Origin of the sequence: Curtanaerobium respiraculi, from assembly GCF_024609215.1 — a bacterium.
Lineage (GTDB): Bacteria > Actinomycetota > Coriobacteriia > Coriobacteriales > Eggerthellaceae > Curtanaerobium > Curtanaerobium respiraculi.
In genome coordinates this window covers 57,672-115,342 of the sequence record NZ_JANIPD030000034.1, presented here as the reverse complement: position 1 = coordinate 115,342, position 57,671 = coordinate 57,672, and the positions used below count along the sequence as shown (strand labels likewise).

The window sequence follows — 57,671 nt, the reverse complement described above, 5'->3', positions numbered from 1 at the left end:
GCCCTGCTCGCCGTGTTCGACGAGAAGCGCGACCTTTTGGGCGAGGGCGCCATGAGCAACCTCGAAGCCCAAGTGATGCTGCGCATCATCGACACGCGCTGGATGGCCCACCTCTCCGACATGGATTATCTGAAAACCGGCATCGGCCTGCGCGCCTTCGGCCAGCGCGATCCCCTGGTCGAATACAAGAACGAGGCCCATCGCGCCTTCGGCGAGATGACCAGCGGCATGTACGAGACCTTCCTGCGCACGCTGCTCCGCCTGCAGATCGTACCCCAAGAGGCGCCCCAGGTGGATGAAGGCAGGGATGTGCTGCAAGGCAACGTCAGCTATTCGTCTCCCGAAGCCGTCCTGGAGGATTCCAGCGCCACCACGTCGCAACGCGTGCAGGCTGCCGCCCAGGCGAGCCAAGGGGTGCCCCAGGTTCCCGTGGCCGCTGCGCCGAGGCCGGCCTCCACGGGTAAGCCCGCGACCTTCGTGAAGGATCGCAACGACCCGTACGCCATGGCGAAGCCCAACGACCCCTGCCCGTGCGGCAGCGGCAAGAAATTCAAGAAATGCCATGGACGGAACAGGTAAGGCGCTCCCGTGGTAGATGAGAAGGAAATCGAAGTCCTTTCGGAGCGGCTTGAAGCGGCACGCGGCTTTTTGCATATCGACGAGAAGGTGAAGCAGCTTTCCGAGCTCGACGCGGAAAGCGCCAAGCCGGATTTTTGGGGCGACACCGACCGCGCCCAGCGCATCAGCAAGCAGGCGAGCGACATCCGCGGCGTGATCGGGGATTTTCGGGCCGCCATGCAGCAGCTGGAGGATATCCGCACCGGATGGGAGCTGGCGGGGGAGGACCCCGATTTCGCCGACGAAACGGAGGCGCTGGCCGAGGACCTCGGCCGCACGCTCGACCGGTTCGCGGTGGAATCCTGGTTCGACGGGCCCTTCGACGAGGGTTCGTGCATCGTCACCATCAACCCGGGAAGCGGCGGGCTGGAGGCTCAGGACTGGACCGACATGCTCTTCCGCATGTACACGCGCTACGCGCAGAACAAAAACTGGTCGGTAGAGGTGCTGGACGCCGTTCCGGGCGAGGTCATCGGCCTGGAGCACGCGAGCTTCCAGGTGGACGGCCGCTTCGCCTACGGCATGCTGCGCAGCGAGATCGGCGTGCACCGCCTGGTGCGCATCTCCCCGACGGACGACAAGAAGCGCCGCCACACCACGTTCGCGAGCGTGGAGGTCATGCCCGTGCTGCCCGATGACATCGAGGTGGACCTGAGGGAATCCGATGTGCGCGTGGACGTGTACCGCGCCAGCGGCCCCGGCGGGCAATGCGTGAACACGACCGACAGCGCCGTGCGCCTCACGCATATCCCCACCGGTATCGTGGTCACCTGTCAGAACCAGAAAAGCCAGCTCCAGAACAAGGAAGCGGCCTTCCGCGTGCTGCGCGCCCGCCTGTACGAGCTGGAGGAGCGCAAGCGCGCCGAGCAGATCGCGCAGCTGCAAGGGGAGAAGATGGAGAACTCCTTCGGCAGCCAGATCCGCAATTACGTGCTCTACCCCTACCAGATGGTGAAGGACCTTCGCAGCGGCATCGAGACGGGCAACGTCGACGCCGTGCTCGAGGACGGCGAGCTCGATGGGTTCGTGATCGGCTACCATCGGTGGCGCGTTTCCCAGTAGCAGCTAAAATCGCAGGTCAATGTTGGGGGATAAATCACATGAAGATAGCTGCCCCGGTGGCGTTGCCGTCGGGGCAGCTGTACAATGCTCATGGCATTCTCTCGGAGACGAAAGGTTCGGCATGGACTCAACAGCGCTCGCCGCCAAAGCAAACGACATGCGCATCGATATCATCAAGATGATTAGCGAGGCGGGAAGCGGGCATCCGGGGGGTTCGCTTTCATGCATCGACATCCTTACCGTGCTGTATTTCGGCGGGCTGCTTCACCACGATCCCGAGAACCCCGAAGACCCCGAACGCGACCGTTTCGTCCTATGCAAGGGGCATGCCGCCCCGGCGCTCTACGCGGTGCTCGCACATGCGGGATACTTCCCGCGCGAAGAGCTCATGACGCTGCGCAAGAAGGGCAGCCGCTTGCAGGGGCACCCCGACCATCGCCTGACCCCGGGCGTCGATGCGAGCACCGGCAGCTTGGGCCAGGGGCTTTCCATCGCATGCGGCATGGCGTGCGGCCTGCGCATCGACCATAGCCCCGCCCGCGTGTTCGCGGTGCTCGGCGACGGCGAATGCGAGGAGGGCCAGGTGTGGGAGGCCGCCATGTTCGCCGCCCACCAGCAGCTGGGCAACCTGATCGCCATCGTGGACTGCAACGGCCTGCAGATCGACGGACCCGTCGACGACGTCGTGCAGACGGGCACCCTTGCCGAGAAGTTCGCCGCGTTCGGCTGGGAGGTCGCCGAAATCGACGGTCACGACATCCCCGCGCTCCGCGAGCTTCTGGGCTCTCTGAAGGCAGCCGGCGGTTCGAGGCCGCATTGCGTCATCGCCCACACGATCAAGGGCAAAGGAGTTTCCTTCATGGAAAACCAGGTGGGCTGGCACGGCAAGGCGCCCAACGCCGAGCAAGCCGCACGAGCCGTCGCCGAATTGCAAGCCTAAAGGAGCTGTAGCATGGTCACTTTCGCCACCCCCGAGCAGGCAGCAGAAAAGAAAGCCACGCGGGCCGCCTTCGGCACCACCCTCGCCGAGCTGCTGGAAGAGGGCGTTCCCGTCTGCGCGGTGGACGCCGACCTATCCAGCAGCACCACCACCGCGAAGTTCGCGTCCAGCTCGCCCGCGGCCGCCGAGCGCTTCTTCAACGTGGGCATCGCCGAGCAGAACATGATCGATGTCGCCGCGGGGCTCGCGCTTTCGGGCAACGTCGCCTTCACCGGGTCGTTCAGCGCGTTCGGCACCGGCCGCTGCTACGACCAGATCCGCAACACCGTCTGCTACACGCACCTGGACGTGAAGATCTGCCCCACGCATGCCGGCCTATCCGTCGGCCCCGACGGCGGCAGCCACCAGATGCTCGAGGACATCGCGCTCATGCGCGTGCTACCCCATATGAGGGTGCTCGTGCCCGCCGACTACGAGGCGGCCCGCAGCGCCTTGAAGCTCGCCGCGCGCACCCACGGCCCCGTGTACGTGCGCATGGGCCGCGCCGCCGTGCCCGCCGTGTACGCCCCGGGCGTCGATTTGGAAATGGGGAGGGCCTACGTCCTGCGCGAGGGTTCCGACGTGTCCATCGTCGCTTGCGGCGTGGAGATCGCCGAGGCGATGAAGGCGGCCGACGCGCTCGCCGCAGAGGGGATCTCCGCCGAGGTGGTGGACGCCTTCTGCGTGAAGCCGCTCGATTGGGAGACCGTGTGCGCCAGCGCCGCCAAGACGGGACGCGTCGTGGTCGCCGAGGAGCACTCCGTCTACGGGGGGCTCGGGAGCGCCGTGGCGGAGGCCTTAGGCGAGCATGGGCCGACCCCCATCCGCTTCGTGGGCATGCAGTGGTTCGGCAAATCGGGCTCGTTCGAGGAGATGCTCGCCCACTTCGGCATGGACGCGGCCGGCATTGTCAATGCTGTGAAAAGCTTTTCCGACTAACCGCGCGTCTGCTATAGTGCTTCCCGTATGTCTCAGTAAACGACACTATGAACGGAGCATTCTGTGGCAAACGCTAACAATCCTGGGACGTCCGAACGTCCCGCGGGGACGCGGGGAGGTCACGCGAGGCAGGCGACCGCGCAGCTTCAATCGCTGCCCAAGGTCGACCTCGAAGAGCTGAGCCAGCCCACCGGAACGCCGGTCGTCACCTTCGACCACGTGACGAAGGTCTACCCGGCACAGCCGAGCAAGCCCGCGCTTCACGACATCTCGCTTCAGATTTTCGCAGGCGAGTTCGTCTTCCTCGTCGGGCATTCCGGCTCGGGAAAGACGACGCTCACCCGCATGATCATCCGCGAAATCAAGCCCACCGAGGGCCATATCTACATTGCCGGCGAGGACCTTTCGACGATGCGCAACTGGCGCGTCCCGTACCTGCGCCGCAACATCGGCACGGTGTTCCAGGACTTCAAGCTCCTGCCGAACAAGACGGTGTTCGAGAACGTCGCGTTCGCCCTCGAGGTTATCGGGAAGTCGCGGCACGTGATCCGCACCCAGGTGCCGGAGGTGCTGCGCCTGGTCGGCCTGCAGGACAAGCTCGACAAGCTTCCCGACCAGCTTTCCGGCGGCGAGCAGCAGCGCGTGTCGATCGCCCGCGCCATCGTGAACCGCCCGCCGCTGCTCATCTGCGACGAGCCCACAGGCAACCTGGATCCCCAGACCTCCCGCGGCATCATGGACCTGCTCGAGCGCATCAACCGCACGGGCACGACGGTGCTCGTCGCCACCCACGACCGCGAGATGGTCGACAACATGCGCCGGCGCGTCATCGCGCTCGACAAGGGCCATCTCACGCGCGACCAAGACAGGGGGGTGTACGGTTTCGATGTCTAGTTTCGGCTATTTCTTCAAGGAGTCGCTCAAGGGCTTCTCCCGCAATCTATCCACGGCGCTCGGATCGATCGTCACCATTTTTCTCTCGCTGATGATCGTCGGCGTGTTCTTGGTCGGCGGCTACATCGTCGACAACATCGTCAACTCCGTCGAGAGCAAGGTTTCGATCACGGTTTACGTGGCCGACGAGGCGAGCGATTCCGACCTGCAGAGCCTGCAGGGCTACATCAAGGGTCTCGACGATGTCGCCCAGGTGTCCTTCACCTCGAAGGAGGCGGCGCTGGAGAAGTTCAAGAACTCCATGACCAGCAACCCCGAGATCATCGAGCAGCTCGACGGGCAGAACCCGCTTCCCGCCAGCATCGACGTGGAGCTCACCGATGCCCAGCAGGTGGCCGACGTTGCGGCGCAGATCGCCGGCAACTCCACGTTCCAGAAGATCTGCGACAATCCGGGCAATCCCGAGGACTCGCTGAAATACGGCCAGAAGACGGTCGAGAAGCTCTTCACCGTCACGAACTACATCCGCTACATCGGCGCTGCGCTCGTGATCCTGCTCGTGTTCATCGCATTCGTGTTCATCAACAACACCATCCGCCTCTCGATCCTCGCGCGCCGCAAGGAGATCGCGATCATGCGGCTGGTGGGCGCCTCGAACAACTTCATCCGCGGGCCGTTCTTGATGGAGGGCTCGCTGCACGCGGTCATCGGCGCGGTGCTCGCCATCGCGATCCTGGAGCTGCTGCGCAACTTCGGCCTGTCGCGCCTCCAGGATGCCCTTCCGTGGCTTCCCATCGACGTGTCGGCGTCCTCCTTTGCGTTCATCTACGTGCTTCTGATCGTCTTCGGCCTCATCATCGGCGTGCTCGGCAGTGCGCTCGCGATGCGCCGCTATCTGAAAGTGTAGGAAGCGACAGAGGGGAGCCGTGCGTCGTCGTCCAACGCATAACGACAGCGTCCGCCAACAGGACGCGCGCAATATCAGGCTGATCAAACTCTTGGTTAGCCTGTTATTGGTATTCGGCGCGTTCGCCGCGGGTTTTGCCGTCCGCGGCAACGACGCCATCCTCGCGCGCTTGGGGATCGACGTCGCCTCGAAGGACTCGCAAGCGAATCCCGGCCTCACCGTCCAGGGGAGCACCTACAACTCGCTCGCCGCCCGCGTCGCCGAGGTCCAGGGCATCCTCGCTGCGGAGAGCTTGGATTCGTACGACCTCGACACAGCGACGAACAACGTGCTCAAAAGCCTCGCCGACACGACGGATGACACCTACCTGCGGTACTACGATGCCACCCACTACGCGAACTACCTGAAGGAGGTGTCCGCCACGTATGCGGGCGTCGGCATCCTCTTCGCGGAGAAGGACGGCGCGGCCTATGCGCTCGACGTCTTCGCCGGATCCGAGGCCGAGGCCGCCGGCGTGCAATCGGGCGACTACGTGGTCGCCATCGACGGGGACCGCGGCAACGACGGTTGGAGCGCGGCGGAAACCGTGAAGAATGTTACGCGCGATGCGGGCTCCTCGGTCGTCATGACGTTCCGCCACCCTGAGACGAGCAACGCCCGCGGCGGTGCCGAGTACACGGTGACGCTCCAGTGCAGCAACTACGCCGAGCCCAATGTCACATCCGAGCTCTCGGGTTCGGTGGGATACGTCAAGCTTTCCCAAATCACGCAGAACGCCGATTCGCTCGTTTCGAAGGCGGTGGCCGACCTGACCGCGCAGGGCGCCCAAGCGTTCGTGCTGGATCTGCGCGACAATCCGGGCGGTTATCTCACCCAGGCCATCGATGTGGCGAGCGTGTTCGTGAAGAGCGGTGTGGTCGTCAACATCCAGGCGAAGGAGGCCACGACCGCACGTGATGCCACGGGATCGCAGGTCACCACGGCGCCCGTCGTCGTTTTGGTCAACGGCAACACCGCGTCGACCGCTGAGGTCATTGCGGGCGCCTTGCAAGACAGCGGTCGGGCGACGATCGTCGGTTTGCCGACGATGGGGAAGGGCTCGGTGCAGTCCGTCGCGGAGCTCTCCTTCGGCGGCGCCCTTCGCTATACCTCTGCGTACTACTTGACGCCCAACGGGTACAACATCAGCGGGCGGGGCATCACTCCCAACGTGGTGTACGGCACGGGCGACGACCCTGCTGTCGATCTGCAGAAGAACCTCGCGATAGAAACGGCCTCGTCGCTGGTTGCGAATTAGGCGCGCCATGGCCCGCACCCGCACGCATCATCGGCCTCGGAGCAATCCGCACGGCATCCTTTCGGTCGCGGCCGACGGTTTCGGCTTCGTGCAAACCGCCGAGGGCTCGTTTTTCATCCCCGCATCGAAATTGGGCGGCGGCTTCGATGGGGACGAGGTCGAAATCGCCCCCGTGCACGTCAACTACGACGCCAGGCAAGAGGGGAAGAAGCACAACCGCCCGGGCGACCAGCCGACCGCCCGTGTCGTGAGCGTCCTGTCCCGCGCGCATGAGACCGTCGTGGGTCGCTACGAGGTCGCCGACCCGTTCGGGGTCGTCGTCCCGAGCGATTCCCGCATCCCCTACGATATATTCACCATGCGCGCCGACCATCCCGAGATTCCGGACGGCTCCATCGTGCGCGTTCGCATGGTGGCGTATCCGACCCGCAAGAGCGCCGCGACGGGCGAGGTGGTCGACGTGCTGGGACGTTCCGAGGATCCCGCTACGGACGTCGAGGCGGTCATCGTTCGCCAGGGGCTTCCGACGGAATTCCCGCCGTCCGCGGTCGATGCGGCCGAAGCGTGCCGCGTCGATGCGCCGGGCGCCCTGCGCGCGGGGTACCGCGACCTCACGCATCGGTTCACGATGACGATCGACCCCGTCGACGCGCGGGATTTCGACGACGCCCTCTCCGTCGAGGAGCTGGAGGGCGGCTTCGTGCGGCTGGGCGTGCATATCGCCGATGTCGCCTGCTACGTTCCCTGGGAAGGCCCGATCGATATATGCGCGCGGGAGCGCGCGACCAGCGTGTACCTGTCCGATCGGGTCATCCCGATGCTCCCGGAAGCCCTTTCGAACGATGTGTGCTCGCTCGTGCCGGGGCATGCGCGCCGCACCCTCACCGTCGACATGGTGCTCAACGGGGCATCCCGCGTCACGAGCGTCGACATCTACGAATCGGTGATCTCGTCCCAAGCGCGGCTGTCGTACGACCAGGCGCAATGCTATATCGACGCCTTCCATCGCGGAATCATCTGGGAGGAGGCGGCCGCCTTGGCCCGCGAGGAGGACGTTCCCGACTCCGCGCTTCCGCTCGATGCCGCCGCGGAGCGGCGCGTGTTCGAGGCGCTCGCGGTGCTCGACCGCATCGCCTCGGACCGGCGCCGGATGCGGGACGAGGCCGGCGGCATGGATTTTTCGAGCACCGAGGCCAAGGTCGTGCTCGACGAGGCGGGCGAGCCGGTGGACGTGCGGCTGCGCACGCGCACCGCTGCGACCGGCTGCGTGGAGGAGGCGATGATCCTCGCCAACGAATGCGTGGCGCGGCATCTGCTGGACACCCGCACCCCCGCGCTATTCCGCGTGCACGAGGTGCCTGCCCGCGATGCGCTCTCCGGGCTCGTCCCCGTTCTGCGCGAGTTCCCATCGCTCGGGGGCCTCGATATGGCCGCCGTGGTGGAAGGGGATCCCTTCGCTTTGCAGGAGGCGCTCGGGCGCGTGCGCGGAAAGCCGGAGGAGGAGCTGGTGAGCTCGCTCATACTGCGGAGCATGCAGCGGGCGGTGTACAAGGATCGGTGCGCCCCGCATTTCGGGCTGGCAAGTCCGGCGTACTGCCATTTCACCAGCCCGATCCGCCGCTATCCCGACCTCGTGGTCCACCGCTCGCTGAAGGCGCTCCTGCACGGCGGCCCGCCTCCTGCGGATCAGACGGCGGCGCTGCCTCTGATCGCGGAACATGCGTCGAAGATGGAGCGCATCGCCGACGCGGCCGCGCGCGAGACGCAGGAGATAGCCCTCGTGCGCTATATGGCCCGCTTCGTCGGCCAGCGATTCGAGGGCGTGGTGTCCGGCATCGCGCAGGCGGGCGTCTTCGTTCGGCTGCCGAACACCGTCGAAGGCGTGGTGCCGATGCGCCATCTGGGAGCGGAGTACTTCTCCTTGGATCCGGAGCGCCGCATGCTGGTCGGGGAGGATACCGGGCGCACCCTGCGTCTGGGGCAGCGCGTTGACGTGCGTATCGCAGCCGCCCCCGATCATGCGCGCAAGCTCGATCTGCGGCTCGCATAGGCCCCGCCGCCGCGCTCGACGCCGGGGCGGTCTATCCCGTCGCTATCCTCGGCGGAGGCTTCCCGCTATAATGCAGCCGTTATCCTATGCGGGGGGGGGCGGTTCCCCCAGAAGAGAAAGAAGGGCATCATGCCTGACGATGCGTACGCGTATTTGCGCGAGTTGGTGGAAACCCCGTCCGTGACGGGCACGGAATGGCGCGTCGCGTCCCTCGTGCGCGAGCGGCTGGGCGAGGTCGCCGACGAAATCGAGACGAACGTGATGGGAAGCGTCCATGCCACGCTGCGCGGGAGCGTACGCGACGGCGAAGCGGCCGTTCCGAGCGTGCTCGTGGCCGCGCACATGGACGAGGTCGGCCTGATGGTGAACTACATCGACGACGAGGGCTTCTTGCGCTTCCGTGCCGTGGGCGGAGTCGACGCCGGGCTTTTGCCGGGGATGCGCATGGACGTGCATACGGCGGAGGGGACCCTGCGCGGCGTGGTGGGCCGCATGCCCATCCATCTGGTGCCCGCCGACGAGCGCAAGCAGGTCGCCCCGTTCGACAAACTCTGCATCGATTTGGGGATGCCCGCCGACGAGGTGAAGGCGTCGGTGCGCGTGGGCGACACCATCACCTACGGCGTCGGATTCGAGCGCTTCGGGAAGAACATGGCGGTCTCCCGCGCGTTCGATGACAAGAGCTGCGTGTATATCGCCACGCGCGTGATGGAGGAGCTGAAGTGCCGTGGCGCGGCCGCCGACTATATCTTCGCTGCGACGGTGCAGGAGGAGATCGGCCTGCGCGGGGGCGAGACGAGCGCGTTCGGCGTCAACCCGGACATCGCGATCGGGTTCGATGTAACCCATGCCACCGACTATCCGGGCGTCGACAAGGCAAAGCACGGTTCCATCGAACTGGGCGCCGGCCCGGTGATCGCGCGCGGCCCGAATATCAACCCCGTGGTGTTCGAGCGCCTGGTCGCCGCTGCCCAGGCCGAGGACGTTCCTTACCAGCTCGAAGCGGAACCCGGGGTCACCGGTACGGATGCGGGCAGCATGCAGGTGCAACGCGGGGGCATAGCCACGGGGCTGCTGTCCCTACCGCTGCGCTACATGCACACGCCTACCGAGGTCATATCGCTCGACGATGTAGAGGCATGCGTCAAGCTGCTCGCGCGTTTCATCGCCGACCTCGAACCCGGTCTGTCCTTCGTCCCGGGGATGTAGGCCATGGTGCGCCGCGAGGAGAAGCAGATCGCCCGCAACCGCAAGGCGCTGCACGATTACGAGGTGCTGCGCACGTACGAGGCGGGCATCGAGCTCACGGGGACCGAGGTCTGCAGCCTCCGCGAGGGCAATTGCCAGCTGACGGACTGCTTCGCCCTCGTGCGGAAAGGCGAGGTATGGCTGATGAACCTCCATATCCATCCCTACAGCCACGGCAACCTGGCAAACCCCGATCCCGATCGCAACCGCAAGCTGCTCCTGCATAAGAGCGAGATCCGGTCATTGCAGGAGGCCGTGCGCGAGCGCGGCATGGCGCTGGTCCCCCTGCGTATGTATTTCGCCAAGAACAACCTGGTGAAGGTCGAGCTTGCCGTCTGCCGTGGTAAAAAGTTGTATGACAAGCGGCAGGACATCGCCCGCAAGGACGCCCAGCGCGATATCGCACGCGCTTTGAAGGATCGCACGCGCAACTGAAGGAGGCCGAGATGTTCGGCATCGGAAAAAGGAAATCGAAGAGGAGCACGAAGTCGGAGCGGGGAGGTCGGTCCCAGGCCGGCCAGCGCGAGACGGTGCTGTACGAGGAGGACGAGGACGTCGAGATCGTGTACGTCGACGAGGACGGCAACCCGGTCGACGCGGACGGCAACCCCTTGGAAGGGGAGGACGTCGAGATCATCTACGTGGATGAAGATGGCAATGAGATCTCCCCTGACGAGAGCGTTGAGTATGTGTACGTCGACGAGGACGGCAATCCCGTGATGGGCGATGCCGACGACGAGGTGGTCTACGTCGATGAGGACGGAAACTACACCGATGCGCAGGGCAGGCCGGTCGCCTTCTCTGACGATGACGAAGAGGTGGAGGTCGTGTACGTCGACGAGGACGGCAACGAGGTCGACCACGACGAGCAGGGCAACCCCGTCGAGGACGAGGACGTCGAGATCGTGTACGTCGACGCGGACGGCAACCCGGTCGACGCGGACGGCAACCCCTTGGAAGGGGAGGGTGCGGCATCTACGGCTTCGGGTTTCGCTGAGGCCGCCGAGGATGACGATTCAGCCGAATACGAGGCCGCTCGCGAGGCGATCCAAGCCGATTTCCAGAAGCACGTCAAGGCGCTCGAGCGCGCCCATGCCGCCGGGGCGCTGGATGCGACGACGTTCGCCGCGCAGATGAAGGCGGAGGGCAAGGCGTGCGAGGACAGGCTCGTGGAGCTCGACGGGCAGTACGAGGTCATCGAGGTGGCAGAGGGCGGTTCCGGCCCGTCGGAGAATTCCGCCGACAAGGCGCAGATCCGCCGCACCGTGGAGGACATGAAGGTGGTCGTGAAGGAGGGGGCGGAAACGCTCCGCGAGGTCAAGAGCACCGTCGAGGAGTTCAAGGAGCTCACGGATTTCAAGAGCTGGCTCAAGTAGGCGTGTCGAGCAACTGTCGAGCAACCGAGGCGTGTCCGTGTCGAGCAACCGCATGCTTTGTCACATCGCACGGACAAAGGGGACAGACAAAGGGGCCGGAGACCTTTGTCATGTGCGCGGCTGCTGGGATAAAGGGACACCGGACAAAGGAGCCGGAGACCTTTGTCCGGCCCCTTTGTCAGGTGCGGTTCTTCTCTCAGCGGGCCTTCTGCGTGGATTTCCCCACGTCGCAATAGTACAGGCGCACGCCTCCGCGGCAGCCGGGAGCCTCGCCGAGCACCGCGCCGAGGGCGTCCTCGTCTGCGAACCCGCCGCCGTTGTCGGTGAGTCCCAGATGGAAGAGCGCCTCGAACAGCCCGGGGTCGCAGATGCCCTTGAGCGTGGATGTGACAAAAGTCTCCGGCCCCTTCGGCCCCTTTGTCATCGATGTGACAAAAGTCTCCGGCCCCTTTGTCCGCGCTGCCGGAGGGAGCGAACATTTCGTGTAGGAATGGAGAGCGGCTGGACAACGCCGCCGGGCGTGCTATAGTGCGAGGGCTGTTGTTTTCGGGCCTGGTTGTGCAGGCAGAACATAGAAGTTGGAGTGATCGATATGTCGAAGATTTGCGAAGTGTGCGGAAAGCACCCTGTTGCCGGCCGTAACGTCAGCCATTCCCATCGTGTGACGAACCGCTGGTTCAAGCCCAATATCCAGAAGGTCACCATCAAAGATAAGAACGGTCGCGTTCGCAAGGCGAACGTCTGCACCAGCTGCCTGAAGGCAGGCAAGGTGGAGCGCGCCTAGCAGCCCAAAGCGATGCGATAAGCCCGCCTCCCCGGAGGCGGGCTTTTTATGTGCGGAGGGATACATCGCGAAGGGCCTGTTCGTCCATGCAGTATACTGATTCGCTGAACTCACGCGACCGTAGAGGATAGATGCGGGGGCTCGCGTCCCGTCGAAGTGAAAGGAACATCCATGGCACAGAATATCCCCGGCGATCTGCATGTTGCGAACGACGTACTCGCCGATCTGGTTGGGAACGCCGCTCTTCACGTGTACGGTGTGGTGGACATGGCCGCTCCCACCGCCGCGGATGGATTTGCCCAGAGGCTCACGCAGTCCAAATTGCGCCGGGGCATCGCGATCAACACCACCGACGAGGGCGTTCACGTCGACATCTACGTCATCATCGAATACGGTACCAACATCAACACCGTCTCGCAAAATCTTGTCGAGGCTATCACGTTTGCGCTGACCCAGTACGCGCAGGTTCCCATCGCCGGCATCGAGGTTCACGTCCAGGGCGTGAAGGTCCGCTAGCGGGGGGATGCCCTTCACCGGGCTTTCAAGGAGAGACAACCACATGACAGACTACACGAGCAACGATATCCTCAATGCGATCGCGGCGGCGAGCAAAGGGCTTTCCGCGCGCAAGGAAGAAGTCAACCGCCTGAACGTGTTCCCCGTTCCCGACGGCGACACGGGCACCAACATGTCGCTGACGGTCGCCATGGTGGTCGAGACGCTGGCGAAGCTCCCCATCGGCTCCAGCCGCGAGGATATGCGCAAGGCCATCACCAACGGCGCGCTCATGGGCGCGCGCGGCAACTCGGGCGTTATCACCTCCCAGATCCTGCGCGGCCTGTGCGAGGGCTCGGCGAAATGCGATACGCTCGACGTCAGTTCGGTCTCCATCGCATTCGACCAGGCCGTCGCCACGGCCTTCCATGCGGTGCGCAAACCGGTCGAGGGCACGATCCTCACCGTGCTCAAGGATTCCGCCGCCGCCGCCAAGAAGGCTGCGAAGAAGAAGATGGAGCTTGCCGAGGCGTTCGATTTCATCGTCGAGGCGGCATACGACAGCGTGAAGAGCACGCCGGAACTGCTCCCCGTCCTGAAGGAGAACAACGTGGTGGACGCTGGCGGGTTCGGCCTGGCGATCCTGATGGACAGCTTCGTCGCCGCGATCCTGGGGCGCGGGGGCACGCTGGGCGACGAGCTCGCCTTCGCGCGCACCGCGGAACCCAAGGTCGAGATCGAGCATATCAACGACTGGGAAGGCTCGAAGTACCGGTACTGCAACGAATTCCTCGTCGATTCCGACACGCTCGACAAGGACGAGGCGCTCGACTTCCTTGCCACGATGGGGGACTGCGAGCTCTGCGTGGGCAGCACCCCGAAATTCAAGGTGCATGTGCATTCCAACACCCCCGACAAGGTGCTCCAGTACTTCCTCGAGCGCGGCCAGATCTCCGAGGTGTTCATTCACAACATGCAGCTGCAGGCCGAGGATCGCAACGACAAGCTCGCTGCCGAGCAGCATGCGGCCGAGCATAAGGCGCTCGGGTTCGTGGCGGTGGCGGCCGGTTCCGGCAATGTGAAGATACTGGAGAGCCTGGGCGTCGATGCGGTCGTGTCCGGCGGCCAGACCATGAACCCCTCCACCAAGGATCTTCTCGATGCGGTGAACACGGTGGATGCCGATGCCGTCATCATCCTGCCCAACAACTCCAACATCATCATGGCCGCCAACAGCGCCGCCGAGGTCTCCGAGATCCCCTGCGCCGTCGTTCCCACGAAGAGCGTGCCAGCCGCCTTCTCCGCCCTGTTCGCTGCGGATCAGGATGCGGGCCTGGACGAGAACGTCGACGAGATGACGGCGGCGCTCGAAGAAGTGAAGACCGGCGAGGTCACCACCGCCATCAAGGACGCGAAGGACGCTCACGGCGGCGCTATCGCCGCCGGCGACGTGATCGGCATCGCCGACGGCAGCATCGAAGCCGTGGGTGCCAGCATCGAGGACGTCACGCTGGCGCTGCTCGACGCGATGGAGGCGGCGGACGCCGATAACCTGACGCTGCTTGCCGGAGAGGAATTCACCGACGAGCAGCTCGAGGCGCTGTCCGCCCGCATCGAAGGGCAGTACGACGATTTGGAGGTTGACGCCCACCGCGGCGAGCAGCCCTTGTACCCGGTCATCTTCAGCATCGAATAATGCTCGCCCCCACCGACAGCATCCCGGTATCTGGAAAGGCGGCCCCGAGCCGCCTTTCGGCCACTTTGGCCCTGGAGGCGCGGGTTGACCGGGTGCGCGGCGTGTCCGCCGCCCGCGCCGCCGCCCTGGCACGCCTGGGGGTCCGCACCGTGCGCGACCTGCTCACGCATTTCCCCCGGCGCTACATCGACATGAGCGCGGTCGCGCATGCGGCCGACGCTGAAATCGGCGATTCGGTGACCGTCGTCGGCGAGGTGTACGACATCAAGCTCAAGCGCACGCGGCGCAAGTACCTCGACATCGTCGAGATCACCCTGGTCGACGGCACGGGGACGCTGATGGTCTCGTGCTTCCGCCAGCGCTGGCTGATGGACAAGCTGCAGAAGGGCGACCGCGTCGCCGTGTCGGGCAAAGTCGAGTTCAATTACGGATTCAAGCGGATGACCAACCCCCACCTAGAGAAGGTGGAAGGCGGCCTCGCCGGCACCCGCGGGCTGATCATCGCCGTGCATCCCGCCACCGAGAAGATCTCGACGACCCTCGTCCGCACGCTGGTCGGCAACGCGCTCGAGCTGGTCCGCGGGCTTGACGATCCGCTTCCGCTGGGCCTGCGGTGCCGCTATCGCCTGTACAGCAGGCAGGCGGCCCTCGAATGCATCCATTTCCCGCAGACCATGGACGAGGCGGTGCAGGCGCGCCGACGCTTGGCGTACGAGGAGGTGCTGCTGCTCGAATTGCATCTCATGATGCGGGCGGGCAAGCGGCAGGAAGGCGAGGCTCCCGTGCGCCATCGGATCCGCGGGCGCGCGGTCGCCGCGCTGGAGAAGGCCCTGCCGTTCGAGCTGACGGCGGAGCAGCAGGCGGCCCGCGACGATATGCTGCGCGCCATGGAGGCTCCGCGTCGCGCGCAGCACATGATATTGGGCGACGTGGGAACCGGCAAGACCGCCGTTGCCGCCTTCGCCCTGGCCGCAGCCGCCGACACGGGGACGCAGGCGCTGATGATGGGCCCCACCGAGGTGCTGGCCAAGCAGTACGCCCGCGACCTGGGCCCTTTGCTCGACGCCGCGGGTGTGAGCTGGGCGCTGCTCACCGGCTCGACCGACCCGGCGGAGCGCGCGAGGATCCTCGCCGCGCTCTCGGACGGGTCGGTTACCGTTTTGCTCGGCACGCACGCGCTGCTGGAGAAGGACGTCATGCCGCGCGCATGCTCGGTCGTCGTAATCGACGAGCAACAGCGCTTCGGCGTTGCCCAACGTGCGGCGCTCGCGGGAAAGGGGCCCGGATGCGATGCCGTCTCGCTGACGGCGACGCCCATCCCGCGCACCCTGGCGCTCGCCCTGTACGGCGACATGACGCTTTCCTACATCCACGAGCGCCCCCATGCCACCCGGCCTCCCGCGACTTTCGTGTTCCCGCATACGCAGTCGGGCGGGGCGTACGAAATCGCCCGCGATGCGCTTGAGGCGGGCCAGCAGGCCTACGTGGTCTGCCCGCTGGTCGGCGGCGCAGGCGCCGACGGGGGAAGCCTCAAGGCGGATGAGCAGGATGCGTACGATTTCGCGCGCATCTCCATCGAGTCCGAGGGCGATCTCGATGACGGGCGCGATCCGCGCGGAGCGCTCGAGCATGCCCGCTATCTCCAGGAGAAGATCTTCCCCGGGTACGCCGTCGAGGTGCTGCACGGGCGCATGGGAAGCGATGAGAAGCGTGCGGCGATGGATGCCTTCCGCCGCGGCGACGTGCAGGTGCTGGTCGCCACGACGGTGATCGAGGTGGGGGTGGACGTTCCCAACGCCACGGTGATGGTGGTCGAGGATGCCGATCGCTTCGGGCTCGCCCAGCTGCACCAGCTGCGCGGGCGCGTCGGGCGCGGCGAGCTGCCCGGCAGGGTATGCCTGATATCGGGAAGCAAGGCCCCCGCGGCGCTTTCCCGCCTCGCCGCGATGGAGCGGACCTCCGATGGGTTCGAGCTGGCGGAATACGATTTGAGCTTGCGCCGCGAGGGCGATATCCTGGGCAACCGCCAGCACGGTGCCGGCAACTTGAAGCTCGTCAACGTGATGCGCGACGCGCGCATCATCGAGGCTGCCCATGATGACGCTCGGGCGCTGCTCGACGCGGACCCTCATCTCGCCGCGCCCGAGCATGCGGCGCTGGGCTTCGAGGTGACGTGCGCTTTCCCCGATGAGAAGGGCGCGGCACGCGGATGAGGGAGGCGCTATGAGGATCATCGCAGGGAGCATGCGCGGCAGGAGGATCGAGGCGCCGGGGGGCGTATCGACGCGACCCACTGTCGACCGCGTGCGCGAGTCGCTGATGAGCAGCGTATTCAGCGCGCGCGGGGGGTTCGAGGGCGCCGTCGTGCTCGACGCCTTCGCCGGATCGGGGGCGCTGGGGCTGGAGGCCCTTTCGCGCGGCGCGCGCGTGGCGGTCTTCTGCGACAACGACGAGGGCGCCCAGCGCGTCCTGAAGAGGAACCTTGCCCTCGCCCCCACGGGCTCCGCGCGCCTTGCGCGGGTGGATATCCTGAAGCAGCTGCCCCCGGCCGCGGGCGATCCTTTCGACCTGGTGTTCCTCGACCCGCCGTACGCCGTCGACCCCGCGGACGTCGCCGCCCTCCTCGTGCGGCTGGAAGCGGCGGGGCTGCTCGCCCCCGGCGCGCTTGCCACGTACGAGCATGCGAAAAGTTTCGATTCATCGGTCGACGGAGCCCTGCATGCGCTACCATGGCGCCAGGTGAAACGCAAGGCGTACGGATCTACCGCCATCGATCTGCTCAGGAGGGGATAGCTTCATGAAGCGCGCACTCGTCCCGGGGACGTTCGACCCCATCACCGAAGGCCATCTTGACATCGTCCGCCGCGCCTCGCAGATCTTCGACGAGGTGATCATCTCCATCGCCGAGTCCCCCGACAAGGGCGGCCACGCCCGTCTGTTCACGCTGGAAGAGCGGGTCCGCCTCGCGAAGGAGAGCACGGCCGACCTGCCCAGCGTGCGGGTGGAATCCTTCGGCGATCTGCTGGTCAACTTTGCCCGGCGCATGGACGCCAAGGTCATCGTGAAGGGCCTGCGCGCCATCACCGATTTCGAATACGAGTTCCAGATGACGGCGATGAATTACGAGATCGACCGCGAGATCGAGACGGTGTTCATCATGTCCCCGCCCAAGTACATGTACCTATCGTCGTCCATCGTGCGCGAGATCGCGCGTCTGAACGGACCGTTCAAGGAGTTCGTCAGCGCACCCGTGTTCCATGCGCTTTGCGGCAAGTACGGCCTAAACGAGGCGGATGTCCCCGCAGCAGCGCAGAGTTCGGCGCAGAGGGCAGACGTGTAGAATCGGGGCACTTTTGTGAATGCGTGGCCCCCATGCTAAAATAACCCGGTTATCACTTCGGATTACGCAGGCATACACACCTTGTTGTAGCATGTCGAGAGGATAGGGCAATGGACGAAACAGGAGTTCTGGGGCTTATCGAGGAGCTCTCAATCCTGCTGGAAGACGCAAAACCGGTTTTCGGGCGCAATAGCAACCTGCGCCAGGTGGACGTGAACGCCGCCTTCGAGATCCTGGACGATATCCGTGATGCGTTCCCGGGCGAGTTCGCCCAGTCGCGCCAGATCGTCCGCGAGCGTCAGAGCTTGCTGGACGATGCCGAGGCGGAAGCCGATCGCATGGTGGAGGATGCGCGCAGCCAGGCGATCACCATCGCAAGCGAGCAGGAGATCGTGCGCATCAGCCAGCAGCAGGCCGACCAGATCATGGCCGATGCCCGCGAGCTCGAGCGCGAGACGCGTGCCGGTGCGGAAGACTACGCCGACGAGGTATTCGGCCACGTCGAGCAGAGCCTCGATACGCTGCTCTCCAACGTGCGCCGCTGCCGCGAGCGCCTGAACTCGAATTCCTTCGGCAGCAACGCGTCGGTACGCTAGGAATCGCACCGCGCTGTTTTGACGGTAGTGAGGGAATCATCGTGTCGAACACGGTAGTCGAAATACCCCAAGAGCTCTTCGCCCCCGCGGAGAGCTCTTCGTTTGCCGGGCAGCTCGAGCCGCGCACCATCGAGGCGGGTCCCGATACCTATGCCTTCGAGCAGCCCCTCGAGTGGGAGCTCACCATCAGCAACACCGGCGAGGGTCTGCTGATTGACGGCACCGTGACGGGCACGGGAGCCACGCGATGCGGACGCTGCCTGGCGGACATGCATGTGGATATCGAAGGCCGCATCGAGGGCTACTACCTGCTTCCGGGAGCGGGGGACCCCGAGAACATGGATGACGACGAGTTCGCCCGCCTGCCCGAGTCGAACAAGATCGACCTGGAGCCGCACATCATCGCCGCGGTGCTCGTGGACGTCCCGCTGGTGCCCCTGTGTCGCGAGGATTGCAAGGGGCTTTGCCCGGATTGCGGGGCCAACCTGAACGATGAGACCTGCGACTGCGCCTCGAAGCGCGCGCGGCAGGCGAAGGAGGACGCGGAGGCATCCAATCCGTTTGCCACGCTGAAGAACCTCACGTTCGACGAATAGCCGCCCTTTCGCTGCTGCCCTCGTCGGAAAAGCTCTGTGGCGTTTCGGTGATTGATTCTTGCGGGGCTGGGGAGCGCATGCTATTATTTTTCTTCGCGTGTTGAGCGTTATATGCAAGCAGGCCGATGGGTCTGCTTTGAAGTTTGAAGGAGACACCGATGGCAGTACCTAAACGTAAGACGGGCCGCGCCCGCACCCATTCCCGTCGTTCCAGCAACGACAAGATCGCGATGCCCGCGCGCAGCATCTGCCCCCAGTGCGGCGAGGTGAAGCTGCCCCATCGCGTGTGCCCGAATTGCGGCTACTATCGCGACCGCGAGGTCATCGAGACCGCGTAAAGCCCGCGTATCGCTGAGCTTGTACGATCCCCTGCGCACGTGCCAGGGGATTTTTGCTTTAAGGAGGATCCCATGCCCGAAGAGAACGCCCCGGTTTCCATCGCCGTCGACGCGTTGGGAGGCGATGCCGGCCCGTCGGTGGTGCTTCCCGGCGTCGAGGCGGCCCTTGAGGAGGATCCGCAGCTCACCGTGCTGCTATGCGGTCCGGCGGACGTCGTCGGGCCCTTCGCCGGCGCACACGAGCGATGCGAGGCCGTCGCCGCCACCGAGGAGATCGCCATGGGGGAGCATCCCGCGCAGGCGGTCCGGAAGAAGAAGGACTCCTCGCTCGTGGTGGGGTGCCGCCTGGTGAAGGAGGGTCGCGCTCAGGGCTTCTTCAGCGCAGGGAGCACGGGCGCTGTCCTGGCGGCGGGCACGCTCGTCATCGGCCGCATCAAGGGGGTCGCCCGCCCGGCGCTGTGCACCGTCATCCCCAGCCCGGTGCGTCCCGTGGTGATGTGCGATGTGGGGGCCAACGCCGACTGCAAGCCCGAGTACCTGGTCCAATTCGCGCAGATGGCCGCCATCTACACCGAGCGCGTGCTCGGCCGCGCGAACCCGCGGGTGGCGCTGCTCAACATCGGGTCCGAGGACGCCAAGGGCTCCAAGCTGGCCCAGGATGCTTTCGCGCTGCTGCGCGAGCAGGTCCCCCAGTTCGCGGGGAACGCGGAGGGTACCGACGTGCTGGCGGCGACGTTCGACATCTACGTGACCGATGGCTTCACCGGCAATGTGTGCCTGAAGACCATCGAGGGCACGAGCAAGGTTCTGTTCCAGTCCATCAAGCAGGCCGCGAGGAAGAACGCCCTCACCATGGTGGGCGCGGGCCTTCTGAGGGGCGGCCTCATGGACCTGAAGGACAGCATCTCGAGCGATCGCATCGGCGCCGCCCCGCTCCTCGGCGTGAAGGGCGCCTGCATGGTCGGGCACGGCAGCAGCAACGAGGTGGCCATCAAGAACGGTGTCCACGTCGCGGCGAAAACGGTTCGATTGCAGGTTTCTGAATTAATCGCGCAAACAGTCGCCCCCCATCAGGGCTAGGGTACAATCTGCGGTGTGAAGCACCGATGGGCTCAGTAGCGGTCGCCGTCTGAGTCCGTCAGTGCTTCCCCGTGGATGGGCACGCTATCTTCCGCTCGCCGCATGCGAGGAGGGGAAGGGATTTCGTTCGATTAAGATGCGCACTCAGGAAAGCGAAGAACAACGCCGGAAGATCGACCTCGCGCAGAAGGTGCTCGGCTACCGTTTCAAGGAAGAGCGCCATATCCTTTCCGCCATCACGCACCCTTCCGCCGTCGAGGGAAAGCCGGTCAAGTACTCCTACGAACGCCTCGAGTTTTTGGGCGACAGCATCCTGGGCGCCATCGTGGCGAATGCCGCCTTCCACCGGTTCCCGGAAATCGACGAGGGCGGGCTTACCCGCATAAAGGTCTCCCTGGTCAGCGGGCAGTCCCTTTCGCGCGTGGCAAGCGATCTGGGGTTCGCCGATTTCATCATATTCGGCCAGAGCGAGCGGGGCACGGGTCGCCGTGGGCTGCATTCCGCGCTGGAGAACGTCTACGAGGCCGTCGTCGCGGCGCTGTTCCTTGACGGCGGCATGGACGTCGCCGAATCGTTCGTGGCGGACACGCTGCTGGGCTACATGAGCCTCGACATGGCCACCGAGCCCGAGAATCCGAAGAGCATGCTGCAGGAGAAGCTGCAGGAGGACGGCATCACCCCCACCTACAAGCTGATCGAAACCCAGGGTCCCCCGCACGACCGCACATTCGTCACGCAGGTTTACGCGGGCTTGCAGGCCCTCGCCCGCGGCGTCGGGCGCACGAAGAAGGAGAGCGAGAGCCAGGCCGCCCAGAGCGCGCTCGCCCAGATGCCCTCATCGAAGGGCAAGCAGGAGAAAGAGCAGGCGCGTGAGCGCCGCCAGGCGGAGAAGGCCGCCCGCAAGGCGGACAAGGCCCGCGCCAAGGCGGAGCGCCGCGCCGCCAAGGAGGCCTCCGAATCCCCTGCCGGCTCCTCGTCGGCCGAAACGCCGACGCAAGAGGGATAGCATGTACCTGAAGTCGCTCGTCTTGAAGGGGTTCAAATCCTTCGCCGACCGCAGCATGCTCGTGTTCGAGCCGGGCATCACCGCGGTGGTGGGGCCCAACGGATCGGGCAAATCGAACATCTCCGACGCCGTGCTGTGGGTCTTGGGCGAGCTGAACGCCAAGAATCTGCGAGGCCAGGCGATGGAGGACGTCATCTTCGCCGGCAGCAGTGCCCGAGCCGCCGTGGGGGTGGCCGAGGTGGAGCTGGTCTTGGACAATTCCGACGGCACGCTGCCCGTCGACTACACGGAGGTGTCGATCGGGCGCCGCATGTACCGCAGCGGCGAGAGCGAATACCTCATCAACGGCGCGATCGTCCGCCGCATGGACGTGCTCGACATACTGCACGATAGCGGCCTGGGGACGGGCACCCATTCGATCATCGCCCAAGGCCATTTGGCGAACATCCTCGCGAGCAAGCCGGAGGACCGGCGGGCCCTCATCGAGGAGGCTGCCGGCGTTTTGAAGCACAAGCAGCGCAAGGCCAAAAGCGAGCGCAAGCTGCAACGCATGGACGACCACCTTGCCCGCGTGCAAGATGTGGTGGCCGAGGTGGAGCGCCAGCTGCGGCCTTTGGAGCGCAAGGCGAAGCACGCCCTTGCCTACCGCGAAGCCGCGGGAGAGCTCGAGGATCTGACGCTGCAGCTCGCGGTGGACGACCTGCGGATCCTGCAGGGAAAATGGGACGAGGCCCTGAAGCAGGAGGAAGCGGCGCGCGCCCGGCTCGCGCTCCTGCGCGAGGACATCTCCCGCGCCGAGGCGGAGGCGGAGGGCCTGCAGAGGCGCCTTGCGGAGGAGACGGCCTCGTCGCAGTCGGCGGCGCAGCTCCACCGGCGCGCGCAGGGGGCAAGCGACCGCCTGGATTCGAACGTGCTGCTGCTGCACGAGAAGCGGCGGAGCCTGGCCAGCTACCTCGCCGACGCCCGGCTGAGGCTGCAGGACGACGAACGCCGCGCGCAGGAGATGGCCGAGGCGCTCGTCGCGGCGCAGGCGGCGCTGGACGCCGCCGCGCGGGAGCGCGACGCCGCCGACGCCGCGCTCGAGGCCGCGCGCGCCCGGACGGATGCGTTGCAGAGCCGAAAACGCGAGCTGCAGGGCAGGGTGGACGACGCGTCCCGCCGCCGCCGCGATGCGGCGTCCGAATTGGAGGGGGTGCGCGCGGCGCAGGCGCGCACGAGGGAGATCCTGGCAAGCAACCGCGCCCGGGAGAAGATGATCGGCGAGCGCGAAGCGGAGCTGGCAGAGCGTCTGGAATCCGCACAGTCGGCGTTCGACGAGGCCGTCCGGGCCGCGCGCACCGCCGATGCCCTGGCACAGGAGACGCAGGAGCGGGAGGCGGCCGCCCGCGAGGCGCAGGGCGCCGCCGTCGCCGCGCGCGACGAGGCCCGCTCGCGGCTCGATGCGGCGCGCGACCGCCGCGCCGCCGCGTCGGCGCAGATGAAGAGCCTCGAAGAGCTGGAGCGCTCGCGCGGGGCGCTGAACCCCCTCCGCGCGTGGATGCTGACCGACTGGCAGGGGGAGGCGACCCCGCTCTTGGACGAGATCACGGCCGAGGCCGAGGTGGAGATGCTGGTTGAGCTGCTGCTTGATCACGACGTCGAGGACCTGTTCGTCCCTGACGCCGCCTCCGCCGCCTCCGCGATTCGGTCGCTTGCGGGCGGATCGCTCGAGGGGTCGCTATCGCTTCTGCCCCGCGCCTCCATGCGCGCGCCCTCCGCCCCCGCGGCGGGGAGCAGGCTCATCGATCGTGTGACGTGCAGCGCCGCCGCCGCGCCCGCCCTCGAGGCGCTTCTGGGCGATGTGGTGCTCTGCGATACCGTGGAGCAGGCGCAGCGGGCCGCCGCGGGCGGATCGGTTGGCGCGACGCTCGACGGGGTCGTCGTCCGGCCCAACGGGAAGGCCTCCCTCGTCCGCAAGGCGTCCGATGCCTCGCAGGGGGCGCTTGCCACGCATCGTGCCCTCGAAGAGGCCCGCGGGGCGCTGCGGTCGGCGGATCGCGCCCTCGCGCAAGCCCGGGATGAGGCCGCGGCGGCGGAGGGGCACCTGCGCGCATGCCAGACCGCGACGCTCGCAGCGTCGCAGGAGCGGGCGCAGGCCCGCGGGGGGCAATCCTCCGCCCGCGCGGAGAGGCAGCGCGCCGCGGCGGCCCTCGAGTCCGCTCAAGGCGAGGCGAAGCGCATCGCCGGCCAGCGGGCGGCCGCGCAGGAGGCCCTTGCGAAGGCCGAACCGGAGGCCGCCACGCTCGACGAGCGCGCCTTCTCGCTTTCCGCGGCGATCTCCGAGGCGAAAGACGAGTTCGACCGCCTGCGCGACGAGCTCGCCCCCATCCGCGCCCGCTCGGATGAGGCGTCGAACGCTCTGGCGGAAGCGAAGCTCGCGGCGGCGACCTGCAAGGAGAAATGCGACTATGCGGTGCGCATGAAGCTCGCCCGCGAACGCGATGTGAAATCGGCGCGCGAAGCCGGGGCGGCCGTCCGCGGCTCCATACATCTGAAAAGCGCGGCGTCCGACCGCATCGCCCCCTTGCTGGAGGCGTGCGAATCCCTCGCCGACGCTGCCCGCGCGCGAACGGTGCGCTTGGAGGAGAGGTCCGCCGCCTCGCGGTCCGCATCGGGCGCCCTGCACGACGAGATCGCCCGGGCGCGCGTCGCGGCGAAGAGGGCCCACGAGGCGTTCGACGAGGCTAACGAATCGCTCGGCGCCGCGCGCGTGGAGAAGGGCAAGCTGGAGTTGCAGGTCGAGGCGGCCATCCACGCGATCACCGACGAGTGCCGCGCCCCCCTCGAAACCGCGCTTAAGCTCCCCGAGCTCGAGGATCGTCCGGCCGTGGAGGGGGCCGCCTTCAAGCTCAAGCGCCGCATCGCCAACATGGGCGCCATCAACCCCGATGCCGCCGCAGAATATGCGCAGCTGAAGGAGCGCTACGACTACCTGCGCAGCCAGGTGGACGACATGCTTTCCGCCCGCCGCTCGGTGCGCCGCATCATGGCGGTCATCGACGAGAGGATGCGCGACGACTTCGTGGACACCTTCGAGTCGGTGAACGAGAGCTTCAAGCGGATCTTCGCCCGCCTGTTCCCCGGCGGGAAGGGGTCGCTGACCATGGTCGACCCGGCTGACCCGGAAAACACCGGCGTGGAGGTGAACGCGCAGCCGAACGGCAAGCGAATCACCAAGATGTCGCTCATGAGCGGCGGGGAGAAGTCGCTCGTCGCCATGGCGCTGCTCTTCGCCGTGTACGAGACGCGCAGCACCCCCTTCTACATCCTCGACGAGGTGGAGGCGGCGCTCGACGATACAAACCTCCGGCGGCTGACGGCGTACCTCGACAGCATCCGCCGTGACACGCAGTTCATCATGATCACCCACCAACGCCGCACGATGGAGATGGCCGACGTGCTGTACGGCATCTCCATGCAGAACGACGGCGTGACGAAAGTCATGAGCCAGCGCCTGGAGCGGGCGCTCGCGCATGCGGAAGGATAGGCCATGTTCGAGAGCATGAAACGCGGCATGTCGCGCACGCGGCAGCGGTTCGCGGAGCGGATGAACATCCTGCTCGACCGCGGGCCCGCGGTGGACGACGATTTCTGGGAGGGGCTGGAGGAGGCCCTCATCCTCGCCGATGTCGGGGCGCCTGCCGCCATGGCGATCGTGGAGCGAGTGCGCGATTTCGCCACGCGCCACGCCCTGCCCGACGCCTACGCGGTCATGGACGCGCTCGCCGACCAGATCGCCGAGGAATTCACCGTGGGCGAGCGGAACCTGTTCGAGGAAAGCCCCGTGCTGGTGCTTTTCGTGGGCATCAACGGGGCGGGCAAGACCACCACGGTGGGAAAGATCGCCTCCGAGCAGAAAAGCCGCGGGCGCAGCGTGCTTCTGGGCAGCGCCGACACCTTCCGCGCCGCCGCCATCGAGCAGTTGGAGGTATGGGCTCAGCGGAGCAGCGTCGAGATCGTGCAGCGCCAACGCGGCGCCGACCCGGCAAGCGTGTGCTACGATGCCATCGAACGCGCCGAGGCGCTCGGCAGCGACCTGGTGCTCATCGACACCGCCGGCCGCCTGCACACCTCCGGCGACCTGATGCGCGAGCTGCAGAAGGTCGTGAACGTGGTGCGCAAGCGCTCGCGGATGCCCGTGCGCACGGTGCTGGTCATCGATGCGACCACCGGGCAGAACGGGCTGTCGCAGGCGCGCGAATTCGACAAGGCCCTCGATTTGGACGGGCTGATCATCACCAAGCTCGACGGCACGGCGAAGGGTGGAATCGCGCTTGCCGTGAGCCATGAGCTGGGGCTCCCCATAGCGAAGGTGGGGGTGGGCGAGGGCCTGGACGATCTGCAGGACTTCGACGCGCACGATTTCGCGGCCGCCCTCATCGGCGCCGAGCCAGCTGGTGCGGAAGGCGGGGATGCGGCGGATTCGGCAGATACCGAAGCCGGCATCGCCGCCGCGGGCGAGGGGGATGCTGCCGCGTCCAATACCCCGTCCGGACGCGCGGATGGGGAGGTCGCGGGGGAAGCCGAAGCCGAGGTCGCCCCGGCGTCCGTTTCGGATGCCGAAGCGGGCATCGAAGCCGAACGGCCCGCCGGTGAGACCGGCTCCGAGCGCCCCGGCGAAGAAGACACCGCCTCCCAGAAGGAGGGTCGCCTGAAGCGCATGTGGAAATGGATGAAATCGTAAGGAGCCGCTATGCTCGATAACCTATCTGAACGCCTGCAGGGCATATTCAGCGGACTGCGGGGCAAAGGCAAGCTGACCGAGGACGATATCAACTCCGCGATGCGCGAGATCCGCCTCGCGCTGCTCGAGGCGGATGTCAACTTCAAGGTGGTCAAGGGATTCGTCGCGGAGACGAAGGAGCGCTGCCTTGCCGCCGAGGTGCTCGACTCGCTCACGCCCGCGCAGAACGTGGTGAAGGTGGTGCTCGACGAGCTCACGAAGCTGCTGGGCGACGAGGCTTCCAGCCGCATCCAGCTGTCGAGCCGCATTCCCAACGTCATCATGCTCGTGGGCCTGCAGGGCTCGGGCAAGACGACCGCCGCGGCGAAGCTGGCGTACCTGCTGCGCAGCCAGAACCACAATCCGCTGCTGGTCGCATGCGACGTGTACCGCCCTGCCGCGGCCGACCAGCTGCAGACCCTGGGCGACGAGATGGGCGTGCGCGTGTACCGCCGCGACGGCGGCGACCCGGTGGACATCGCCCGCGAGGGCGTGCAGGACGCCATCGACCATCTGCGCGATGTCGTGATCATCGACACCGCCGGGCGCCTGCACGTGGACGAGCAGATGATGCAGGAGGCCATCGACATCAAGGATGCCGTGGATCCCGAGCAGACGTTCATGGTCGTCGATGCCATGACCGGCCAAGACGTCGTCACCGTCGTCCAGGCCTTCGCGGAACAGGTCGATTTCGACGGCGTGATCATGTCGAAGATGGACGGCGACGCCCGCGGCGGCGGTGCGCTTTCCATCCGCAAAGTCACCGGCAAGCCCATTAAGTTCATCAGCGCGGGCGAGAAACCCGACTCGCTCGAGGAGTTCCATCCGGACCGCATGGCAAAGCGCATCCTGGGGATGGGCGACGTGGTCAGCCTCATCGAGACCGCCGCCAAGATGGAGACCGAGAAGATCGAGGCGGAGCAGGCCGAGCGCATGATGAAGGCGCAGCTCAACCTGAACGACTTCTTGGAGATGAACAAGCAGGTGCGCAAGATCGGCGGGGTGAACAAGCTTATCGCCGCCATGCCGGGCGGTGATAAGGCCCTTTCGCAGGGGCAGGTGGACACCAAGGCCCTCGACCGCATGGAAGTCATCATATTCAGCATGACCGCCGAGGAGCGCCTGCATCCCGAGATATTGAACGGCAGCCGCCGAGCGCGCATCGCCCGGGGCGCCGGGACCAACGTCACCGAGGTCAACCAGGTGATGAAGAAGTTCAACGAGACGAAGAAGATGCTCAAGCAGATGATGCCCCAAGACGATTTCCCCTCGAACCGCAAGGGCAAGAAGGGCAAGAAGAAGCGCCATCGCATGCGCGGCATCCCCGGGATGAACGGCATGTCCCTGAAGGATCTGCAGGCGCTGGCCGACAAGATGGGCCAGTAGGGCCAGTAGGGGCGGCAGGGTCGGTAGGCGCACATGCTGAAGTTGTGGGATCGCTTGCGCCCGCGCCGGCATCGGCATATTATAAGCAATCGCTGTTTTCAGAGGGGCGAGACCCCTAGGCATAGAACTTAAAAGGAGCTCAACGCAATGGTCAAGATTCGCCTTGCCCGCCACGGCGCCAAGAAGTACGCTTACTACCGCGTCGTCGTCGCCGACTCGCGCAGCCCGCGCGATGGCCGCCTCATCGAAGAGGTGGGTCGCTACAATCCCAACGTGAAGCCGTCCCTGATCAAGCTTGACATTGAGAAGATCGACAAGTGGATCGCCAACGGCGCCCAGCCCACCGATACCGTCGCCAAGCTCATCGAAATCGCCCGCGAGGAAGCATAAGAATGTCTGAGCAAACGATCGATGCGGCGGGCCTGGTCCGCATGCTGGTCGAATCCATCGTCGACAACCCGGACGACCTGAACGTGGTGCAGTCCGAGGAGGGCGGGGGCGACATCTTGGTCGAGATCTCCGTCAACGAAGAGGATGCCGGCAAGGTCATCGGCCGCCAGGGCCGCGTGATCAAGGCCATTCGCACGCTCGCACGCGCCGCTGCCATGCGCTCGGGCAAGCATGTCGATGTGGAGATCGTCGATTAAATGAGCGGGTGGCGTCGCGTCGCGCGCATCGTGAAACCGCGTAATCTCGAGGGAAGCTTGATCGTGTGCAGCACGGACGGGCTTCCCTTTCTGCTTGAGGCCGGCATGCGCGTCTGGTTCGTGCCGCCCACGCTGCGCGGCCCGCGCGAGGCCCGCGTGGTTTCGGCGGATCCTCTGGGCGGCTCCGATTGGGATGTGCGCTTCGATGCCGTGGCCGACCGCAGCGCCGCCGAGCAGCTTGTCGGGTCGTACTGCCTGGTGGAGAAGTCCGACCTCCCGCACGATATCGACGGCGCCGCCGCGCCGGTCGGACTTGAGGGCTGGCGGGTCCGCGACCGCGTGGCCGGGGACCTGGGAGTCGTAGCCGAGGTCGTCGAGAACCCCGCCCAGGCCCTTCTGCGGGTGGAGGGTCCCCGCGGCGAGGTGCTCATCCCCGCCGTTGCCGAATTTGTCGCCGAGGTCGACGGGGAAAGCGGATTGATTCTGGTCGACATCCCGCAGAGCCTCATCGACCTGAACGCGGGAGCGGGGGAGTAACGTGCTCATCGAGACGTTGTCCACCTTCCCGACCATGTTCGACTCGGTCATGGGCTCCAGCATGATGCGCATCGCGCAGGAGAAGGGCGCGCTCGAATTCAAGGCGCACGACCTGCGCGACTGGACGCACGATCGGCATCGCACCACCGACGACGAGCCCTACGGCGGCGGGCAGGGCCTGGTGATGAAATGCGCTCCCATATTCGAGGCGTACGACGAGATCGCCGCCTCGGCCGCCGATGAGCCTTTCACGATCTTCCTCGCCCCCGCCGGCACGCCGTTCAAGCAGGATCACGCCCGGCTTCTGGCGGGCAAGCGGCGGCTGCTGTTCGTCTGCGGGCATTACGAGGGCATCGACGAGCGCGCCTACAAGCTGGCAGACGCTTGCTACTCCCTGGGCGACTATGTGCTCACCAGCGGGGAGCTCGCCAGCATGGTGATCATCGACGCGGTCGTGCGCCTTCTGCCAGGCGTGCTAGGCGACGAGAACAGCGCCCTCGACGAGAGCTTCTCCGACGGCCTGCTCGAGTATCCGCAGTACACGCGCCCCGCATCTTTCCGCGGCATGGACGTGCCGCCGGTGCTGCTCTCCGGGGACCATGCGAAGGTCGCCGCCTGGCGTCGCGAGCAATCGCTTGAGCGCACCCGCCGCCTGCGCCCCGACCTCTTGTAGCGATTGCATCCTCGAGTCCGTCTTCGCGCATGGCAGAGGAGGTCGTTTCGCCCTTCGGTCGCCCGGCCGCGCAGTCGGCCCGCAATCGGCGGGGGCGATCTATTCTGTTGAGTTAATCCAGACGAACGCCATCGCCGCGGGGAAGCGGTATCATAACCACTCGCATCGACAACACCTCTGTTTTCAAGGAGCGGCCGTATGGCAGAAGGGCATCGCAACCCGCTGCTCAGCATACTCAACTTCATCGTCATGCTGGTCGCGGTCATGGCGGCGGTCTGGCTGCTGCGCACCTTCGTCGTCACACCGTACCAGGTCCCCTCGGGCTCGATGGAGACAACCATCATGGTCCAGGACCATGTGTTCAGCGAACGCGTCAGCTACTACCTGCGCGATCCGCAAGCGGGCGAGGTGGTCACGTTCGACGATCCCGAGCGGCCGGGCCGCACGCTGGTGAAACGCATCATAGCCACCGGCGGCGACACCGTCGACCTCGAAGGGGGGACCGTGTACGTCAACGGCCTTCCCCAGCAGGAGCCTTACACCAACGGCCTTCCCAGCGAGCCTCTGACCCCCGCGGCGGGCGTGACGATCGCCTACCCCTACACCGTACCCGAAGGGTGCGTGTGGGTCATGGGCGACAACCGCACGAACTCCGCCGATTCGCGCTACTTCGGCGCGGTGCCGGCGACCTCGATCAGCGGTCACGTCATATTCACCTACTGGCCCCTCGACCGCGCGGGCGCACTCAACTAGATAGGAGCACCATGGCACAAGCCGCAAGAACCGGAACCGGCCCCGCCCCCACGTTCCAGGACGTCATCATGAACCTTCAGCGCTTCTGGGCGTCCCAGGGATGCACCGTCCTGCAACCCTACGACGGCGCGGTGGGCGCGGGAACCAACCACACCGCCACGCTCCTGCGCAGCCTGGGCCCCGATACCTGGCGCACCGCGTACGTGCAGGGTTGCCGCCGCCCCACCGACGGCCGCTACGGCGAGAACCCCAACCGCCTGCAGTTCTACTACCAGTTCCAGGTGCTCATGAAGCCCTCGCCGGACAACATCCAGGACCTGTACCTGGACAGCCTGCGCGCCATCGGCATCGAACCCGCCGAGCACGACGTCCGCTTCGTCGAGGACGACTGGGAGAGCCCCACGCTGGGCGCCTGGGGCCTGGGCTGGGAGGTCTGGCTCAACGGCATGGAGGTGACGCAGTTCACCTACTTCCAACAGGTCGGCGGCTACGAATGCGCTCCGGTTCCCGTGGAGATCGCCTACGGACTCGAGCGTCTGACCATGTACATCCAGGGCGTGGACAGCGTCTACGACATCGTCTGGGCCCGCGGCGACGACGGGGTGGAGTTCACCTACGGCGACGTGTACCTGGAGAACGAGCGCGAGTTCAGCGCATATAACTTCGAGGTCGCCGACACCGGCTTCCTCTTCAAGCTGTTCGACGACTGCGAGGCAGAGGCCAAGCGCTGCCTGGGGAAGGACCTGGCGCTGCCGGCGTACGACTGGGTGCTCAAGTGCGGGCACACGTTCAACCTGCTCGATGCGCGCGGCGTCATCAGCGCGACCGAGCGCATGGCCTACATCCTGCGCGTGCGCAGCATGGTGAAGGAGTGCTGCGGCGTGTATCTGGACTCGGTGGTGGGCGCAGCGCCCGCCGGCGGGGAAGAGAAGGGGGAGTAGCCATGGCCCAGACGCATACGCTCGCCTTCGAAATCGGCGTCGAAGAGATTCCCGCGTTCGACCTGCATGCTGCCGCCGACCAGCTGCAGGGCATGGTTCCCGCCGCGTTCGATGCCGCCCGCATCCCGTACGGGAGCTTCGCGGTGCGCACGAGCCCGCGGCGCATCATCGTGATGGCCTACGACGTTGCCGACGCCACCGAGGCGCTCATGGAAGAGCACAGGGGCCCTGCCGCGAAGATCGCCTTCGACGAGGCGGGCAAGCCCACGAAGGCGGCCATCGGCTTCGCACGCGGCAAGGGGCTCGCCCCCGAGGACCTGGAGCGCCGCGAGGTGGGTGGCGTGGAGTACGTGTTCGCCACGAAGAGCGTGCCCGCCGTCCCCGTGATCGATTTGCTTCCGACGGTGCTGACCGGCTTCATCGAGGACCTCAAATGGCCGCGCAGCCAGCGTTGGGCCGCCTATCGCGAATACTTTGTGCGCCCCGTGCGCTGGATCCTCGCGCTGCTCGACGATGCGGTGATTCCCCTACGGTTCGCGAATCTGACCAGTGGGAACGTATCCTGGGGACACCGGGTGCTCGCGCCCGGCCCCCATGAGGTCGCCACCGCGGCCGACCTGCTCGATGTGGTGCGCTCAGAGTACGTGGTCCCGAGCGAGGCCGAACGCGAGGAGATCATCCGCGCGGGCGTCGCCCGCATCGAGGAGGAGACCGGGCTGGCCGCCGAGCTTCCCGCGAAGACGCTGCTCGAGGTCGTGAACCTCTCCGAGTACCCCCAGCCGCTGCTGGGGTCGTTCGACGAGGAGTTCCTGCGCGTGCCGGAGGAGATCATCGTCGATGCGATGCTCATGCACCAGCGCTACTTCCCGCTCTACGATGCGGACCATGCCCTCACCAACAAGTTCGTCATCGTGAGCAACGGCGATCCGCGCTGCGCCGCCACCATCGTGGACGGGAACGAGCGCGTGGTGCGCGCCCGGCTGGACGATGCGAAGTTCTTCTACGAGGAGGACCTGAAGCAGCCCCTCGAGGCATACGTCGAGAAGCTCGATCAGGTCGTGTTCCAGGAATCTTTGGGCACGGTTCGCGCCAAGGCCCTCCGCCTGCAGCGGCTGGCCCGCTTCCTCGGGCGGGAGGCGGGCTTGCCCGCAGCCGACGCGGCGGATTTGGAACGCGCCGCGTATCTGTGCAAGGCGGACCTCGTGACGAACGCCGTCATCGAGTTCACCAGCGTGCAGGGCGTGATGGGGAGCTACTACGCGGCAGCCGCAGGGGAGACCCCTCAGGTGGCACGCGCCATCGGACAGCACTACCAGCCGCGGTTCGCGGGTGATGCCGCCCCCGATTCCACGGTGGGCAAGCTTGTCGCCTTCGCCGATAAGCTGGACACCATCTGCGGCCTGTTCGCCGTGCGGCAAGGTCCCACGGGGTCGAGCGATCCGTTCGGGCTGCGCCGCGGCGCCATCGGCATCGTGGGCATGCTCGACGCCGGCCTGCCGGTTTCGCTGGGAAGCAGCGTTGACGAATCGCTGGCCGCCTTCGCCGACCAGGGCATCGTGTTCGATGCCGCCGCCGCCCGCGCCGCCGTCATCGATTTCTTCGCCACGCGCACCAAGGTGATCCTGCGCGACCGGGGGGCTGCGGCGGATGCCGTCGATTCCGTGCTCGCCACCGGTGTGGCGGAGCCGGCGATCGTCTGCAGCCGCGTGCGCGCCCTCGAGGCCGCCCGCACGCAGTCCCCGGAGGTCATGGGCAACCTCGCGATCGCCTATGCCCGAGCGAACAACCTGCGCGACGCCTCCCTGGGCACCGAGGTCGACCCGGCGCTCTTCGGCGGGGTGGAGTCGTCCCTTGACGATGCCGTCGCCGCCGCGGCCGAGGCGGTCCCGCAGGCGCTTTCCGCGCATGATTACCCCGCGGCCTTGCGGCAGCTCGCCGCATTGCGCGGGCCGATCGACGCGTTCTTCGATGAAGTGCGGGTCATGGACGATGACGTGGCGCTGCGCGCGAACCGCCTGCGCCTGCTGAACAAGTTCGTGGCCGTCTTCACCGGAGTCGCCGATTTCGGGAAACTCGCGAAGAGGGCTTAGCGGCCATGGGCATCATCACCTATGGGAACCCGTGCACGTTGACGGCCACGATCCACGTCATCAGCGACTCCGTTGGCACGACGGCGACTGCCATCGCCCGTGCCGCCGCGAGCCAGTTCGGCGAGCCTGACCCGCGGATCGAGCTGTATTCCAACGCCACCTTTTTCGAAAACGTTCGCGATTGGCTGCTCGACCATTCGCTCATGCACGGCGATATGTACAAGGACCCGCGCATGGTGGTGTACTACACCGTCGCCCAGGAGAAGCTTCACTCCGAGCTGGTCGCGTTCTTCGACACGCACAACCAGTTCGCCGCGGTCGACCTGCTGACCGGCCCGGTGCGCGCGATCTCGCGGGTCAGCGAGCGTTTGCCATACCAGCAGGCGGGTATGCTGCATGTCACCGACGAGCGCTATTTCAACCGCCTGGACGCCGTGCGGTTTACCATCGCGCACGACGACGGGCGCAATCCGCAGGATCTTCCCAAAGCCGATATCGTGCTTCTGGGCGTGTCGCGCAGCGGGAAGACGCCGACGTCGATCTATCTGGCGCAGGACGGGTTCCGCGTGGCGAACGTGCCCCTGGATTCGGCGTCCGAGCCCCCCGAGGAGATCTATCAGGTTCAGCCCGCGCGCCTGTTCGGGCTCATGACGTCGGTGGAGGTGCTCGCGGGGGTGCGCAAGCGCAGGATCGGCAGCGGCGTGCAGGCGGTGGTCGCTGCGAACTACACCGACCCCATCGCCATCGCCGAGGATCTGGAGAACGCCCACGCCTTGATGCGCAAGCTCGGGTGCATCGTCATCCGCACCGACAACCGTGCCGTGGAGGAGACCGCGCAGGAAGTGCTGCGCTACCTTGAAGCGGCGCTGGGCCCCATCGACACCGGCTCCCCACGCCTCGATTCATTTTAAGTTCAGGCTGCCGGCGAAAGGAACCTTCCATGAAGAACGTCGTCATCGCAAGCAACAACGCCCATAAGGTCGCGGAGATCGAAACCGTCCTCAACTTCGAGGGGTGGACGTTCCAGACGCTGCGTGAGGCGGGCGTCGAATCCGATCCGGTTGAGGACGCCGGCACGTTTCTGGGGAACGCTCGTATCAAGGCGCGCGCGGCCCGCGCCCTCGCGGGCGGGGCGGTTCTGGCAGACGATTCGGGGTTGGAGGTGGATGCCCTCGGCGGCGCGCCCGGCGTGTATTCCTCGCGGTATGCGGGAGAGGACGGCAACGATGCGGCGAATAACGCGAAGCTGTTGCGGGAGCTCGCTTCCGTCCCCGACGAGAAGCGCATGGCGCGTTTTGTGTGCACGCTCGTGTTCATCGACGACGATGGCTCGGAAACCGTTGCCGAAGGGACCATCGAGGGGCGTATCGGCCATGAGCTGAAGGGCGACCAGGGCTTCGGGTACGACCCGTTGTTCATCCCCGACTGCTTCGGCGGCGAGCTCACGCTCGCGCAGGTAAGCCAGAATCGGAAGAACGAGGTCAGCCACCGCGGCGCGGCGCTTCGGGCCCTCCGCGCGGAATTGGAGGGAAAATAGCCGTCCGCCTCGGGGTTTGCTGCTGGGGGCGCGCTAAGTCGCAGCGGGACGTGGCGCAGTTTGGTGGCGCGCTTGCTTTGGGGGCAAGATGTCGCAGGTTCGAATCCTGTCGTCCCAACCATCACGAGTGTTCTTACAGCATTTGAGAAGTTCGTAGCTGCTCAAGCGCTGCACGCACAAATCTAAAGGCTACCTATCATATCGACCACTACCGGCTGCCAATGTCAAGGTGTTTTTCCTTGGTATGGTAAGAATTTTTTCCTTAAGGATGGTAAGAACTCTACCTCGCTGCGGTAAAAACAGCCTACCCTCCACAACCGGCACCGATATTACTCGCGATCTGTGGGGTAGGGAAAGGGAGGAAGTTCTCTCCGCCCTGAATATGGTCGACCAAGCTATAGCTTTTCATGAGGACTTCCGTCTCTGCCTACAGGAAGCCATTACGGTAATCGAAAAAATTAATTATCAGGACAATATCTCCAAGAAAAAATTGGGAAAAGGTGTGAGTAATTCCAAAATAGTAACACGGAATGATATGCTTACTATGCCGGCAAAGGTTTCTTAACCGATGTTGGGAAATATATTATTGCAACTTCAACCGGAAAAGAGGTGGTAAAAGCAGCCCGAATGGAAGTGGTTGAAATGCATACTATCGATACCTTGGCTATTTCGAAAGTAAATCGGGAGCCAAAGCCATACACCATGCAGACGAACTGGAACCCGAGAATGACTTTTGGATGCATGCCATATTTTTCGATAGGGTCTTAACCGCCAAATAGGGTGTGAATGATAACTCGCTGCACTTTGTTAAATTACTAGTAGTCTAACGAGATCCCTATGGGGGCTCAGAAGAAGGCCGATGTGGAAAAACAACCCTTGAAGTTTTTTATCATCGGTTTTTGTCATTTCTAGAGAGTGTATGGCAATCTGGCGCACGGTTCGCATCGATGTTCCTTAATTTTTTTTAAAATTAGAGGAGGAATAAAAATGGCAGACACCATGAAAGCGTTTGTATACCACGGTCCGGAAAACATGAGCCTTGATCAGGTACCCAAGCCGCAAATCCAATTACCAACTGACGCCATCGTCAAGGTTACCACTTCAACCATCTGCGGAACCGACAAGCACATCCGCCATGGCGGAATGCCCGAAGTCGAGCCAGGCAGAATAATCGGCCACGAGTTCTGCGGGATCGTCGAAGAAGTCGGTTCCGGTGTATCCAAGTTTAAAAAAGGCGACAAGGTCGCAGTATCCTGTGTCACCCAATGCATGCAATGCTTCTATTGCCGCCGGGGCCTTTATTCTCAGTGCACCACTGGCAGCTGGATATTCGGCTATATGATCGATGGCTGCCAGGCCGACTATGTGAGAGTTCCCTATGCCGATTCCGGATTGCATTTGATTCCCGAAGGTCTGGTTGATGAGGATGTCCTGTTCGTAGGGGATATTCTATCCACCGGATATTTTGGCGCTGAGAGAGGCGAAATCCAACCTGGCGATACTGTAGCAGTATTTGGCTCCGGTCCGGTGGGGATGTGCGCTATGGCCACCGCTCGCCTGTGGGGACCAGCCCGAATTGTGGCTGTAGATATAGATGAGTCCAGGCTTGAATTCGTTCAAAAGACAGGCTGGGCCGATTATGGATTGAATCCCAACAAGGTTGATGTTGTGCAAGCCTTAAAAGACATGACTGACGGTCGTGGTGCTGACGTCACCATCGAAGCTAACGGTTTCGAACCCACCTTCAAAGGAGCCATTGATGGCGTGCGGCCTGGAGGAACCATATCTTTGATCGGCGTATTTGAATCACCTCAAACCATTCCTATGAATACTCTCTGGATTAAGAACATTACCATCAAGATGGGCCTGGTTAATGCCAACCGCATCCCCGAATTAATCGGCCTGATCCAAGAAGGCAAACTCGATATGAAGCCCCTTATCACCCATACGTTGCCACTTTCACAGGTCGCTGAGGGATATGATATTTTCGAAGAACGTCGCGATGGAGCTCTCAAGGTAGTCCTGAAGGCCGACGCCTAAGCCGATAAAGCCGTCATGATAGGTTCGATTCATCATAGTGAATTACCGTAACAAGTTGTATTTTTAAAACTAAAATCACCCCTTGTCCGGTGCGCCAGACCGTCGAAAAAGGCCATGTATCGTTTTCGCGATATATGGCCTTTTCGTCAGATGAGGCTGCCGCCGCTGTCAGCCATCGCGGCGCCTCGGGCCCTCCGCGCGGAATTGGAGGAGAAATAGCTGTCCGCTTCGGGGTTTGCTATACTGGGGCGCGCCGAATCGCAGCGGGACGTGGCGCAGTTTGGTAGCGCGCTTGCTTTGGGAGCAAGATGTCGCAGGTTCGAATCCTGTCGTCCCGACCACGTCATGGAAATGCCCCGCTCGGCGGGGCATTACTCGTTCCCCGCCTGCATCGCGGCTGGCTCCCCGCCCGGTTCCAGCATGCGGGACCTATGCGCGCCCACGTCATCGGCGCGTCATCGGCGTTGATGCGCATGCGATGGATTCTTCGGTCCGGTTGCTTTCAATGCTATAATCACCCAGTCGCGAAAAGCGGGTGTGGTTCAATGGTAGAACTTCAGCCTTCCAAGCTGATAACGCGGGTTCGATTCCCGTCACCCGCTCCATGGTGATAGCAGCGGGCTGGACACGGGAAACGTTCGGCAGCGTTCCGGCCCGTTTCCGATCTGCAATCAGTCCGGAATCCATCGTCGCCGGTTTTTCTGCTATACTCCTCTTCTCGGGCGGATGTCCGGCACATTGACAAGGTGGAGCTTGGTCTTCCCATATCGGGGGCGACTGGTTTCGACATGGTAGGTTTGAACCGGGGAGCAGGTCGTGGTCTCCTCGCCACGCTAAACAGGGGTACCGTCAAATTCAATTGACAAATCTTTCTCTGGGCGTCAGTACGCCCTCGCTGCTTAATTTTATTGAGCGCCGTCAAAGCAAGGCAGTCTCCCGGCCTTGCGGCGACGTCACTTCAGGGAGATGCTTCCGCGCACGTGATCGGTATGGCGCGGCGTAAGCCGGAACCGATGGGGATGCGGCGCCGTTCGTCGGCGAGCAAGCTGCATCCGACAGCATTCGCCGACTAAGCCTGTAGCGTCCTGGGGAGGGTCTAGTATGGACCGGGGTCCGATTCCCCGCGCCTCCACCAAGACAATATGGGGGCGAACCCCTTCGAGTCCGAGACCCGGGGGTTCGCCTTTTCGCGCTCTGCTTTCCCCCTTACAGTAGAAATCGGTCGACAGAGCGAGCGAAGCGATGCTCGGCGGCAACGTGGCGCTCGCATGTTGGTCTAGGATGATGGCAGCCCCTTTACAGGGTTGCCGGCCGGCCGCCCCGGATGGCCTTTTCCTCCTGCCCCGCCGAGGGCCCGGGTGTGTTCCCACCCCCACAGGCTGTCTAAAAACTCCTATCAACCTATTTAAATATGCATGATATAGTATTTATATGTTTCTTGAAATACTACATGTTGTATAAGCAGAAGTCTCAGAGGGGGTTTCTAGACAGCCTCCCCAGATAGCGCCCCCATGGCCCAATGCGGGATATAAGACAAAAAGCGTGTTCGGGGCAACTTCATCTCCGCCATGGAGCTGAAGCGTGGCGGAACTCTGATCAAACGATGCCTGCGCCCCAACGAGCGATATCGCGGTCGGTTCCATGGGCCGCTTTCCTCTTCTACTCCATTTTCTTGTCGTCGGCCGGCATTTCCTCGAGCATCCTTGCGTAGGGAAATAGCGTCTTCGAGTGCATGTATCACCATCAGAAGTCCGCCTTCTTCACCCACCTCGCAGGCGCCCGCCCTTCTTCCCCTTGGAAAAGCCGGTGTGGACAGGGGTGACAAGTCCGAGCACGCGCGCTTTTCCGCCCATACCCCCGCATCTTGGGGAGCATCTGTATTCAGTCTCGGCATGTGCGCGTGCTCCAGGGGGCCAACTTCGGGGGTTTCAAGCTTTTTTGAGACCTGCGATGCTATCACCTTATTGGCAGGAAAAAACTCGTTTCCGTGTTCGCCCAGGTCAACAGCGCGTCAAAGGGACGTTCTCCTCTTATCCGCGAAGTCAAGGGACCCGACCAGGAGGAGAAAAAGCTTGAAACCCCCGAAGTTGGCTCGCAATCTCCACGAATCGACCATCCAGGCTTCGAAAAGGTTGGAAAGCCCCCGAATTGGCTTCTTGCGACCGCGGTCGCGGCAGCGGGCGCGGGCGGCTTCGGATGCAGCCCCGACAAGAAGCGCGTGAACGTGAGCTTGTCGCGGCAGCGGGCGCGGGCGGCTTCGGATGCAGCCTTTGATGGATGCTGATGCGCGCGACGGGTAAAGCATCTGCCTTGGTCCTTGCTCTCTTTGCGCGGTACACTGGGGCCATGGAAGAATGGGTGGAGGAATATCTCTCGCACCTTCGCGTCGAGCGGGGGTCGTCACCGCGCACGGTGGAAGCCTATGGGCGCGACCTGCGTCGGTACGTGCGGTTCCTCTCGTGCGATCTCGAAGGGGAAGAACTTCCCGAAACGTTGTCCGCGCGGTCGCCGATCAAGGCGTTTCCCGATGTCGAACGCGCGGACGTCATAGCTTTCGAGGAGTACCTCGGTAGCGCCCTGCATCTGGCGCCTTCGAGCGTTTCGCGCTCCCTGTCCGCCGTGAAGAGCTTCCACAAATTTCTCGTGCGCGAGAACATGTGCGCGGCGAATCCCACCGACACCATCGCCTTACCTAAGAAGCCCGCCCGCCTCCCGCGCGTGCTTTCGATCGACGCCGTGGCCCGCATGCTCGATAGCTACGATGCCGAAGATGCCCGGGGGCTGCGTGATCGCGCCATACTGGAGGTGCTGTACGGATGCGGCCTGCGCGTGAGTGAGCTGACGGGCCTCGACGCGGACCGGGTCCACATCCCCGAAGGGTTCGCGCTGGTCGCCGGCAAGGGCTCGAAGGAGCGCCTGGTTCCCCTTTCGGGGGCGGCCGCCCGGGCGTGCGGCCGCTATCTGGATGAGGCGCGCCCGCAGCTCGAGCGCGCATCGAAGAACCCGACGGGGGCCGTGTTCCTCAACGCGCGCGGCGGCCGCCTGACCCGCCAGAGCGTGTTCAACCTTGTCCGCGAGGCGGGGGAGCGCGTGGGCGTGCACGACCTGCATCCCCACAGCCTCCGCCACAGCTGCGTCACCCATATGCTCGAAGGCGGCGCGGACCTCCGCGTGATCCAGGAGATGCTGGGCCATGCCGATATCGGCACCACGCAGATCTACACGCACGTGCAGCGCTCCCATATCAAAGAGGAGTACCTGGCAGCGCACCCTCGCGCGCGGCTGTAGCACCGCTCCACAATATCACCCCACTCCATCCCACTTGCGTGCCCCACTACATATAGCGGGGCATTTTCCTTTGGTGCGGACATGTGGGAACACGATGCGGATGTCTATCGTCGAAAGGGGCGGAAATGAGGGATTCAGAGGTTCGATAGGGTATCAGAGTGTTGCGAAGTGGGATGTAGTGGGATAAAATGGCATGCATCCGAAGGAAGCGATTTCAGGTTGAAGGGGGCGCACGTGATCGACCTCGTCGGCGAGTACCACCACAGGCTCGATGCCAAAGGCCGCGTGTCCCTGCCCTCCGATTTCCGGAAGTTGCTTTCCAAGGATCTCAAGGTGTCCCTGTCGCCCGAGAACGACTGCCTGTACGTGTTCGAACCCGAGGGGTTCAGCGCGTGGGTCGACTCGATTTTCGAAGCCAAGGGCGGCTACCGCGCGAACAGCTCGGCCGACGTGAAGATGCGCCGCTGGTTGAACGCGCGCGCCCGCAGCACGGAGATCGACGGTTCCGGACGCATCGGCCTTTCCGCCGACCATCGCAAGAACGCGGGGTTGGAGAAGGATGTCGTGCTGGTGGGCAACACCGACCATCTTGAGATCTGGGACGCGAAGCGTTGGGATGAGTTCAACGACAGCATCGATATCAGCGATCTGTTCACCGACTAGCCCAAAGGCGTGAGCGAATGACAAACGAATATCGACACATTCCGGTCCTGCTCCCCGAGTGCCTCGAGTACTTGAACCTTCAACCGCAGCATACATTCGTGGATGCAACGCTCGGCGGGGCAGGACATTCCGTGGAAGCTGCCAAAGCAGTGGGTGCACGTGGAACGCTCATCGGGATCGACCAGGATCCGGCGGCCCTTGCCGCCGCGCAAACTCGGCTGTCCCGGTTGCCCGAGGGCGTTCGCCCCAACGTGCACCTACTCAGAGGCAATTTCGGCGACTTGGACAACTTGCTTCTTCAGCTGGAGATACCCTCCATCGACGCCATCCTGTTCGACATCGGTGTTTCCAGCGTGCAGATAGACACACCGGCTCGCGGCTTCTCCTTCAAGGAGACGGCCCCACTTGATATGCGGATGGATCCGGGGAATCAAACCCTAACCGCAGCAGAGATCGTGAACCACTACAGCGCAGCAGATCTCACTCGGATCATCCGTACCTATTCGGACGAGCGGTGGGCAAGTCGCATAGCGGAATTCATCGTGGAGGCGCGCGAGCGCGAGCCGTTCGCAACGAGCGACCAGTTGGTGGACGTGATCAAGGCGGCGATTCCCGCACGTGCGCGGCGGGCCGGCGGGCATCCCGCCAAACGCACGTTCCAAGCCCTTCGCATCGAGGTGAACGGCGAATTGGACGTACTGAGCAAAGGGATCGACGCCGCCATCCGGTGGCTGGCGCCCGGCGGGAGGATAGCGGTCATCAGCTATCACTCGTTGGAGGACCGCATCGTGAAGGATTCCTTTGCAGAGGCGTCGCGCGGGTGCACCTGCCCGCCCGACCTGCCCGTGTGCGTCTGCGGAAATGTGCCGGTACTCAATGTCGTCACGCGCAAGCCCGTGGTCCCGACCGCGGACGAGATTGAAAGAAACCCCCGCGCGCGCAGCGCCAAGCTGCGGGTGGCGGAGAAGCTTCCCCTCTAGGGGCGGCTCGAACGACGAAAAGGGGATGGAGCGAACATGGCGAGCAGTGCCGTACGCGCATACGGATATCGGGCTCCTCAGGAGATGCCGCGCCGCGATTCGCACGTCGGGATCGTCCGGGGTATCCCCCAGCGGGGGATATCCCCCTCGGCCATCAGGGCGGCGAAGTTGTTCATGGCGGGCATCGCCGTGTTCGCCGTGCTCGCCTTCGTGCGCATCGGGTTCACCACCGCGACCGTCAGCACGATGATATCGTCGCAGGCCGTGGCCGCGCAGATCAGCGAGACCACCAGCGCCAATGCGTCGCTTTCCGTGCAGAAGAGCGTGCTCGGCTCCCCGAGCGCCGTGAAGGAGCGCGCCGGAGCTCTCGGCATGGCCGAAGCTGCCGGCGTCGAGACCATCGCCCTCGCCCCCGACGTCGTGGCGTACGACGGGGCGGGCAACCTATCCCTTTCCGCAAGCCTTTCGCACGCAGCGTAGCGGATGCCTATGGCTTCGGGGCGGCGCACATCGCTTGATTCGGACGGCCGCCGCGCGCGGTCGTCTTCTTCTGCCCGAACCGGACGCGCGGAGCGCCGGTATTCGTCCGCCCCGGCGAGGGGGGCGTCTTCCAGCCGCGTATGGTATGCGCTGCTCCTGTTCGTGCTCGTCGGGGCGGTCCTCATAGTGCGCGTGGGGTATCTGGCCATCATCGCGGGCCCCTCCAACGCCGAGGACGCCATCGCCGCGCGCACCGTCACCGTGGCCAACGATGCGAAGCGGGGGACCATCTACGATCGCAACGGTACGGTGCTCGCGACCAGCGTGGAGGCGACCACCGTCTACTGCAACCCCTACGAGGTGAAGGACGCCAAGGGGACGGCGAACCAGATCGCCGCCCTGCTCGGCGGTTCGCCCGGCGATTACATCGACGCCCTGCAGGCGCAAGACACCTCCTTCGCCTACGTGAAGCGCAAGATCGACACCGACGCGGCAGATCTGCTGAAGAACATGAAGCTCGACGGCGTCTATTTCCTTTCCGACACGAAGCGCGTGTACCCCTGCGGCCAAATCGCCGGGCAGGTGGTGGGCCTGTGCGACACCGACGGCAACGGCATCTCCGGGCTCGAGCTGTACTACAACGACATCCTCGCCGGCACTGCGGGCAAAAGCCAGGTGGAGCGCGGCGGGAAGGGATACCCGATCGCAGGCGGCCTGACCGAGATAACCCCGTCGCAAGACGGCCAGGATATCGTCGTCTCGCTCGACATCGAGATGCAGGAATACGTCGAAACACGGCTCGCGCAGGGCGTGGCCGACATCGAGGGCAAGCGGGGGGACGCCATCGTCTACGACGGCAGCACGGGGGAGATTCTGGCCTGCGCCTCCACGCCGTATCTGAACCCCGCGGACCGATCGTCCATCGAAGAGGGCGCCACCACGCTGATGCCCGTGAACACCCAGTACGAGCCCGGCTCGATCTTCAAGGCGATCACCATGGCGGCGGTGCTCGAGGGCGGGGAGCTCACCCCCGCAAGCGAGATCTGGTGCCCAACCTACCTGCCGGCGGACGAGTACACGGTCACCGACGCCCATACGCGGCCCGCGGGCGATTACACGCTGTCCAACATACTTGCCGCCTCGTCGAACATCGGCACGTCGCTCGCCGCCGAGAGGCTCGGCTTCGGGCCGTTGTACAACAAGATTATAGAGTACGGGTTCGCCCAGAAGACGGGCGTGGACTTCCCCGGCGAGGCAACGGGGTACTGCGCCGAGCAGAGCACGTGGTCGCATATCCGCTCGTACAACGTGAGCTTCGGGCAGGGCGTGATGGTAACCCCGGTGCAGATGGCCCGCTTCTACGGAGCCATCGCCAATAACGGCACGGCCTGCCAGCCCCATTTCCTCATCTCGTATCCCCAGACGGGGGAGACCCCCGCCTACGCTACGACGCAGATCATACAGAACACCGACATCCTGCCGGGCCTCGAACAGATGCTGGTGGGCGTGACCACGTCGGACGAGGGGACGGGCAAGAAGGCGGCGATCGAGGGATACGAGGTGGCTGGCAAGACGGGCACAGCCCAGTGGGCCGACGACTCGGGCAAGTACGTCAGCGGGTCGTACGACATCAGCTTCATCGGCTATCTTGCGAACACCGATTCCAACATCGTATGTTTTGTAGGCGCCACGGATGTTCCCGGCGACAGGCAAACCACGCTGCCCTTTAAAGATATAATGTCCTTCGCCATCAACCACTATCGAATAACGGCGCAGTAAAGGTGAGTACGCTATGGGCATGACGTGCAGGGAGCTCTTCCGGGGCATCGACGCGACCTTCATCGGGGATGCGTCCGAGGCGGTGGAGGGCTTGGAGTACCGCTCCGATGCCGTTTCCCCGGGCGAGGCCTTCTTCTGCATCGTGGGTACGCGCGTGGACGGGCACTCCTTCGCGCAGGATGCCATCGACCGCGGCGCGAAGGTGATCGTGGCGGAGCGCAAGGTGTACCTGGCGGACGCCACCGACGTCGTCGAGGTCATCGTGGCCGATTCGCGCAAAGCCATGGCCCGTGCGGCGGCCAATTTCTACGGGAATCCCTCCCAGGGGTTCGATCTCGTGGGCATCACGGGGACCAACGGCAAGACGACGACCACGTACCTGGTGGAGCATATCGCCAACGTCGCCGGCAAGCGCACGGGCGTCATCGGCACGGTGGGCGTGCGCATCGCCGGGACGATGGAGCACGCGGAGCGCACCACGCCCGAAAGCACCGATTTGCAGTACCTTTTCGCGCGCATGCGCGATGCGAGGGCGGGGGTCGTGGCCATGGAGGTCAGCTCCCATGCGCTCGACCTCGACCGCGTCTTCGGCACGCATTTCGCCGTTACGGCGTTCTCGAATCTTACCCAGGACCATCTCGACTACCATAAAACCTTCGAGGCGTATTTCGAGGCGAAGGCAAAGCTGTTCGGCAAGCTGTACCCCGCCCGCCGCGTCATATGCATCGATGACAAATGGGGGCGCGAGCTGCTCACACGCTGCGCGCATGCGGGCGACCATGTCATCTCGACGGGTTTTTCCGCCGACGCGCAGATCCACCCCGAGACGGTGGAGTACGCTCCCACCCACACGCATGTGGCGCTGTATGTCCGCGGGACGGTGCATACGTTCGACTATCCTCTGGTGGGCAAGTTCAACGTGTCCAACATGATGCTCGCATTCGGCATCGGCCTCGAACTCTGCATCCCGGCGGAGACCATCGTGCGCGCGTTCGAGACCGCCCCGCAGGTGCCCGGCCGGCTGCAACGCGTCTCGGCCGCGCACGACGGCGGGATTTCGGTGTTCGTCGATTACGCGCACACGCCGGACGCCCTCGCCAAAGCGCTCTCCGCGGTCCGCGGCCTTTCCCATGGCCGCACCGCTGTGGTGTTCGGCTGCGGCGGAGATCGCGACGCGGGCAAGCGCCCCCTCATGGGCAAGGCGGCCCTCGAAGCCGATCGTGCGTTCGTCACCAGCGACAACCCGCGGAGCGAGAACCCGCAGGGCATCATCGACATGATCGTTTCGGGCATGGAGGGCGCCGAAGGAAGGTTCTCCGTCGATGCCGACAGGCGTGCCGCCATCGCCGCCGCCATCGCCTGGGCGCATCCGGGCGACAGCATCCTGATCGCAGGCAAGGGCCATGAGGACTACCAGCTCGTCGGTTCCGAGAAGCTCCGCTTTTCCGATGCCGAGGCCGCCCGGGAAGAGCTCGAGCGCGCATTCGGCGACTCCTCGGAAGCAAGGTAACGGGCGGGACGCCATGCAATTGAGCGTACACGATATCGCCGAAGCGACCGGCGGGGCCATCATGATGCCCGCCGACCCCATCTACCGCACCGTCCGGGGCATCTCGTGGGATTCACGCACGGTGGAGCGGGACGACCTCTACATCGCGCTCGAAGGCGAGCGGGTCGACGGCCACGCCTTTTGCGGGCATGCGTTCCGAGCGGGTTCCGCCTGCGCGCTCGTGCAGAAACCCCTCGGCCCCGACGCGATCGACGCAGCCCGCATCAGCGGCGCCGCCGTTATCCGCGTTCCCGACGTCATGCGTGCGGTGCGCGACCTTGCGGCCCGTTGGCGCGGGCGCTTGGACGGGAAGGTGATCGCCCTCACCGGGTCGAGCGGGAAGACGTCGACGAAGAACATGGTCAGGGACGTGCTCTCCGCCGCCATGGAGGTATGCGCAACCGAGGGGAACCAGAACAACGAGCTCGGGGTTCCCGCCACGCTGCTGCGCGCCGGGGAGCATACTCCCGCCGTGGTGGTGGAGATGGGCATGCGCGGCCTGCATCAGCTCGAGGACCTATGCTCGTTCGTGAAACCCGACCTCGCTCTTGTCACGAACGTCGGAACAAGCCACATGGAGCTTCTGGGGAGCCGGGACAATATCGCCCGCGCGAAGGCGGAGGCGCTTGCCGCCGTTCCGGGAACCGGCTGCGTTTTCGTCAACTCCAGCGATGATTTTGCGCGGGAGCTGGTCGAATACGGCCGGGTTCGCGAGCATGGCGCGGAGCTGATCTGCTACGACGGCTCGGGCGCCGATCCGCTCGATTATCCCGCCGACCTCTGCCCCACAATCTTCGCCGCGGACGTGGGGCTCGATGCGGAGGGCTTTCCCTCGTTCATGCTGTGCACCCCGGCGGGGAAGGCGCCCGTGAAGCTTGCGCTGCGGGGCGCGCATAGCGTGCACAACGCCGTGGCCGCTGCCGCCATCGCCTGCACGTTCGGCTTGCAACCGGACCTCATAGCCCAGGCGCTCGCGGGATCGCGCGCCTCCTCGGGCCGTCAGGACGTCATCACCGCCCCAAGCGGCGCGGTCGTTGTGGACGATGCCTATAACGCGAATCCCGATTCCATGCGGGCGTCTTTGGCGATGTTCTCGTCCATGCGCCTCGACGGCCTTCGCGTCGCCGTGCTCGGCGACATGGGCGAATTGGGGGCTCTGTCGCCTGCTGCCCACCGCGAGGTCGGCGCGCAGGCGGCCGGGGCTTCCCTCGACCGCCTCATCTGCGTGGGCGAGCTCGCGCGGGGCATCGCCGACGGCGCGCGCGCGGCTGGCATGCCCGCTTCCGCGGTGCTCGAGGTGCCCGATGCGCACGCCGCGCTCGCCGCGCTCGAAGGCTCGCTCTCAGCAGGCGACGGGGTGCTCGTGAAAGCGTCGCATTCGATGCATCTGGAACAGGTCGTGGAAGGACTGACCGCTTCATGCTAGCCGTTTTCCAAGTCTATCCGACATTCACCGCCTTCTTGGCGGTCGTGCTGGGCGCGGCCCTCGTGCTGGTGCTCATGCCGCCGTTCATCCGCCTGCTCAGGCGCGACCATATCGGCCAGGAAGTGCGCGACGACGGTCCCCAAACCCATCTGGTGAAGCAGGGCACGCCCACCATGGGCGGCGTCGTCATGCTGGTGGCCGTCGCCATCACCGTGATATCGGTGTCGCCCCTCACGCTGGAGACGGCCGCGCTTCTGTGCGCTACGCTGCTCACCGGAGCGCTGGGTCTCGCCGACGACGCCTCCAAAGTGATCAAGCGCCAGTCGCTGGGCTTGACCCCCAAGGCGAAGCTGGCGGCGCAGTTCGCCATCGCCATCGCGTTCTGCCTCATCGCGGTCAACTACCTGGATGTACCCCCCACGTTGGCCATCCCGTTCGGCCCTACGATCGATCTGGGCGTGCTCACGACGTGGGTGGGGGATGGATTCCAGATCCCCTGGCTGTACCTTATTTTCGTCACCGTGCTGATCGCGGGGATGAGCAACGCGACCAACCTCACCGACGGGCTCGACGGCCTTGCCGCGGGCACCATCATGGTGGTCATGGTCATCATGGCGGCGATCGCCTTCCGCACGGATATGCTCGACGGGGCGGTGCTCGCCGCCGCCATCGCCGGCGCCTGCATCGGGTTCCTCTGGTTCAACTCGTATCCCGCCGACATCTTCATGGGCGACACGGGGTCGCTCGCCCTGGGCACGGCGTTCTCGTGCCTGGCGGTCATCACGAAGACTGAGGTCGTATCCCTCGTCATCGGCGGCCTGTTCGTGGCGGAGGCGCTTTCGGTGATTATCCAGGTCATGCATTACAAGCGCACGAAGAAACGCCTGTTCCTCATGGCTCCCTTGCACCATCACTTCGAGAAGAAGGGCTGGTCCGAGGTGAAGGTCGTCATCCGCTTCTGGATCATATCCGGAACGTTGGCGACGGTCGGATTCGTATGGTGGTTCTCGTCGGCATTGGTGGCGGCGTAAATGGCGGTTTACATGGCGGGTCGCAAGAAGGCGCCCGAGAATCTTGGTCATGTGCTCATCTTGGGGTTGGGACGCAGCGGCAAGGCCGCGTGCGCGTATTGCACCGCGCTTCTCGGCACGCGGACGGAGAGCGTGACGGTCGCGGCGGGGAGGAGCACCGACGAGGCCCGGCTGTTCGCCCGCCGTGCGGAGGAGTCCGGGGCTGAGGTGGTCTTCGACTCCGAGGCCATCGACGGCTCGTACGACCTGTGCATCGCGTCGCCCGGCATCTCGGAATTCTCCAGCTTCTACCTCTCCGCCAAGGCCGCCAGCGCCGAGATCGTGAGCGAGGTGGAGTTCGCCTGGCGCGAGAGCGCGCAGGACAGCGTTTGGATCGCCATCACCGGCACGAACGGGAAGACCACCACCACGTCGCTGTGCGCCCATATTCTGAAGGGTGCCGGGATGAACGCCGCAGCGGTGGGCAACATAGGCGATACCTGCCTCGGCGCCGTGGCGGCGAGGTCGACCGACATCTACGTGGCGGAGGTATCCTCCTATCAGCTGGCGAGCACGCGCGATTTCGCACCGCAGGTCGCCGTCCTCATGAACATCACCCCCGACCATGTTGCGTGGCATCGCACGCACGAGAATTACGTGGCGGCGAAGTGCAAGATCTTGGCCAATCTGCCGGCGGTGCCCGGCTCGGTCGCCGTGCTGGATGCGACGAACGGCACCGTGCGCGCCAAGGTCCGCGAGATCAAGGCGATCCCGGCCCGCGGGCGAGGCTTCGACTACATCCCCGTGGGAACGGCCGAGGGGATCTCCGGCGACATGCGCGCCGCGTGCGGCAGCGAGAATGCGGCGTTCCTTCGCGCTGACGGCATGCTCGCGGTCTGCCGATCCGGCGAGGAGGCCGAACTCGTTCCGGCGACGGATCTGCAGATCCCCGGAGCCCACAATCAAAGCAACGCCCTCATGGCCGCTGCCGCGGCGCTCTGCGTGGGCGCCGGACTCGAAGATGTCCGAAGCGGGCTGCGGTCGTTCGCCTCGCTCGAGCACCGCATCGAGCCGTGCGGTTCGGTCCGCGGCGTGGCGTGCTACAACGATTCGAAGGCCACCAACGTCGACGCGACGCTGAAGGCGCTGTCCGCATTCAGCCCGCGCAAGCCCATCGTGCTCCTGGGAGGGGACGATAAGCTCACCGACTTGGACGAGCTGGTCGCCTCTTCCGAGAGGCATTGCAAGGCGGTCGTCTGCTTCGGGGCGTCGCGCGAGCGCTTCCTCGACTCGTTCGACGGTGCGGCACTGCCCGTCATCGCCGCGCGCCATATGGAGGACGCCCTCGATGCGGCCCTCGCCTGCGCGGCCGAGGGGGATATCGTGCTGTTGTCCCCCGCCTGCGCCTCGTTCGACGAATTCGATGGCTTCGAGCAGCGCGGCACGGTGTTCAAGCGGCTTGTCGCGGAACGCGCACGGGCCTAGGGGCTGCTCGGGTGGCACGTGGCGATAACAGAAGCACTGCGGGCCGGCCCGCTGCGCCTGCGCGCGGCGGCCTGCTCTCCGGGTCCGCCGACGTGGTGGCGCCCCGCCTCGTGCTCATCGTCGCCGTGTCCGCGCTCACCGTGCTCGGCCTGGTGATGGTGTATTCGTCCTCGACGATCGAGGCCATGAGCGAGGGGTCGAGCCCCACATCCTACGTGACGAAGCAGGCGGCGATCGCCCTGGTCAGCATCGCCATGTGCGCGTTCATCGCCCGATTCATCCCCTATTACATATGGCTCGAGCATCGCTGGCTCAACGCGTTTTGGATGGTCATCATGCTCTTGCTGCTGGGCACCGCGCTGGTCGGCGTGGTCGGCCTGGGGGCGAAGCGCTGGATCGTCATCGGCCCGGTGAACTTCCAGCCGTCCGAATTCGCCAAGGTCGCCATCGTCATGATGATGGCGCGCCTGCTCGCCGATTACCGGAACGGCGAGTACAGCTTCGAGCAGTTCGCCCTGCGCATCGGCGTGCTCGTCGTGCTCCCGGTGGGCATCATCCTCGCCCTGCAGTCCGATCTGGGCACCACGATAATCTGCGCCGTGGGCATCTTGGGAGTGCTTTGGATCGGCGAGGTCCCGGTGCGCCTGTTCTTCGCCATCGTCATCGTCGTGGGCCTGCTCGGCATCGTCGCCATCGCGCTCGCCGGGTACCGCGGCAGCCGGTTCGCGTTTTTGAACCCCTACGCCGATCCGTACGGGAGCGGGTACCAGATCATCCATTCCTTCTATGCGTTCGGCGAGGGCGGCCTGTTCGGAGTCGGCCTGGGCAACTCGCGCGAGAAGTACCTGTATCTCCCCGAAGCCGAAACCGACTTCATCTTCGCGATCATCGGCGAGGAGATGGGATTCGCGGGCGCGGTCTTCGTCATCATCCTGTTCTCCGCCGTCTTGTACGCTGGGCTGAAGATCGCCCGCAACGCCCCGGATCTGTTCGGCGCCATGATCGCGGGAGGCTGCACGCTGATGCTGGTGTTCCAAGCGTTCCTGAACATCGGATGCGTGATCGGCGTGTTCCCGACCACCGGCAAGCCGCTGCCCTTCATCAGCTCCGGCGGATCCGCCATGATCGGCGCGTACCTGCTGGTCGGCATAGTGCTGTCCGTGTCGCTCGCCTCCGGGGACGACTCGGGGGTCTACGACCAGCGCCGCGCCAATCTGCGCGTGGTGCGGGCCGAGCGCGGGTCGCTGGACGAGCCGCCCAGGCGCTCTTCGTCGCGCACGCGACCGCAGCCGATGTCGGGCGCGCCCGCGCGTTCGAGTCTGCCGCGCCGATCCATGCAGCCTAACCGTTCTTCGAGGAGATATCGATGATTTTCGTCGTTTCCGGCGGGGGGACCGCCGGCCATATCAATCCCGCCCTCGCCCTTGCCGAGGCTCTGCTCGAGCGCGGTCACGAGGTCTATTTCGCAGGGACGCCGCAGGGGGTCGAAGCCCGGCTGGTGCCCCAGGCGGGCCTGCCGTTCCAGGCCTTCGATGCGGCCGGCTTCAACCGCCGGCATCCGAAGACGCTCTTCACGTCATCGCGTCGCATCATCGCCTCCACGAAGCGGGCCGAGGCGTGGTTCGATGCCATCCATCCCGACTGCGTGGTGTGCTTCGGGGGATACGTCTGCATCCCCGTCGGGCGCGCCGCGGAGCGGCGGGGCATCCCCGTGGTGGTCCACGAGCAGAACTCGATCATGGGGATGGCAAACAAATACCTCGCGAAGAAGGCGGAAGCGGTCGCGCTCACGTACCGCGTCGCCGGCGACGCGGTCGCCGACAAGGCGAAGCTCGTCATCACCGGCAACCCCGTGCGCAAGAGCATCTTCAACGCCACGCGCGCGGAGGGCCGCACCTACTGCGATGTGCCCGAGGGCGCGCGCCTGCTGGTCGTCTTCGGGGGGAGCCTGGGCGCGCGCCACATCAACACCGCGATCTCCCGGCTGAAGGATGATCTGCTGCAACGGGAGGACCTTTTCATCCGGCATATCACCGGTCCTAAGGAGCGCGATGCCGTCGTCGAACAGCTCGCCCTGGACGAGCGGGAGGCGCGGCGCTGGTCCGTGGTCGGATACGAGGACCGCATGGGCCCCGTCCTCGCGGCGTGCGACATGGCGGTGTCCCGCGCGGGTGCGACCAGCCTGGCGGAGATCAGCGCGCTGCAGATCCCCGCGCTCCTGGTGCCGTTCCCCTTTGCCACCGCCGACCACCAAACGATCAACGCCCGCGAGTACGTCGATGCCGGCGCGGCGTTCATGATCGCCGATGACCAGGTGGAGACCGCGGCGTTCGCCGACCTTCTGTTCCGCTTGGTCGACGAGGAGCCGGTGCGCACCGCCATGAGGGCCGCCGCCGCGGGCTTCGAGACGCATGACGCGGCTCGGAAATTGGCAGATGTGGTGGAGGGCGCCGCCCGTGCGTAGCCCCCGCGCTACCATGGGCGCAACCCAGGGAAGGATCTCAATGGCTCGGGAACAGAGAGAAAAAGTTCATTTCATCGGCGTCGGCGGCGTGGGCATGAGCGGTATCGCCCTGGTCGCGCACGACCAGGGCATGCAGGTGTCCGGATCCGATTTGCGCTCCAGCAGGTACACCAAGCAGCTGGAGGAAGCCGGCGTGCCTGTGTTCATCGGCCAGGATGCGCGAAACATCGCCCGCATCGCCCCCGATATCGTCGTCGTCTCCACTGCTATCTTGGACAACAATCCCGAGTTGATGGCGGCCAAGGAAGCTCAGATCCCCATCTGGCACCGTGCGAAGATGCTCGCCGCTCTTGGCCGCGGAAAACGCACCCTCGCCGTCGCGGGAACGCACGGCAAGACCACGACGTCGTCCATGGTCGCCTCGGTCCTGCATGCGATCGGCGCCGACCCCACCTTCCTGATCGGCGGCACCGTGCGCGCCTTCGGAACCAACGCCCATTCGGGCGCGGGCGCCTACTACGTGGTGGAGGCGGACGAGAGCGACAAGAGCTTCACCTACCTCGATCCCTACGCTATCTTGGTCACCAACGTCGAAGCGGACCACCTCGACCATTACAGCGGCCTGGCGGAGATCAGGGCCAAATTCGCCGAATTCATGGGGAGCATCCCTGCCGACGGTATCCTAGTCATCGAGGGCGACGATCCCACCCTCGTCGACCTCGCCCGCAGCACGAACCGCCGCATCCTCACCTACGGGGAATCGCAAACATGCGACGCGCGCGTGACCTCATGGCGTCCCGACGGTGTGGGGAGCGTGTTCGAGCTCTCCCTTCCCGACGGGCAGGTCATCGACGCCCGCGTCAAGCAGAACCCCGGCTTCCACAACGTGCTCGACGCGTCGGGATGCCTGCTGCTCATGTGGGCGATCGGCGAGGATATCCACGCCGCCGCCGAGGCCCTCGCGGATTTCGCCGGCGTGCGCCGTCGGTTCGATTTGGTGGGGAAGGCCGCCGGCGTGACCATCGTCGACGATTACGCCCACCATCCCACCGAGATCGCCGCCACGATCGCCGCGGCGAAAGGCTTGGCGTTCAACCGCGTGCACGTGGTGTTCCAGCCGCACCGCTATTCCCGCATCAAGCTGTTCGCCGACGTGCTGCGCGACGATTTCGCCCATGCCTTCGACGAGGCCGATACCGTCACGTTCGCGAACGTGTACCCGGCGGGGGAGATCCCGGTCCCGGGCGTGAGCGGCAAGACATTCATGGATGTGCTCCTGGATTCCGAGAACCACCCGCCGCTCGAATACGTCGAGCGCCCGCTCGACATCGTGCCGGCGCTCCAGAGGAAGATCACCCCCGGCGACCTCGTGATCACCATGGGGGCGGGGGACGTGACCAATTTCGGGCCGCAGCTGCTCGCAGCCCTGCAAAACGGGTAATTCGGTTCGTTCATGACCATGCGTCGCACCCCGAACCGGCCCGTCTCAAGCGAATACCGCCGAAGCGACCGCAGCCCGCGGCGGGCGGGCTCTCCGCATCGTGCCGCCACCGGCCCATCCGCCCGCCGCCCGCCGCGCTCCGACGCGCATCCGCGCATCACCAGCGTGCGCGTGGGTGACCTAGATGCTCGCGCGTCTTCCCCGCGACGCGCCGTCAGGTCGGGCGGGAGGGCAGCAACCGCGTCTGCGGGGGCGTGGGCGAGGCGGGCCGCCATCGCCCTCGGGGTCGCCATAGCGGGCATCGCCCTCTACGGCGTCCTCGTCCTCGCCGGCGTCTTCGGCATCTCTCAGGTGACCGTCTCGGGCGTTTCGCACCTCACGGCGACCGAGATCTCCCAGCTCGCCGCCGTCCCCGCCGGCAGCACGCTTCTCACCGTGGACGGCGCCTCGATCGAATCCCGCCTGGAATCGAATCCCTGGGTCGAGAGCGCTTCGGTCCGCCGCATATTCCCCGACACGCTCGAGCTCGCCATCACGGAGCGGAGAATCTCCGCCGTCGTGAGCATCACCTCGACCGAGTCGCAGCAGGCGGAGAAGTGGGCGATCTCGAGCGACGGCATATGGCTCATGAGGATCCCCGAGCAGGGGACCGCCGAAGCGTCCGCCATCAGCCAGAAGATATACGAGGACGAGGCGAACGTGCTCCATATCGCGGATGCGCCCTACGGCGTTTCCCCGAAGGAGGGCTTCCGCTGCACCGACGCGAGCGTGCTGAACGCCCTGAACATCGTCAGCCAGCTGACCACCGAGCTGGCGGGTCAGGTCACCACCGTTTCCGCAACCGACACATCCAACACGCTGCTCACGCTCGAAAACGGCGTGCAAATCGCGTTCGGAACGGGTTCGGACGTCCGCGAGAAGGAGCGGGTGTGCCTAAAGCTGATGGAGGAGCATCCCGGGAAGATCAGCTATATCAACGTGCGGGTCGTCGAACACCCCACGTGGCGGGCCTTTTCCTCGTAAACAAGTCCCAAAAGATGTATAGTCCATAAGAATACTAGATAGTATCAATCCCTTCTATCCCAATAGTGTATAGTCAACTCTATCTATCGATATTGCGGTGGAAATGTGCGTTCGCGCTCGTTTTCGCACCCGTCCGGTGTCCAAAATATTTGCAAAGCCCAGTTCGTCGTGTACAATCGCGCTGTGTGCATGCTGCCATTGCGTGCACGCGACATATGACGCAGCAATGCAAACGCAGCACACTGGAGGAAGCAATGCCAAACATCAAGGGTCCCGACAATCAGGCTGTCATCAAAGTGGTCGGCGTCGGCGGCGGTGGCACGAACGCGGTCAATCGCATGGTCGAAGCCGGTATCAGGGGCGTCGAGTTCATCGCGATCAATACCGATCATCAAGCTTTGCTCATGTCCGATGCGGATAAGACGATTCATATCGGCGAGGAGCTCACGCGCGGCCTGGGCGCCGGCGCGAACCCCGAAGTCGGGGCGCAGGCGGCCGAGGAAAGCCGCTCGGAGATCTCCGACGCCCTGGCCGAGGCCGACATGGTGTTCGTCACATGCGGCGAAGGCGGTGGAACGGGCACCGGCGCCGCCCCGGTCGTGGCGGAGATCGCGCGCGAGGAGATCGGCGCGCTCACCGTCGGCGTGGTCACCAAGCCGTTCAGCTTCGAGGGGCGCGTGCGCCGCAACCAGGCCGAGCAGGGCATCGACCTGCTCTCCCAGAAGGTCGACACGCTCATCGTCATCCCGAACGACCGCCTGCTGGAGATCGTCGAGAAGAAGACCAGCATGGTGGATGCGTTCCGCATCGCCGACGATACGCTGCGCCAGGGCATCCAGGGCGTGACCGACCTCATCACCATCCCCGGCCTCATCAACCTCGACTTCGCGGACATCCGAGCCGTCATGAAGGACGCCGGCACGGCGATGATGGGCATCGGCATCTCCTCCGGCGAGAACCGCGCGCTCGACGCCGCGCAGCAGGCCATCAACTCCCGCCTGCTCGAGGCAAACATCTCCGGCGCTTCCCGCGTCCTGTTCAGCATCGCCGGCGCGCCCGACCTCACGCTCGCCGAAGTCGACGAGGCCGCCCGCGTGGTGGAGCAGTGCGCCGACGAGTCCGCGAATATCATCTACGGCCAGATCATCGACGACACGATGGAGGACCAGGTCCGCATCACCGTGATCGCCACCGGCTTCAAGATGGAGGCCGCGCAGAAGGCCATGAACTACACGCGCGAGCAGGGTGGCAGCGCCAGCCTGTTCAGCTCCACGTCCGGCAGCGGGGATTCCGTCGCCTCCTCGTTCGGCTCCGGCGGCCAGGGGCAGGGAAGCCATTTCCAGGACGAGGACTACATCCCCGACTTCCTGAAGCGCCAGCGCTGAGAATCGAGGCGCATACGCCATGGACACGGCTGCGAGACTGGTGCTTCCGAGCCTGTCCCGCAGCCGCCTCGACGTCCTGGACGAGGCTGCGGGCGGCGGGCGGGTCGCGGTTCACACCGACGAAGGGCTGTTCGCCACGACGGGCGTCCGCGTGGCGTTCACCGAGCGCGCCGGCGGCGTATCGAAGCCCCCGTTCAACGAGCTGAACCTCGCCTCGCATGTGAACGATGACGCGATCGCGGTGCAGCGGAACCGCCGCATCCTCATGGGCGCCCTCGGGTTCCCGACCGCGCAGCTCATCGTCCCCAACCAGGTTCACGGCACGCACGTGGTCGTCGTCGGCCGGGGGCGGGGAGCCCTCGACGAAGTCGAGGCGGCGCGGTCGGAGGCCCGGTCTGGGGCGGATGCGATCGTGGTCGACCGGCCGCAGACGGCGGCGCTGCTGTGCTTCGCCGACTGCATTCCGCTGATCTTCGTCGCCCCCGGCGGCGTCTTCGCCGTCGCCCATGCCGGCTGGCGGGGCGTCTACGCGCACATAGCGGTGAAGGTGCTCTACGAGCTGTGCGCGGCGGCATCGTGCGGGCCCTCGGAGTGCAATGCGTACATCGGCCCGTACATCCATGCGGAATGCTTCGAGGTGGGCGCCGACCTCCAGCGCAAGTTCGCGCTCGCCTTCGGCGCCGCATGCGCCCCCGCCGAGCGCCATGTCGATCTGGGGGCCGCCCTGCGCCACGACCTTTCCGCGGCGGGGGTTCCCGCCCGGCGGGTGGCGGATGTCGGCATCTGCACGGCGTGCGCGACCGACCGCTTCTACTCCTACCGGGCGCAGGCGGGCGTGTGCGGAAGGCACGGAGCCTTCGCCGTGCGCGAGGGATGACGGAGCGCCCGATCCCGCGCCCCTTGGGGTGCGAACGGGGAAAAACGTAGAAAAGAGGCTTGCAAGCATCATGTCCATCGCAGAGCAATACGAGCGCGTCTCCGCAGAAGTCGCGGCGGCATGCCACGAGGCGGGGCGCGATCCGCACGAGGTCACGCTGGCGGCGGTGTCGAAGACCGTCGAGATCGCAGCGATAGCGCAGGCGATTCAGGCGGGCGCGCACGATCTCGCCGAGAACCGCCCCGACCGGATCATGGCCGCCCACACGGCGTATCCCCGGGTCCGATGGCACTTCATCGGCAACATCCAAAGCCGGCGCATCGGCGATATCGTCCCCTGCGCCTCGCTGATGCATTCCGTTTTCGAGGAGCACCACCTTCCGCGGATCGACGCCGCGGCGCAGGCCGCGGGCAAAGTGCAGGATATCCTGCTCGAAGTGAACGTGTCGGGGGAGGAGAGCAAGGGGGGCGTGGCCCCCGAGCGCGCTCCCGAGCTGCTGGCCGCTGCGGCGGCGTACCCCCATATCCGCGTTTGCGGCCTCATGACCATGGCCCCGCAGGGGGATCTGAGGATCGCCGAGGAGTGCTTCTCCGATCTGCGCCGTCTCCGCGATTCGCTCTCGAATGCGCGGCCCCGCGGCACGGCGCCCCTCTCTGAACTTTCTATGGGCATGAGCGAGGACTGGCGGTGCGCCATCCGGCAGGGCGCTACCATAGTGCGCATTGGGCGCGCTATCTTCAGCGAGGAATTCGCCTGATTTGCGGGTGGCCGTTCCCCGGTCGGGAATGCGGGGTTGAGCGGCTGCGCGCAGGGGCGCGAAATGAAAAGCAAAGGCAGGAACCCATGGCACTATCTCTTTCCAACAAACAGGGCGGCGGGATGCTCGACGGCCTCAAGAACAAGCTGGGATTGGGCGGCCAGGACGCCTACGATGACCGCTATGCGGACGAATACGACGAATATGCGCAGGACTACGACGAATACGACGACTACTACGACGACCGTCCCGCGCAGGGCTACGACCGTTACGATACCGTGACCACGCGGACCGCGGGCTCCAACCGCTCGCGCCGCAGCAGCTACACCGACCAGGCATCGACCAGCCTGAACGAGCGCCGAGCGGGCAAGGCGCATCCCCCGCTGGTCAACATCGA

53 protein-coding genes, 3 tRNA genes and 1 other RNA gene (2 of these 57 cut by a window edge) are annotated in these 57,671 nt (G+C 65.1%); 56 read left to right on the top strand and 1 reads right to left on the bottom strand.

What is annotated here, in order from left to right; genetic code table 11:
• The 11 genes from secA to NOV21_RS08320 all read left to right on the top strand — a co-directional run.
• A protein-coding gene (gene secA / locus NOV21_RS08370) for a preprotein translocase subunit SecA (RefSeq protein ID WP_283170601.1) crosses the window boundary here: on the top strand, positions 1-579 show its 3' portion. Its footprint begins 2,256 nt before the window's first position; 579 of the gene's 2,835 nt are visible here — the last part of the coding sequence; its start codon lies off the left edge, out of view; its stop codon occupies positions 577-579.
• 9 nt (positions 580-588) lie between these two features.
• Positions 589-1,680 carry a peptide chain release factor 2 gene (gene prfB, locus NOV21_RS08365; protein WP_283170600.1) on the top strand — a complete coding sequence of 364 codons (1,092 nt, stop codon included), beginning with the start codon at positions 589-591 and terminating at the stop codon, positions 1,678-1,680.
• A 121-nt stretch (positions 1,681-1,801) separates the two neighbouring features.
• Entirely contained in the window at positions 1,802-2,620 is an 819-nt protein-coding gene (locus NOV21_RS08360) for a transketolase (RefSeq protein ID WP_283170599.1), read from the top strand.
• A gap of 12 nt (positions 2,621-2,632) precedes the next feature.
• Complete coding sequence (locus NOV21_RS08355; protein WP_283170598.1) at positions 2,633-3,598, top strand: transketolase family protein; 966 nt, start codon at positions 2,633-2,635, stop codon at positions 3,596-3,598.
• Between the two features lie 63 nt (positions 3,599-3,661).
• The gene (gene ftsE, locus NOV21_RS08350; protein WP_283170597.1) at positions 3,662-4,492 is read left to right on the top strand and encodes a cell division ATP-binding protein FtsE; all 831 of its coding nucleotides are present in this window, start codon (positions 3,662-3,664) and stop codon (positions 4,490-4,492) included.
• Entirely contained in the window at positions 4,485-5,399 is a 915-nt protein-coding gene (gene ftsX, locus NOV21_RS08345; RefSeq protein WP_283170596.1) for a permease-like cell division protein FtsX, read from the top strand. The genes ftsE and ftsX overlap by 8 nt, the downstream gene beginning before the upstream one ends.
• Before the next feature lie 19 nt (positions 5,400-5,418).
• Entirely contained in the window at positions 5,419-6,696 is a 1,278-nt protein-coding gene (locus tag NOV21_RS08340; RefSeq protein ID WP_283170595.1) for a S41 family peptidase, read from the top strand.
• A 7-nt stretch (positions 6,697-6,703) separates the two neighbouring features.
• Positions 6,704-8,746 (top strand): ribonuclease R family protein, encoded by a 2,043-nt coding sequence (locus NOV21_RS08335; protein ID WP_283170594.1) that lies wholly within the window; start codon positions 6,704-6,706, stop codon positions 8,744-8,746.
• 129 nt (positions 8,747-8,875) lie between these two features.
• A complete protein-coding gene (locus NOV21_RS08330) occupies positions 8,876-9,955 on the top strand; it encodes a M42 family metallopeptidase (RefSeq protein WP_283170593.1) in 1,080 nt (359 codons plus the stop codon).
• Positions 9,956-9,961: 6 nt separating this feature from the next.
• Entirely contained in the window at positions 9,962-10,429 is a 468-nt protein-coding gene (gene smpB, locus NOV21_RS08325) for an SsrA-binding protein SmpB (protein ID WP_428978393.1), read from the top strand.
• Positions 10,430-10,440: 11 nt separating this feature from the next.
• Complete coding sequence (locus NOV21_RS08320) at positions 10,441-11,370, top strand: MucBP domain-containing protein (protein ID WP_283170591.1); 930 nt, start codon at positions 10,441-10,443, stop codon at positions 11,368-11,370.
• 196 nt (positions 11,371-11,566) lie between these two features.
• On the opposite strand, the gene NOV21_RS08315 is transcribed toward NOV21_RS08320, so the two are convergent.
• Positions 11,567-11,794, bottom strand: coding sequence for a hypothetical protein (locus tag NOV21_RS08315; RefSeq protein WP_283170590.1), 228 nt, complete (start codon positions 11,792-11,794; stop codon positions 11,567-11,569).
• A gap of 168 nt (positions 11,795-11,962) precedes the next feature.
• Here NOV21_RS08315 and rpmB point away from each other — a divergent pair, with 168 nt between their 5' ends.
• The 45 genes from rpmB to NOV21_RS08090 form a co-directional block, all read left to right on the top strand.
• Entirely contained in the window at positions 11,963-12,154 is a 192-nt protein-coding gene (gene rpmB, locus NOV21_RS08310; protein WP_283170589.1) for a 50S ribosomal protein L28, read from the top strand.
• A 171-nt stretch (positions 12,155-12,325) separates the two neighbouring features.
• On the top strand, positions 12,326-12,670 hold the full coding sequence (locus NOV21_RS08305; protein ID WP_283170588.1) for an Asp23/Gls24 family envelope stress response protein: 345 nt from the start codon (positions 12,326-12,328) through the stop codon (positions 12,668-12,670).
• Between the two features lie 43 nt (positions 12,671-12,713).
• A complete protein-coding gene (locus tag NOV21_RS08300) occupies positions 12,714-14,345 on the top strand; it encodes a DAK2 domain-containing protein (RefSeq protein ID WP_283170587.1) in 1,632 nt (543 codons plus the stop codon).
• Positions 14,345-16,558, top strand: coding sequence for an ATP-dependent DNA helicase RecG (locus NOV21_RS08295; protein WP_283170586.1), 2,214 nt, complete (start codon positions 14,345-14,347; stop codon positions 16,556-16,558). The genes NOV21_RS08300 and NOV21_RS08295 overlap by 1 nt, the downstream gene beginning before the upstream one ends.
• Before the next feature lie 10 nt (positions 16,559-16,568).
• Positions 16,569-17,138 (top strand): 16S rRNA (guanine(966)-N(2))-methyltransferase RsmD, encoded by a 570-nt coding sequence (gene rsmD / locus NOV21_RS08290; protein ID WP_283170585.1) that lies wholly within the window; start codon positions 16,569-16,571, stop codon positions 17,136-17,138.
• Positions 17,139-17,142: 4 nt separating this feature from the next.
• Positions 17,143-17,685, top strand: coding sequence for a pantetheine-phosphate adenylyltransferase (gene coaD, locus NOV21_RS08285; protein ID WP_283170584.1), 543 nt, complete (start codon positions 17,143-17,145; stop codon positions 17,683-17,685).
• Between the two features lie 110 nt (positions 17,686-17,795).
• Positions 17,796-18,281, top strand: coding sequence for an ATP synthase subunit B family protein (locus tag NOV21_RS08280; protein ID WP_283170583.1), 486 nt, complete (start codon positions 17,796-17,798; stop codon positions 18,279-18,281).
• Positions 18,282-18,322: 41 nt separating this feature from the next.
• The gene (locus NOV21_RS08275; RefSeq protein WP_283170582.1) at positions 18,323-18,877 is read left to right on the top strand and encodes a YceD family protein; all 555 of its coding nucleotides are present in this window, start codon (positions 18,323-18,325) and stop codon (positions 18,875-18,877) included.
• A gap of 158 nt (positions 18,878-19,035) precedes the next feature.
• Positions 19,036-19,215 (top strand): 50S ribosomal protein L32, encoded by a 180-nt coding sequence (rpmF, locus tag NOV21_RS08270; RefSeq protein WP_283170581.1) that lies wholly within the window; start codon positions 19,036-19,038, stop codon positions 19,213-19,215.
• Positions 19,216-19,287: 72 nt separating this feature from the next.
• Positions 19,288-20,295, top strand: a complete 1,008-nt coding sequence (plsX, locus tag NOV21_RS08265; protein ID WP_283170580.1) for a phosphate acyltransferase PlsX — start codon at positions 19,288-19,290, stop codon at positions 20,293-20,295.
• 136 nt (positions 20,296-20,431) lie between these two features.
• On the top strand, positions 20,432-21,301 hold the full coding sequence (rnc, locus tag NOV21_RS08260; RefSeq protein WP_283170579.1) for a ribonuclease III: 870 nt from the start codon (positions 20,432-20,434) through the stop codon (positions 21,299-21,301).
• 1 nt (position 21,302) lies between these two features.
• Positions 21,303-24,827 carry a chromosome segregation protein SMC gene (smc, locus tag NOV21_RS08255; protein WP_283170578.1) on the top strand — a complete coding sequence of 1,175 codons (3,525 nt, stop codon included), beginning with the start codon at positions 21,303-21,305 and terminating at the stop codon, positions 24,825-24,827.
• A gap of 3 nt (positions 24,828-24,830) precedes the next feature.
• A complete protein-coding gene (ftsY, locus tag NOV21_RS08250; protein WP_283170577.1) occupies positions 24,831-26,024 on the top strand; it encodes a signal recognition particle-docking protein FtsY in 1,194 nt (397 codons plus the stop codon).
• Positions 26,025-26,033: 9 nt separating this feature from the next.
• Positions 26,034-27,449 (top strand): signal recognition particle protein, encoded by a 1,416-nt coding sequence (ffh, locus tag NOV21_RS08245; RefSeq protein WP_283170576.1) that lies wholly within the window; start codon positions 26,034-26,036, stop codon positions 27,447-27,449.
• A 147-nt stretch (positions 27,450-27,596) separates the two neighbouring features.
• A complete protein-coding gene (rpsP, locus tag NOV21_RS08240) occupies positions 27,597-27,839 on the top strand; it encodes a 30S ribosomal protein S16 (protein ID WP_283170575.1) in 243 nt (80 codons plus the stop codon).
• A 2-nt stretch (positions 27,840-27,841) separates the two neighbouring features.
• Positions 27,842-28,096 carry a KH domain-containing protein gene (locus NOV21_RS08235; protein WP_283170574.1) on the top strand — a complete coding sequence of 85 codons (255 nt, stop codon included), beginning with the start codon at positions 27,842-27,844 and terminating at the stop codon, positions 28,094-28,096.
• Entirely contained in the window at positions 28,097-28,633 is a 537-nt protein-coding gene (locus NOV21_RS08230; protein WP_283170573.1) for a ribosome maturation factor RimM, read from the top strand.
• A gap of 1 nt (position 28,634) precedes the next feature.
• On the top strand, positions 28,635-29,306 hold the full coding sequence (gene trmD, locus NOV21_RS08225) for a tRNA (guanosine(37)-N1)-methyltransferase TrmD (RefSeq protein WP_283170572.1): 672 nt from the start codon (positions 28,635-28,637) through the stop codon (positions 29,304-29,306).
• Between the two features lie 198 nt (positions 29,307-29,504).
• On the top strand, positions 29,505-30,059 hold the full coding sequence (gene lepB, locus NOV21_RS08220; RefSeq protein ID WP_283170571.1) for a signal peptidase I: 555 nt from the start codon (positions 29,505-29,507) through the stop codon (positions 30,057-30,059).
• A gap of 11 nt (positions 30,060-30,070) precedes the next feature.
• Positions 30,071-31,000 carry a glycine--tRNA ligase subunit alpha gene (gene glyQ / locus NOV21_RS08215; RefSeq protein ID WP_283170570.1) on the top strand — a complete coding sequence of 310 codons (930 nt, stop codon included), beginning with the start codon at positions 30,071-30,073 and terminating at the stop codon, positions 30,998-31,000.
• Positions 31,001-31,002: 2 nt separating this feature from the next.
• A complete protein-coding gene (gene glyS, locus NOV21_RS08210; RefSeq protein WP_283170569.1) occupies positions 31,003-33,090 on the top strand; it encodes a glycine--tRNA ligase subunit beta in 2,088 nt (695 codons plus the stop codon).
• Between the two features lie 5 nt (positions 33,091-33,095).
• Positions 33,096-34,001 (top strand): pyruvate, water dikinase regulatory protein, encoded by a 906-nt coding sequence (locus NOV21_RS08205; protein WP_283170568.1) that lies wholly within the window; start codon positions 33,096-33,098, stop codon positions 33,999-34,001.
• Positions 34,002-34,030: 29 nt separating this feature from the next.
• On the top strand, positions 34,031-34,627 hold the full coding sequence (gene rdgB, locus NOV21_RS08200; protein WP_283170567.1) for an RdgB/HAM1 family non-canonical purine NTP pyrophosphatase: 597 nt from the start codon (positions 34,031-34,033) through the stop codon (positions 34,625-34,627).
• A gap of 44 nt (positions 34,628-34,671) precedes the next feature.
• Positions 34,672-34,748, top strand: a tRNA-Pro gene (locus NOV21_RS08195).
• A gap of 866 nt (positions 34,749-35,614) precedes the next feature.
• A complete protein-coding gene (locus tag NOV21_RS08190; protein ID WP_283170566.1) occupies positions 35,615-36,667 on the top strand; it encodes an alcohol dehydrogenase in 1,053 nt (350 codons plus the stop codon).
• Between the two features lie 264 nt (positions 36,668-36,931).
• Positions 36,932-37,008: transfer RNA gene (locus NOV21_RS08185), tRNA-Pro, on the top strand.
• 190 nt (positions 37,009-37,198) lie between these two features.
• Positions 37,199-37,272 (top strand) — tRNA-Gly (locus tag NOV21_RS08180).
• A gap of 164 nt (positions 37,273-37,436) precedes the next feature.
• Positions 37,437-37,802, top strand: a transfer-messenger RNA (tmRNA) gene (gene ssrA / locus NOV21_RS08175).
• Positions 37,803-39,025: 1,223 nt separating this feature from the next.
• Positions 39,026-39,955 (top strand): site-specific tyrosine recombinase, encoded by a 930-nt coding sequence (locus tag NOV21_RS08170; protein ID WP_283170565.1) that lies wholly within the window; start codon positions 39,026-39,028, stop codon positions 39,953-39,955.
• Positions 39,956-40,189: 234 nt separating this feature from the next.
• Positions 40,190-40,618, top strand: coding sequence for a division/cell wall cluster transcriptional repressor MraZ (locus NOV21_RS08165; RefSeq protein WP_283170564.1), 429 nt, complete (start codon positions 40,190-40,192; stop codon positions 40,616-40,618).
• A 17-nt stretch (positions 40,619-40,635) separates the two neighbouring features.
• A complete protein-coding gene (rsmH, locus tag NOV21_RS08160) occupies positions 40,636-41,598 on the top strand; it encodes a 16S rRNA (cytosine(1402)-N(4))-methyltransferase RsmH (RefSeq protein WP_283170563.1) in 963 nt (320 codons plus the stop codon).
• A 36-nt stretch (positions 41,599-41,634) separates the two neighbouring features.
• The gene (locus NOV21_RS08155) at positions 41,635-42,078 is read left to right on the top strand and encodes an FtsB/FtsL family cell division protein (RefSeq protein ID WP_283170562.1); all 444 of its coding nucleotides are present in this window, start codon (positions 41,635-41,637) and stop codon (positions 42,076-42,078) included.
• A gap of 9 nt (positions 42,079-42,087) precedes the next feature.
• Positions 42,088-43,857, top strand: a complete 1,770-nt coding sequence (locus tag NOV21_RS08150) for a peptidoglycan D,D-transpeptidase FtsI family protein (RefSeq protein ID WP_283170561.1) — start codon at positions 42,088-42,090, stop codon at positions 43,855-43,857.
• A 13-nt stretch (positions 43,858-43,870) separates the two neighbouring features.
• Positions 43,871-45,367 carry a UDP-N-acetylmuramoyl-L-alanyl-D-glutamate--2,6-diaminopimelate ligase gene (locus NOV21_RS08145; RefSeq protein WP_283170560.1) on the top strand — a complete coding sequence of 499 codons (1,497 nt, stop codon included), beginning with the start codon at positions 43,871-43,873 and terminating at the stop codon, positions 45,365-45,367.
• A gap of 13 nt (positions 45,368-45,380) precedes the next feature.
• A complete protein-coding gene (locus NOV21_RS08140) occupies positions 45,381-46,832 on the top strand; it encodes a UDP-N-acetylmuramoyl-tripeptide--D-alanyl-D-alanine ligase (protein ID WP_283170559.1) in 1,452 nt (483 codons plus the stop codon).
• A complete protein-coding gene (gene mraY / locus NOV21_RS08135; protein WP_283170558.1) occupies positions 46,826-47,863 on the top strand; it encodes a phospho-N-acetylmuramoyl-pentapeptide-transferase in 1,038 nt (345 codons plus the stop codon). Before NOV21_RS08140 ends, mraY begins: the two co-directional genes overlap by 7 nt.
• Positions 47,864-47,875: 12 nt before the next feature.
• Entirely contained in the window at positions 47,876-49,327 is a 1,452-nt protein-coding gene (gene murD, locus NOV21_RS08130) for a UDP-N-acetylmuramoyl-L-alanine--D-glutamate ligase (protein WP_283170557.1), read from the top strand.
• Positions 49,328-49,338: 11 nt separating this feature from the next.
• Entirely contained in the window at positions 49,339-50,697 is a 1,359-nt protein-coding gene (locus NOV21_RS08125) for an FtsW/RodA/SpoVE family cell cycle protein (protein WP_283170556.1), read from the top strand.
• The gene (gene murG, locus NOV21_RS08120; protein ID WP_283170555.1) at positions 50,694-51,791 is read left to right on the top strand and encodes an undecaprenyldiphospho-muramoylpentapeptide beta-N-acetylglucosaminyltransferase; all 1,098 of its coding nucleotides are present in this window, start codon (positions 50,694-50,696) and stop codon (positions 51,789-51,791) included. The genes NOV21_RS08125 and murG overlap by 4 nt, the downstream gene beginning before the upstream one ends.
• Before the next feature lie 40 nt (positions 51,792-51,831).
• On the top strand, positions 51,832-53,232 hold the full coding sequence (murC, locus tag NOV21_RS08115; RefSeq protein ID WP_283170554.1) for a UDP-N-acetylmuramate--L-alanine ligase: 1,401 nt from the start codon (positions 51,832-51,834) through the stop codon (positions 53,230-53,232).
• Positions 53,233-53,244: 12 nt separating this feature from the next.
• Entirely contained in the window at positions 53,245-54,255 is a 1,011-nt protein-coding gene (locus NOV21_RS08110) for a cell division protein FtsQ/DivIB (protein WP_283170553.1), read from the top strand.
• 254 nt (positions 54,256-54,509) lie between these two features.
• On the top strand, positions 54,510-55,640 hold the full coding sequence (gene ftsZ / locus NOV21_RS08105) for a cell division protein FtsZ (RefSeq protein WP_283170552.1): 1,131 nt from the start codon (positions 54,510-54,512) through the stop codon (positions 55,638-55,640).
• Between the two features lie 19 nt (positions 55,641-55,659).
• The gene (locus NOV21_RS08100; RefSeq protein WP_283170551.1) at positions 55,660-56,517 is read left to right on the top strand and encodes a purine nucleoside phosphorylase YfiH/LACC1 family protein; all 858 of its coding nucleotides are present in this window, start codon (positions 55,660-55,662) and stop codon (positions 56,515-56,517) included.
• A 70-nt stretch (positions 56,518-56,587) separates the two neighbouring features.
• Positions 56,588-57,274 (top strand): YggS family pyridoxal phosphate-dependent enzyme, encoded by a 687-nt coding sequence (locus tag NOV21_RS08095; RefSeq protein ID WP_283170550.1) that lies wholly within the window; start codon positions 56,588-56,590, stop codon positions 57,272-57,274.
• A gap of 86 nt (positions 57,275-57,360) precedes the next feature.
• Positions 57,361-57,671 carry the 5' portion of a cell division protein SepF gene (locus NOV21_RS08090; RefSeq protein ID WP_283170549.1) on the top strand. The gene runs 601 nt beyond the window's last position, so only the first 311 of its 912 coding nucleotides appear in the window; the start codon lies at positions 57,361-57,363; its stop codon lies beyond the right edge, outside the window.

Bases quoted from the DNA above. Each gene is read 5' to 3' on its own strand.
- rsmH (WP_283170563.1), top strand. From the start codon at position 40,636: ATGACAAACGAATATCGACACATTCCGGTCCTGCTCCCCGAGTGCCTC.
- NOV21_RS08360 (WP_283170599.1), top strand. From the start codon at position 1,802: ATGGACTCAACAGCGCTCGCCGCCAAAGCAAACGACATGCGCATCGAT.
- ftsY (WP_283170577.1), top strand. From the start codon at position 24,831: ATGTTCGAGAGCATGAAACGCGGCATGTCGCGCACGCGGCAGCGGTTC.
- NOV21_RS08355 (WP_283170598.1), top strand. From the start codon at position 2,633: ATGGTCACTTTCGCCACCCCCGAGCAGGCAGCAGAAAAGAAAGCCACG.
- NOV21_RS08335 (WP_283170594.1), top strand. From the start codon at position 6,704: ATGGCCCGCACCCGCACGCATCATCGGCCTCGGAGCAATCCGCACGGC.
- NOV21_RS08110 (WP_283170553.1), top strand. From the start codon at position 53,245: ATGACCATGCGTCGCACCCCGAACCGGCCCGTCTCAAGCGAATACCGC.
- NOV21_RS08300 (WP_283170587.1), top strand. From the start codon at position 12,714: ATGACAGACTACACGAGCAACGATATCCTCAATGCGATCGCGGCGGCG.
- smc (WP_283170578.1), top strand. From the start codon at position 21,303: ATGTACCTGAAGTCGCTCGTCTTGAAGGGGTTCAAATCCTTCGCCGAC.
- rsmD (WP_283170585.1), top strand. From the start codon at position 16,569: ATGAGGATCATCGCAGGGAGCATGCGCGGCAGGAGGATCGAGGCGCCG.
- ftsZ (WP_283170552.1), top strand. From the start codon at position 54,510: ATGCCAAACATCAAGGGTCCCGACAATCAGGCTGTCATCAAAGTGGTC.
- NOV21_RS08145 (WP_283170560.1), top strand. From the start codon at position 43,871: ATGGGCATGACGTGCAGGGAGCTCTTCCGGGGCATCGACGCGACCTTC.
- NOV21_RS08100 (WP_283170551.1), top strand. From the start codon at position 55,660: ATGGACACGGCTGCGAGACTGGTGCTTCCGAGCCTGTCCCGCAGCCGC.
- rpsP (WP_283170575.1), top strand. From the start codon at position 27,597: ATGGTCAAGATTCGCCTTGCCCGCCACGGCGCCAAGAAGTACGCTTAC.
- NOV21_RS08280 (WP_283170583.1), top strand. From the start codon at position 17,796: ATGGACGAAACAGGAGTTCTGGGGCTTATCGAGGAGCTCTCAATCCTG.
- NOV21_RS08230 (WP_283170573.1), top strand. From the start codon at position 28,097: ATGAGCGGGTGGCGTCGCGTCGCGCGCATCGTGAAACCGCGTAATCTC.
- glyQ (WP_283170570.1), top strand. From the start codon at position 30,071: ATGGCACAAGCCGCAAGAACCGGAACCGGCCCCGCCCCCACGTTCCAG.
- rnc (WP_283170579.1), top strand. From the start codon at position 20,432: ATGCGCACTCAGGAAAGCGAAGAACAACGCCGGAAGATCGACCTCGCG.
- lepB (WP_283170571.1), top strand. From the start codon at position 29,505: ATGGCAGAAGGGCATCGCAACCCGCTGCTCAGCATACTCAACTTCATC.
- NOV21_RS08205 (WP_283170568.1), top strand. From the start codon at position 33,096: ATGGGCATCATCACCTATGGGAACCCGTGCACGTTGACGGCCACGATC.
- NOV21_RS08235 (WP_283170574.1), top strand. From the start codon at position 27,842: ATGTCTGAGCAAACGATCGATGCGGCGGGCCTGGTCCGCATGCTGGTC.
- murD (WP_283170557.1), top strand. From the start codon at position 47,876: ATGGCGGGTCGCAAGAAGGCGCCCGAGAATCTTGGTCATGTGCTCATC.
- ftsX (WP_283170596.1), top strand. From the start codon at position 4,485: ATGTCTAGTTTCGGCTATTTCTTCAAGGAGTCGCTCAAGGGCTTCTCC.
- ffh (WP_283170576.1), top strand. From the start codon at position 26,034: ATGCTCGATAACCTATCTGAACGCCTGCAGGGCATATTCAGCGGACTG.
- NOV21_RS08315 (WP_283170590.1), bottom strand. From the start codon at position 11,794: ATGACAAAGGGGCCGAAGGGGCCGGAGACTTTTGTCACATCCACGCTC.
- NOV21_RS08330 (WP_283170593.1), top strand. From the start codon at position 8,876: ATGCCTGACGATGCGTACGCGTATTTGCGCGAGTTGGTGGAAACCCCG.
- NOV21_RS08305 (WP_283170588.1), top strand. From the start codon at position 12,326: ATGGCACAGAATATCCCCGGCGATCTGCATGTTGCGAACGACGTACTC.
- NOV21_RS08140 (WP_283170559.1), top strand. From the start codon at position 45,381: ATGCAATTGAGCGTACACGATATCGCCGAAGCGACCGGCGGGGCCATC.
- glyS (WP_283170569.1), top strand. From the start codon at position 31,003: ATGGCCCAGACGCATACGCTCGCCTTCGAAATCGGCGTCGAAGAGATT.
- NOV21_RS08150 (WP_283170561.1), top strand. From the start codon at position 42,088: ATGGCTTCGGGGCGGCGCACATCGCTTGATTCGGACGGCCGCCGCGCG.
- NOV21_RS08095 (WP_283170550.1), top strand. From the start codon at position 56,588: ATGTCCATCGCAGAGCAATACGAGCGCGTCTCCGCAGAAGTCGCGGCG.
- NOV21_RS08295 (WP_283170586.1), top strand. From the start codon at position 14,345: ATGCTCGCCCCCACCGACAGCATCCCGGTATCTGGAAAGGCGGCCCCG.
- rpmB (WP_283170589.1), top strand. From the start codon at position 11,963: ATGTCGAAGATTTGCGAAGTGTGCGGAAAGCACCCTGTTGCCGGCCGT.
- coaD (WP_283170584.1), top strand. From the start codon at position 17,143: ATGAAGCGCGCACTCGTCCCGGGGACGTTCGACCCCATCACCGAAGGC.
- murG (WP_283170555.1), top strand. From the start codon at position 50,694: ATGATTTTCGTCGTTTCCGGCGGGGGGACCGCCGGCCATATCAATCCC.
- mraY (WP_283170558.1), top strand. From the start codon at position 46,826: ATGCTAGCCGTTTTCCAAGTCTATCCGACATTCACCGCCTTCTTGGCG.
- rpmF (WP_283170581.1), top strand. From the start codon at position 19,036: ATGGCAGTACCTAAACGTAAGACGGGCCGCGCCCGCACCCATTCCCGT.
- rdgB (WP_283170567.1), top strand. From the start codon at position 34,031: ATGAAGAACGTCGTCATCGCAAGCAACAACGCCCATAAGGTCGCGGAG.
- murC (WP_283170554.1), top strand. From the start codon at position 51,832: ATGGCTCGGGAACAGAGAGAAAAAGTTCATTTCATCGGCGTCGGCGGC.
- NOV21_RS08155 (WP_283170562.1), top strand. From the start codon at position 41,635: ATGGCGAGCAGTGCCGTACGCGCATACGGATATCGGGCTCCTCAGGAG.
- NOV21_RS08190 (WP_283170566.1), top strand. From the start codon at position 35,615: ATGGCAGACACCATGAAAGCGTTTGTATACCACGGTCCGGAAAACATG.
- NOV21_RS08320 (WP_283170591.1), top strand. From the start codon at position 10,441: ATGTTCGGCATCGGAAAAAGGAAATCGAAGAGGAGCACGAAGTCGGAG.
- plsX (WP_283170580.1), top strand. From the start codon at position 19,288: ATGCCCGAAGAGAACGCCCCGGTTTCCATCGCCGTCGACGCGTTGGGA.